The sequence below is a fragment of the Paraburkholderia sp. J76 genome, from assembly GCF_905220295.1.
Taxonomy (GTDB): domain Bacteria; phylum Pseudomonadota; class Gammaproteobacteria; order Burkholderiales; family Burkholderiaceae; genus Paraburkholderia.
Window position 1 is genome coordinate 113,713 of record NZ_CAJMZJ010000014.1, and the last position, 54,448, is coordinate 168,160.

The window sequence follows — 54,448 nt, forward strand, 5'->3', positions numbered from 1 at the left end:
CGTGGCGGGCCGCTTGCCGGGCCATATGAACGTGCTGCTCGCGGAAGCGAAGGTGCCGTACGACATCGTGCTCGAAATGGACGAGATCAACGAGGACTTCACGAGTACCGACGTCGTGCTCGTGATCGGCGCGAACGATATCGTCAATCCGGGTGCGCAGGAGGACGCGGGCAGCCCGATCGCCGGCATGCCGGTGCTGGAGGTGTGGAAGGCACGCACCGTGGTCGTTTCCAAGCGCAGCATGGCGACGGGTTACGCGGGCGTGGACAATCCGCTTTTTTATAAGGACAACACACGAATGCTGTTTGGCGATGCGAAGGGCAGCGTCGATGCATTGCTTCGGCAACTCGAAGCCGCTTGACGGTTGACGTCAGGCGCCGCGGGAAACCCCGCGGACAAACATAACGGACCGGAGACAGACAACTTGGCACACACCGATCGTATCGAAGGCGGCTACACGGCCTGGTGGCACAACCGCTGGGTGCAGCTCGTGGCGGGCATTCTTTGCATGGGGCTCGTCGCGAATCTGCAGTACGCGTGGACGCTGTTCGTCGTACCGATGGACGCGCGGCATCACTGGGGGCAGGCTGCGATCCAGCTCGCTTTCTCCATTTTCATCGTGACGGAAACCTGGCTCGTGCCCGTGGAGGGCTGGCTGGTGGACCGCTTCGGGCCGCGCCCCGTAGTGATGGGCGGGGCGTGCTGCGTGGCGCTCGGCTGGGTGCTCGACGCCTGGGCGCCCGCGTTGCCGGTACTTTACGCCGCCGCAGTTATCTCGGGCATTGGCGCGGGCTGTGTGTACGGAACATGCGTGGGCACGGCGCTTAAATGGTTTCCCGACCGGCGCGGCCTCGCCGCCGGCATGACGGCGGCCGGCTTCGGCGCGGGCGCGGCGCTCACGGTCATCCCCATCTCGAACATGATCCAGCAGTCGGGCTATGAGCGCGCGTTCGTATTCTTCGGACTCCTTCAGGGCGCCTGCATCATGGCGCTCGCGCTCGTGATGGTGCGGCCGAAGCCGCCGGCGCATGCCGCGGGCATGAAGCGCATCGTGGCGACGAAAACCGACTACACGACGAGGCAGATGGTTCGCGCGCCCGTATTCTGGGTGATGTACGCGATGTTCGTGTGCGTGGCCGCCGGCGGAATCATCGCGACGGCGCAGATCGGCCCCATCGCGAAGAGCTATGGCTTCGCCTCGATGCCGGTCACGCTCGCTGCGGCGACGCTGCCGCTGCTCACGATGACGTTGTCGATCAACAATCTGTGCAACGGCTTCACGCGGCCGCTGTGCGGGCTGATCTCGGATCGCATTGGCCGCGAGAATACGATGTTCATCACGTTTCTCGGCGAAGGGCTCGCGCTGCTGGGCTTGCGCGCGTTCGGGCATGACCCGTATCTCTTCGTGCTGTTCTCGGGACTCGTGTTCCTGTTTTACGGCGACATCTTTTCGAACTTCCCCGCGACCTGCGCCGACACGTTCGGCGCGAAATACGCGGCCGGCAATGCAGGCACGCTATACACCGCGAAGGGGACCGCGGCGATGCTCGTGCCTGTCGCGACGCTGCTCGCGATCCACGGCGGCTGGAACATGGTGTTCGATCTGGTGGCCTGTGTCGCGATGATGGCGGGCGTGAGCGCGAAGGTGATCCTGCAGCCCATGCGCCGGCGCTGGATCTTCCAGTCGGGCGAGGAGGCGAGGATGGCCGATCCGGCATTCGCGCCTTCGCCGGTCGGTGCGTCCAAGTGAGCGCGTTTGATGGGCGTGCGAGGGGCGGTTGACGCGCGTGTTCGCGCGTTACGGGCGGGCGGGGCGGTCGTGACCGTGGCGCGCGGCTGCGGGGCGCAACGCCCGCATCACGCGTGCCGCGCCTTGTAGTCTCGCGCGCACGCGTGCGCGCCGTACGCGGCGCGCATCGACGCGGGCCTGGTCGCGTCGCGGGTCCGGTTCGGCATCCTGCCCGTTTTGCAGCCCGAGATGCGCGTAACGGCCATTGCTGGCGCTCTTGTCGAGCCAGTGCTCGGGCCGGGTTGCGAGCAGCCAGGTCGCGGCGGCGCCAAAGCTCACGGCGACGATCGCTGCGACGGCAACGAATTCCATTCGGCGTTCCTTGATCGGCTTGATTCACGGTGCAACATCAATGTATACCGTGAAATATAACGCATATGACGGATTGCGCGATGCGAAGCGACCAAAGCGGCGGCCCCGTCGGCGGCTTGTACGAGAGGGGAATGCCGCCGCGAAAACAAAAAAGCCCGCAAATTTGCGGGCTTTTTCGATGAATCCTGTGTGCTGCTGATTCTGCTTGAGGAGACGTGGTGCCCAAGAGAGGACTCGAACCTCCACAGTGTTGCCACCGCCAGGACCTGAACCTGGTGCGTCTACCAATTCCGCCACCTGGGCACGTCTTCAAGCTAGAACGAAATTATTGCGCGATCAAGCGTGACTGTCAATAGTTCTTTTCAAAAAAACTTCATCTCGGGAACGAGGCTGCTGCGGTTCGTGCGATAGCAGGGGAGTTGTGCTCGCCGCGGCCCCGAAATGAAAAAAGGCCGGCATAAAGCCGGCCTTTTGAATCTGGTGCCCAAGAGAGGACTCGAACCTCCACAGTGTTGCCACCGCCAGGACCTGAACCTGGTGCGTCTACCAATTCCGCCACCTGGGCAAGGTGTCGTTTGCTGCTCAACGTGTCGAGCAGCAAAGACCGAAATTATAGCGGGCCCAGAACGGCTGTCAAGCGGTTTTGTGAGGGGCGATAAAGCGCGGCGATGCGGGCGCGGCCAGGCCCGCGAGCGGCCGTCCGATAGCGCCGCGAGGCCGCTCCTACGGCTCGTAGGGTGCGATGCGGATGTTAGAATGCCTCGCAGAAGTTCCGCCGGCAAAAGTACGGGGTTCAGGCGCCGCCCGCACGTATTGCACATTCATTCGTATCGCAGGTTCGGGCCGCGCGAAATCCGACGTCCACGCAACGAGAACAACCATCGACAAGCCCTTGAGCAAATATCCGTACCCGATTCCCAGCCGCGAAGAGATTCTCGGCGTGCTGCGGACCAGCGACTCGCCATGCACCGCGAACGATATCGCCGAGGCGCTCGCCATCAAGCGCCAGGAGCGCGAAGGGTTCTTCAGGCGCCTCGCCGCCATGGAGCGCGACGGGCAGATCCGGCTCGACTCGCGCGGCCACTACCAGCTCGCTCATCCTTCGAATTTCGTTGCCGGGCGCGTGCAGGGGCATCGCGACGGCTACGGCTTCCTCGTGCGCGACGACGGCCAGGACGATCTGTTCCTGCCGCAAGGCGAAATGCAAAAGGTCATGCACAACGACCGCGTGCTCGCGCGCATCGTCGGCTATGACCGGCGCGGACGCCCGGAAGGCCATATCGTCGAAGTCACCGACCGCGCGAACCGCAGCGTGATCGGGCGCCTGCTCAACGAGAACGGCGCGCTGATCGTCGCGCCCGAAGACAAGCGCATCGGCCACGACATTCTCGTCACGCAGAATCCCAAGAAGGCGAAGGTCGGCCAGGTCGTGGTGGTCGAGCTGACCGATTTCCCCAGCCGCCACTCGCAGCCGCTCGGCCGGGTGATGGAAGTGCTGGGTGATATCGACGATCCGGGCATGGAGATCGAGATCGCCGTGCGCAAGTACGGCGTGCCGCACGAGTTCAGCAAGCCCGCGCTCGACGAAGCCGCGAAGCTGCCCGACGGCGTGCGCCCCACGGACATTCGCTATCGCGTGGACTTGCGCGACGTGCCGCTCGTCACCATCGACGGCGAAGACGCGCGCGACTTCGACGACGCCGTCTATTGCGAGCCGATGCAGGTCGGCAAGGGCGAGGGCTTCCGCCTGATCGTCGCCATCGCCGATGTTTCGCACTACGTGCTGCCCGGCAGCGGGCTCGACGTGGACGCCATCGAGCGCAGCACGTCGGTGTACTTCCCGCGCCGCGTGATCCCGATGCTGCCCGAGAAGCTCTCGAACGGCCTGTGTTCGCTCAATCCGCATGTGGACCGCTGCGTGCTCGTGTGCGACATGGTGATTACCGCGCGCGGCGAGATCAAGGCGTACCAGTTCTATCCGGGTGTAATGCACTCGGCGGCGCGGCTCACGTATACCGAGGTCGCGGCGGTGCTCACCAACACCAAGGGCCCCGAGGCCACGCGCCGCGCGGCGCTGCTGCCGCAACTGCAGAATCTCTATGGCGTGTACAAGTCGCTGTTCGCCGCGCGCCAGAAGCGCGGTGCAATCGATTTCGATACGACCGAGACGTATATCGTCTGCAATGCGCAGGGCAAGATCGAGCAGATCGTGCCGCGCCAGCGCAACGATGCGCACAAGCTGATCGAGGAGTGCATGCTCGCGGCCAACGTGTGCGCGGCCGACTTCATGAAGCGCCACAAGCACCCGGGCCTGTACCGCGTGCACGCGGGGCCGACCGCCGAAAAACTCGAAAACCTGCGCACCTTCCTGCGCGGCATGGGTCTTTCGCTCGGCGGCGGCGACACGCCTCATGCGAGCGATTACGCCGCGTTGATGGCGCATATCCGCGACCGGCCCGACGCGCAGATGCTCCAGACCATGCTCCTGCGCTCGATGCAGCAGGCCGTGTACAGCCCGGACAACATCGGTCACTTCGGTCTTGCCTACGAGGCTTACGCGCACTTCACGAGTCCGATCCGCCGTTATCCCGATCTGCTCACGCACCGCGCGATCTACGCGATCCTGCAGGGCAAGAAGTACCAGCCGGCCGCGCCCGAGGGCGTCGAGTTGAACACGGCGCTCTCGCCGCGCGCGCGCGCCATGCAGGCCGAGGACGAAGAGAAGCGCGGCCCGCGCCGCAATCGCGGCGGCAACACGGCGATCTGGGAAGAACTGGGCCTGCATTGCTCGGCGAACGAGCGGCGCGCCGACGAAGCCTCGCGCGACGTCGAAGCCTGGCTCAAGTGCTACTTCATGCGCGACAAGCTCGGCGAAGAGTACGGCGGGATGGTGAGCGGCGTGACGTCGTTCGGCATTTTCGTGCAGCTCGACGCGCTCTTCATCGAAGGGCTCGTGCACGTGACGGAACTCGGCTCGGATTACTTCCAGTACGACGAGATCAAGAACGAACTGCGCGGCGAGCGCACCGGCATTCGCTATCGCCTGTCGGACCGCGTGCGCGTGCAGGTGAGCCGCGTGGATCTCGACGCGCGCAAGATCGACTTCCGCCTCGTGCGCGATACGCCCGTGAAGCCGGGCGGCAACCGGCCGATGCCCGTCGACAAGGGCGGCATGGAAGGCGGTCCGCGCGTGCGCGGGTTGCCGGGCGGCGACATGGCGCGCCAGAAAAAGCCCGCGCCGGCGCAAAGCGTAGCGGTGAAGGAAGCGCGCGCGGCGCGCGGCGCCGCCAAGACCGCGAAGAAGCGCCCGGCTGTGAAGCAGGCGCCCAAGAAGCAGGCGCCGCGCAAGAAGCGCTGAGCGCCATGCGGGGCGCGACGCGCGCTCCGCAGCCGTTACTTATCCGGGCCGCGCCGCCGTGCGCGTGCCCGGTTTTTTCACTTGCATGCCGCGTCCGGTTTTTTGCCGCGAGGGCGCGCGGCTTGCATAGGCCGACCGCCCGACGCGGCCGGCCGACCATCGTTTTCGGCGGCGCGGTGTCTGCGCCGCAAAACGTTCATCAGGGGTTGTCTCAGCTATGTCACGTCTCAAGGTTCTTTACGGGTTTCACGCGGTGACCGCACGCATGCGGCACGACGCGTCCACGGTCGAGGACGTCTATTACGATCCGACGCGCCGCGACCGCCGCATGCAGGATTTCCTGCACACCGCGAAGGAAGCGGGCGTGCGCGTGATCGCAGCCGATGAAACGCGCCTCTGGGGTCTCGCGCACACGGAGCGCCACCAGGGCGTCGTGGCCCGCGTGCACGATCTGGCGCTCGCGCAAAACCTCGCGGAGCTGCTCGACGGCATCCAGGGCTCGCCGCTGTTGCTCGTGCTCGACGGCGTGACCGATCCGCACAATCTCGGCGCGTGCCTGCGCGTGGCCGACGCGGCCGGCGCGCACGCGGTGATCGCGCCGCGCGACCGCGCCGTGGGTCTGAACGCCACGGCCGCGAAGGTAGCGAGCGGCGCCGCGGACACCGTGCCCTACATCACCGTGACGAATCTCGCGCGTGCGCTGCGCGAGCTGAAGGAAGCGGGCGTGTGGGTGGTCGGTACTGCCGGCGACGCGAGCGCGGGCCTCTACGAGACGAAGCTCGATGGCCCCGTCGCGCTCGTGCTGGGCGCCGAAGGCGAGGGCATGCGCCGCCTCACGCGCGAAACCTGCGACGAAGTCATGCAGATTCCGATGGCGGGCACGGTCGAGAGCCTGAACGTTTCCGTGGCGTCGGGCGTGTGCCTGTTCGAAGCGGTGCGCCAGCGCGCGGCTGCACGCTAAGCGGACTCGTTCCTGCGAGATGCGGGCAGCCCGTGCCCGCATCTCCGGTAAACTAGGCGTATTCCGCGTTTTTCTCCTCCTCGGGCTGTACTCCCATGACTCAAGACGAACTCAAGCAACTGGTCGGCCAGGCTGCCGCCGACTATGTCAATGCGAACGTGCCGGAAGGCGCCGTAATCGGCGTCGGTACGGGCTCCACCGCCAACTGCTTCATCGACGCGCTCGCGGCCAGCAAGGACCGCTACCGCGGCGCCGTGTCAAGCTCGGTCGCGACCACTGCGCGCCTCGAAGCGCACGGCTTCAGGATTTTCGACCTCAACGAAATCGAATCGCTGCCCGTGTACGTGGACGGCGCCGACGAGATCGACGGCTCGGGCGCCATGATCAAGGGCGGCGGCGGCGCGCTCACGCGCGAGAAGATCGTCGCTTCCGTGTCGGACGTGTTCGTCTGCATCGCCGACGCGAGCAAGCGCGTCGAAGTGCTCGGCCAGTTCCCGCTGCCCATCGAGGTCGTGCCGATGGCGCGTACGGCCATTGGCCGCCGCGTGACGGCGCTCGGCGGCGTGCCGGTGTTGCGCGTGCAAAAGGACGGTTCGCCCTTTATCACCGACAACGGCAACGAGATCCTCGACGTGAAAGGGCTGCGCATCAGCGATCCGCGCACGCTCGAGGCGCATGTCAACGCATGGCCGGGCGTGGTGACGGTGGGTCTGTTCGCCGCGCGCGGTGCGGACTTCTGCCTGCTAGGCGGTGAAAGCGGCGTCGAGCGAGTCGATTACCGCAAGGCCTGAGCGCTCTCGCGCGAGCGGCACGTGTAACAGGCTTTTGCCTGCTTTCGCCTGCTTTTGCCTGTACGTTGCCGCTCTTTTCTCCAGCGCCCCTGCGTGGCCCGCCGAACCGAACATCGCGATTAATTATTAAAAAAAGCGATTTTCCCTATCTCGTTGTCCGCGCATCCATCTGATGCTTCAATTCGGACATTCAATGACTTTTGAAAGACATTCCCTGGATTCAGGGCCCGCGCTAATCGCTACGTTGAGAACCGCACACAAAACGTGTGAATGACGTAGCAATTGTCTGACTGTCTGGGATATAAATTCACCGTCCGGCGACGTTATGAAAATGATTCGCTAAAAGAAGAATTTCTGTCAGGCAGTACACGGGGAAACAATGATAAAAGCGGGTGCGGGAGAAATTGTATCGGACTGCTATTCAATGGCGTCCGTAAAAAAGAACAGGGCATTACGGGGCATTCCTTTCCGTTCTCCGGGTTTTCAATTCTGCATGGCCGCCTGATTTTCGCGAAAGCGAAAATCGCAGGGGTGTTCTGCGCGATATTTAATCTGGTACCTCCAGTTTAAACGGTCTTCCCGATATCGGGCTGGTCCGCGGGGATATTCGCGCCTCGTCAATGCAGCGATTTTAAAAGCATTGCAGTTGAAGTCGTGTTAAATGCGCCCGCGCTATCAGGGGGAGTGTGCGCGCATTCATCCAACGTTCCCCTGTTATATCAGGAAGACCACAATCATGAAGAAGATTCAGGCCATTTCGCTCGCCGCCATGCTCTCTCTCGGTTCCGCCGCCGCATTTGCAGGCGGCCCCGGCGGTGCGGGCAGCGCGCCGTCGTCCTCCACCACGTCGGCGGTGGGCGCAGCGGGCGTTGGCTTTGGCGCGACGTCGCTCACGTCGAACTCGACGTCGTCGGTCAACGGCGGCTTCACCTCGGCGCTGACGGTGCCGGGCCATATCGACGCCACCGTGTCGCAAGGCAACCAGTCGTTCTCGAATGCGAGCCTCACGTTCGGTTCGGGCTACACGACGCAAAACGGCAATACGCAAACGTACGGCCAGACGGGTAGCGGCTATGTCGGCCAGACGGGCACGACGACCACGAACCAGAATTCGTCGACGCTCGGCTTCACGAGCGCCACGCAGTCGGGCTCGCAGAACTTCAATTCATCGGTGATCAACACGTCGTTCGACGGTTCGAGCGGCGGCTACGGCGGCTCGGGCTTCCAGTCGAACGCAAGCGCGAACGGCAGCGGCACGGCCAACGCGAATGGCGGCGTGGGCATCGTCGCAGCGGGCGGCTCGGGTTCGCTCACGGGCGGCATGCACTGGTAATCGGAACGGGTCGGCCGTTCACTAGCGCGTCGGAAAGGGGGCGCCGCCCCTTTTCCGTTCACGGAGAGAAGAATGAGCAAGCTGAAACAAAAAATAGCCGTTGCCGGGGTGTTGCTGTATGCAGGCGCCGCGTGGGCGCAAACCACGCCGACGATGACGTCGGGGACCACGTCCACGTCGAGCCAGACGAGCACCGTTTCCAATACTGTCGTGCTGCCGGGCGGCGGCGCGTCGGACGTGACATACCACGGCGCCTACGATGTGCGCACGACGCCCACGGTCTACGCGCCGGCCTTGACGGCCTCGGTGACCGAAACGTGCTGGGGCAGCATTTCAGCCGCGGTGTCGGTGGTGGGTGTGGGCGCGACGGCCGCGGGCACCATCAAGGATATGGACTGCAACAAGCGCCTGAATGCGGCCGTGGCGTGGCGCATGGACCGCAAGGACATCGCGTTCAACATCATGTGTCAGGAAGACGATTTCCGCGAAGCGGCCGCGCTGACCGATCATCCTTGCGGCGACAATCGCAAGATCGCGAAGAACGATGGCTCGCCCGCGCAATTGCGCAACGCCGACACGAGCCCGGACCCGAAGCTTCAGGAGCCGACCGACCCGTTCGTGCGCGAGCGCGAGCATCTGCCCGCGTTGCCGCTTGCGCAGGCGCTCGTGCCTTCGGCCCGTTGAATCGCGCGCGGCGCAAGAGAGGAGGGCGCGCTCCTGTTCTCTTCAGCTAAAGCGGTAACGCGCGATTGATTCGCAATCCTGCGTGTTCCGCTTTTCCTTCGAACTTGCCTGAATGAGCGCGCGATTACTCGCTCACTCGACCGTTTCCGCCTCGCGCAGGCGCGGCAGCAGCCGGTCGAATTCGCGGCGCACGAGGCCATAGCACTCGCAGGCGCGGGCTTCGAGCCCCTCGCGATCGAGCACGCGAATATGGCCGCGGCTGTGGTGGATCAGGCCTTCGTCGTGCAGCTTGCCGGCCGCTTCGGTAATGCCTTCGCGGCGTACGCCGAGCATGTCGGCGATCAGTTGCTGCGTGACGTTGAGATCGTTGGAAGCGGAGCGGTCCACTTCGATCAGAAGCCAGCGGCAGAGCTGCTTGCTGAGCGAATGGTGACGATTGCATGCGGCGGTTTGTGCAACCTGCGTGAGCAGCGCGTGCATATACAGCAGCATGAGGCGGCGCAGAAAATCCGAGCGCGCGAATTGTTGCTTGAGTGCCTGGGCGCTCATGCGATAAGCGAAGCCCGCACATTGCACCTGCACGCGGTTCGGCATCGTTTCGCCGCCGGTGAGCACGGGCACGCCCGTCATGCCTTCGCGGCCGACCGCGGCGATTTCCACCGAACTGCCGTCTTCCATCGTCGAGAGCAGCGAGACGATCGCGGTAGTCGGAAAGTACACGTGATGAATGCGCTGGCCCGAATCGCAGATCAGTTGTTCCGTGCGCAGATGAACGAGTTCGAGATGCGGAGCGAGAGCCTGCCATTCATGCGACGGGAGGGCGCCCAGCAAATGGTTGCCGTGAAGATCGGATTGAAGGGTTAACATGCCTGGTCCTCGTGCGAGGCGGCGCGAGCCGCCTCCTGTTTTTCGATTCCGTTCGCCGAACCTGTTGTTGTCTGCCGTTTCCCGTGCGGCTGTTGTGTTCGTCGTGCCGGCCCCATAGTCCCGCTTGTTCATGCTCTGTCTTGCTTCGCGTTCACCCTTTAGCAGGGTGTATGCCAATGGGTGCGAAAACGCGCATTCACGCGGTTTGGCGAGAGGTGCTCATGCGGCAGTGCGGCATAAAGGCGGTTTTTTGTTTCAGTTTTGTACGGTGACTTTGCGGACCGCGACACCGCGCATCGTCTTTTTGGAAGTCGCAAGCCAATGATTCGGTTGAATTATTTGCGTCTGCCACGAGGGGGTCCAGAAATGACTCCTCGTTGAAACATGCCTGTGGGGCGACGCGTGCCGGAGCCCAAAAGACAAGCGTTTTTGATTCAGTTCTGTTGCAACGCAGACATAGGCTTTGCTGTGCGTTCGTCGGAGCGCGTGCGATCAGTGTGGGTATGCGTACAGATTGGTCTGCCCAGGTTTGCTCCAATAAGGTCCGGAAAAGGTCTCGAGGATTCGCGAGGCCTGAGCGGTCCCGGAGGCGCGCGACGCGCTCGCCGACGTGACCCGACGTATTTCAACGGGGAGCCCACTGCATGAACCAGCTCGTGACGCCCGCCGGCTTGATCGCGGCAGCCAATGAACCCGAAGTCGCGCTCGTCGTTCAGCCCGTGGTGCTGGCCGGCGGCTCGGGCACGCGGCTCTGGCCGCTCTCGCGAGAGCATTGCCCGAAACAGTTGATCGATCTGCTCGACGGCGAATCGCTGCTCGAAGCCACCGTGCGGCGGCTCGACGGTGTGTATGCGCAGGCGGGCGCCGCGATCCGCAAGGCCGCGCCGGTTGTCGTGAGCAGCGAGGAGTTGCGCCTCATGACCGTCGACCGGCTAGGCCGCAGCGGCATGCAGGCGCGCGTCGTGCTGGAACCGGTCGCGCGCAACACGGCGCCTGCGCTCACGGTAGCGGCGCTGGCGGCGCGCGCCGGGCGCGAGGCGGCGCAGGCGCGCGAGGATACCGGCGCCGTGTGCGACAGCGATCCGGTGCTCATCGCCATGCCGGCCGATCATCTGATCGCCGATCGCGCGGCGTTTGCCGCCGCGCTCGAAGAGGCCGTAGGCTACGCCGCGCGCGGCGCGATCGTTACGCTGGGCGTGCCGCCGCAGCGCGCGGAAACCGGTTACGGATACATCGGCGCTGGCGCGGCGCTCGGCGCCAGCGGCGCGCGCGTGATCGAGCGCTTCGTGGAAAAGCCGGGCCCCGAACTCGCGGCCAGTTACGTGGCTTCCGGCGATTACCTCTGGAATAGCGGCATTTTCGTGGTGCGCGCATCGGTCTGGCTCGCCGCGATCGCGCATTGCCGGCCCGCCATCGCGGCGCAATGCGCGGCGGCGTTCGAGGCGGCGGCAGTCGACGCTGACGGCACCGTGCATCTCGATACCGCGGCACTCACGGCATGTCCGTCCGATTCGATCGACTACGCGGTAATGGAGTCGCTGGGCGCGGACGCACGCCTCGCGGGCGTGGTCGTGCCGCTCGCTGCCGGCTGGTCCGACGTGGGCGCATGGGACGCGGTGTGGCAGGTGTCGAACAAGGACGCGAGCGGCAACGTGGCGCGCGGCCGCGTGATGTTCGAAGACGCGACCGACACGTTCGCGCACTCGGACGGCCGGCTCGTGGCCTGTGTGGGCGTGCATGGCGTGGTGGTGGTCGAAACCGCCGACGCCGTCCTCGTCGCGGCGAGGGATCGCGTGCAGGACGTGAAGGCGATCGTCGGCAAGCTCAGACAGGAGCGCAGCGCGGTCGCGCAGCATCACCGGCGCGTGGAGCGGCCGTGGGGCTGCTACGACTCGATCGATCAGGGCGAGCGCTTCCAGGTCAAGCGCATCGTCGTGAAGCCGGGCGGGCGGCTGTCGTTGCAGATGCATCATCACCGCGCGGAGCATTGGACCGTGGTGCGCGGCACGGCGCGCGTCACGCGCGGCGAGGAGGTTTTCCTGCTTTCGGAAAACGAATCGACCTACATTCCGCTCGGCGCGAAGCACCGGCTGGAGAATCCGGGCAAGACGCCGCTCGAAATCATCGAGGTGCAGTCGGGCGGCTATCTGGGCGAAGACGACATCGTGCGCTTCGACGACGAGTACGGACGAATAAAACGTTGAGAAGCGCGACGTGGAAAAGCGCGGCATGGATCAGCGTACGAAAAGCGTTCACGGACGAAACAGCCATCAAGTAAGTGGGCGATTCATACGATCGCCTTACAAAAAACAGCAGCGCGAAAGGCCGACGCAACACGCGTGAATACGAACAACACGCATGCGCGCAAGCATCACGTCAGGAGATATCCTGGCTGGCGAATTATGCGAAGCGCATGGCAACGTAGTACCTAAGTTCGACGACGCACGAGGGCCCGCGCGGTATCCGGCAAACATGGGCGAGAACGCCCACATCGGGGGGGTAGGGTCATGGAACTGGGGAACAAGGAACGCTCGCTCGTCAGCAAGGTGATGGACGGGCTGATTTCAGGCATCGTCGAGGAGCGGTACGGCGCCGTGCTGCCGCCGCAGGACATCCTGTCGAAGGAGTTCGACGTGAGCCGCACGGTGATGCGCGAGGCGCTCTCCATGCTGCTCGCGCGTCACATGCTCGACGTGCGGCCGAAAATCGGCACGCGCATCCGGCCCATGCGCGACTGGCGCATGATCGACGAGGACGTCGTGAACTGGCGTTTTCGCTCGAAGCCGGACAAGACGTTCCTGCGCGACGTGATCGAATTTCGCGGCCTGATCGAACCGGCGGCGTGCGCGCTCGCGGCCGCGCGGGCGAGCGCGGCGGACATTACCGGCATTCGCGAGGCGTTCGAGGCGCTGCGCCAGACGAGCCCCGACGATCCGAATTTCCAGACCGCCGACGCGCTTCTGCACACGCGCATTCTCGCGGCGAGCGGGAATCAGTTTTATCAGCAGATGGCGGCGATCATTCGCGGCGCGCTCTCGCTCGTCAATCCGATTCTCAGCACGCGTGACGGCGGCTGGAACAACGTCGTGGCGGCGCACGGGCGCATCGTCGAAGCGATCGAGCGGCGCGCGCCGAAAGAGGCCGAAGCGGCCGCGCTCGCGATGATCGAATACACCGCCGACGAACTCACCCGCGCGCTCGCGCCCGAGGCGCTGGAACAGCGCTAGGGCCGCTGCTGCTCGCCCGGTCGATGCGGGCGCATTGCAGTGCGCTGCGCGGGCCGGTATCGTGCGTGTCTTTGGGTGCGCCGGGCGTGACGTAAGTTACGCACGCCGCGCGGCGCCCCTCGACCACACAGCCGGAGCACGCAGCACATGAGCGAAACACAAACGATACGTTGGGGCATCGTCGGCGCGGGCCGCATTGCGCACCGCTTCGCGCAGGGCGTCGCGCACGTGCCGCACGCACGCGTCGAAGCGGTCTGGTCGCGGCGCGCCTCAACGGCGCAGGCGCTTGCCGGCACGTGCGGCGCGAAAACATGCGATAGCGTGGACGCGCTCTTCGCGAGCGGCATCGACGCCGTGTATATCGCCACGATGCAGGACAGTCACGCGCAGTACGCCATTGCCGCGCTCGAAGCGGGCCTGCCCGTGTTGTGCGAAAAGCCCGCCACCGTGAACGGCGCGCAGCTCGAACGCGTGCTCGACGCCGCCCGCCGCGCGCGGCGCCTCTTCATGGAGGCGATGAAGCCGCCGTTCTATCCGCTTTATCGAAAGTTGCGCGCGCAACTGGACGCCGATCCCATCGGTCCGGTCGGGCTCGTGCGCGCGGGCTGTTCGGTGGCGAGCGTGCCCGCCGACCATCCCTCGCTTTCGTTCGAGCACGCGGGCGGGGCGCTGCTCGATATCGGCGTGTACGAGATGTTTCTCGCCGTCGACTGGCTCGGCGCGCCGCGTGAGGTGCAGACTGTCGGGCGCCTCGGCTCGACGGGGGTGGATACGTTCGCGAGCCTCAACTGCCAGCATGAGCACGGTATTGCGCAGCTATTCTGCGGGCTCGATCTGCACGGCTACGGCGACGCGCTGCTGGCGGGGCCCCTCGGCCATGTGACGATCCACGCGAACTGGTGGAATCCCGCGCGCGCCACGGTGCGTTATGTCGATGGCCGCGTCGTCGAACTCGACGAGCCGTTCGAAGGCGGCGGCCTCAACTACGAGACCGCTCACTTCTGCGAATTGCTGCGCGCGGGCGCGCTGGAGAGCCCGGTGATGACGCACGAAACCTCGCGCCGCATGCTCGTCATGGCCGACGCCGCGCGCGCGGCGCTCGGACTGCGCTTTCCCTGCGAGTGAAAACGCCACGGCCCGCATGTGCGGGCCGTGTGCGGGGGCGTTCGATATGACGTCCGGTATCAGTGACGCGCGGGCAGCGCGAGGCGTCGTTCGTACCAGTGCTGCACCCATTCGAGCACCTGGCAAAGCACCCAGTAAATGGCGGCGGCCGCGAGGTAGAGCGGCAACGGCTGATACGTCGAGGCGATGATTTCCTGGGCGCTGCGCAGCAGTTCCGTCACGGTGATGACGGAAACGAGCGACGTGTCCTTGATGAGGCTGATGAGGCTGTTCGAGAGACTCGGCACGGCGATGCGCAACGCCTGAGGCGCGATCACGTAGCGCAGCGTCTGGGTGCGCGAGAGGCCCAGGCTATAAGCCGCGAGCCACTGTCCGCCATGAATGCCGAGAATGGCGCCGCGCATGCTCTCCGAGAGATACGCCGCCACGTTCGCGGAAAGCGCGATCACGCCCGCGGGCGTCGGATCGAGCGAAATGCCGATGCTCGGCAATCCGTAATAAATGACGAAGATCTGCACGAGCAGCGGCGTGCCGCGCATCAGGCTCACGTACACACGCGCGATGAACACGAGCGCGCGGTTCGAGCTGATGCCCACGAGCGCGAGGATAGCGCCGCCGATGAGCCCGAAGATCATCGAAAGCACGGCGAACTTGACCGTCAGCACCGCGCCCTGTGCAAGCACCGGCAGCGACTGGATGATGAGCGTATAGATGGGCATGGGCGTAGGTAGTGAGGTGGAGTGGCGCGTTTTGCAATGGACGCACATGTGCGAAGGGCGGCATCGTGCAATGCCGCCCTTCGCGTCAGCCGGACTGAGCGTCCCTCACGATCATTGTGCGATCGGCCTGGTCACGTCGATGCCGAACCACTTGTCCGAGATCTTCGTGAAGGTGCCGTCGGCTTCGAGCTGCGTCATCGCGTCGTCGATCGCCTTGGCGAACCTGGGATTGCCCTTCTTGAACGGGATCGCCGACGGGTTGCCCGCGCCGACGATCGCGCCCGTGCGCAGCGGCAGTTGCGAGTTCTTCAGCAGGTAAGCGAGCATCAGGCGGTCGTTGAGCGCCGCATCCAGACGACCCGCTGCGAGGTCGCGCAAATATTCGGGCGCGCCCGGATAGGTCTTCACGTCGATGCCGGGCACCGACTTGGCCATATCCATGTAATTGGTGCCGAGGCCGACGCCGAGCTTCTTGCCCTTGAGGTCGTCGAGCGACTTGAACTGACGCGTGTCGTCCTTGCGCTGGATGAGCTGCGCGGCCGAATACGTGTACGCGGGCGAAAAGTCGAGCACGGCCTTGCGCTGGTCGGTCACGCCCACCTGATTCACGATCACGTCGAACTTGCCTGCCTGCAGGCCCGCGATGATGCCGCTCCATTCGGTCGTGACGAATTCGGGCTTGAGGCCCATTTTCGCGGCCACGGCCTTGGCGATGTCGACGTCATAGCCGACCAGTTCGCCGTTCGGCGCCTTCGAGTTGAACGGAGGGAACGTGCCTTCCAGGCCGATGCGCAGCGTGCCGCGCGCCTTGACCTGGTCGAGCAGGTCGTCGGCGTGGGCGCTGGCCGTGACGAACGATGCGCCGACGATTGCGAGTGCAAGGAGTTTTTTCAGCAAACCGGATTTCATGTTTTCCTCTTGTTCTGCCGCTGTGATTCTGGTGCCAGTGCACAGCGCCTCCGATGCGCCATGACTAGCGTGCCACTATAGCTTCACGCGCGGCTCGAAGCCAGCGCCCTTGCGCATTCGGCGACGAGCGCCGGGCCGCGATAGATGAAGCCCGTATAGATCTGCACGAGCGCGGCGCCCGCCGCGATCTTCTCGCGCGCGTCGTCGCCCGAAAAAATGCCGCCCACACCGATGATCGGCACATCGGCGCCCAGTTCGGCGCGCAGCTTGCGGATCACCGTGTTCGAGGCGTCGAACACCGGGCGCCCCGAGAGACCACCGGTTTCGTTCGCGTTCGGCATGCCTTCCACGGCCGCGCGCGAGAGCGTGGTGTTGGTGGCGATCACGCCTTCGATCTTGTGGCGCAGGAGCGTGTCGGCGATTTCCTTGATCTGCTCGTCGTCGAGATCGGGCGCGATCTTCAGCGCGAGCGGCACGAGCTTGCCGTGCAGGTCGGCCAGACGCTGCTGCTTGTCCTTGAGGGCGGCGAGCAGGGCGTCGAGTTCGCCGCCGCCTTGCAACTGGCGCAGGTTCTTCGTGTTCGGCGACGAAATGTTGATCGTCACGTAGCTCGCGAACGGATAGACGCGCTCCAGGCAGAAAAGATAGTCGTCGGCGGCGCGCTCGATCGGCGTATCGGCGTTCTTGCCGATGTTCAGGCCGAGAATGCCGCGATAGCGCGCGGCCTGCACGTTTTTCACGAACTGCTCGACGCCGTGATTGTTGAACCCCATGCGGTTGATGATGCCGCCCGCCTGCGGCAGCCGGAAAATGCGCGGACGCGGATTGCCCGGCTGCGGGCGCGGCGTCACCGTGCCCACCTCGATGAAGCCGAAGCCGAGCGCGGCGAAACCGTCGATCGCGGCGCCTTCCTTGTCGAGGCCCGCTGCGAGCCCCACCGGGTTGCGGAACGTGAGTCCCATGACGGTGCGCGGCGAGTCGGGCACGCGCGGGGCGAAGAGGCCTGCCATGCCGGTGCGGCCGGCGGCGCCGATCATGCGCAGCGACAGGTGATGGGCGTCTTCGGCGTCCATGCGAAAGAGCTGGTCGCGGACGAACGGATAAAGGGTGCTGAACACGGGAGGAAGGCGCGGGCGCCGGAAAATGGGAACCCGCTATTTTAGCGGCAACGCGGGCCCGACGATGCGCCGAGGCCTCAGGCCTCGGGCGCGAGCGCGGCCCATGCGCCGTCGAAGAGACCTTCGAGCGGCTGGAAGCGCGCCTTGTACGCCATTTTCGGACTCTCGCGAATCCAGTAGCCGAGATATACGTAAGGGAGCTGAAGGCTGCGTGCCTGCTCGATCTGCCAGAGGATGTTGTAGGTGCCGTAGCTCGTATGGAGCGTGTCCGGGTCGAAGAACGTGTAGACCGAAGAGAGCCCGTCGCCGAGGATGTCGATCATGCTCACCATGCGAAGCAGGCCGGGCTCGTCCGGATGCGCGGGATCGGGCTCGCGGAATTCGACCAGCCGCGAATTGATCCGGCTTTGCAGCAGGAACTGCTCGTACTGGTCGCGGCTGTCGCGGTCCATGCCGCCGCCCGCGTGACGCGCGGACTGATAACGCATGTAGAGCGCGTAGTGCGCCTCGTCGTAGTGCAGCGGCGCGACCGTGGCGACGAGTTCGCCGTGACGCTTCCACGCGCGGCGCTGCGTGCGGTTCGGCGTGAAGCGCTCGACCGGCACGCGCACGGGCACGCACGCGCGGCAGCCGTCGCAGTAGGGCCGATAGGTGAATACGCCCGAGCGCCGGAAGCCGGCCTTCACGAGATCGGTATAGACGTCGGAGTTGATGAGATGACTGGGCGTGGCCACCTGCGAGCGCGCGATGCGCCCCTCCAGGTAACTGCAGGGGTAGGGCGCCGTTGCATAGAATTGCAGCGCGGAAAGCGGTGAAAGCGGCAGCTCGTTTGGATGCGTCACGTTGGCAGCTCTCGTAGCAGTTCGGATCGTCGCGTGGCGCGCCGCACGTGGCGTGCCAGCGATGGTGCCGGGGACTGGCGGCGACGGGTTCGCCATTCAGTCTAACATTGACGCCGAACCTGTATCCATCGAATTGCGTGGGCTGTCGCAAGCGCGCACGCGGGTCGCGCGTCGCTCATTTGCGGCTCGCCGGCGCTTCACGCAGCGGGCAGGAACTCGTCGGGCGCGCCGGACCCGCCGACCAGATCGGCGAGCACGGCTTTGTCGAATTTCCACGGGATGGGCGCGGCGTTCACGTGCGTGCGCACATGGGCGATGAACGCCTTGCGCGAGATTTCGCGGCCGCCGAGCGAGGCGAGATGCGCGGTGTTCTGCTGGCAGTCGATCAACTCGACGCCGTGGCGGCGCAGATGGGCGACGAGCGCAGCAAGCGCGATTTTCGATGCATCGGTGACGGAGGCGAACATCGACTCGCCGAAGAACATCGTGCCGAGCGCCACGCCATACAGTCCGCCCACGCGTTCGCCGCCGAACCAGGCCTCGATGCTGTGCGCGTCGCCCACGCGGTGCAGGGTGGAGTAGGCGTCGATCACGTCGGCCGTGATCCACGTGCCGCGCTGGCCGCGCCGCGGCGCGTTTGCGCATGCGCGCATGACGGCGGCGAAATTGTTGTCGACGCGGATTTCCCATGCGTCTTCGCGCAGCACGCGCTTGAGCGTTTTCCTGAACGACGGCGAAACCTTGAACTCGCCGGGACGCAGGATCATGCGCGGGTCGGGGCTCCACCAGAGCACCGGCTGGCCGTCGGAGTACCAGGGGAAAATGCCGCGCCGGTAGGCGTCGATCAGACGCGAGGGGAGCAGATCGGCGCTGGCGGCAAGCAGGCCCGGCGCGCCGCTCGATGCGCCGAGCGCGCGCTCGACGGCGGGAAACGGTTCATCGGGCGAAAGCCAGGGGACCATCGTTGCGGGCGCAGTCGGAAGAAAATCAGCCGTCGCGCAGCGAGCGCAGGACGTCGCCGGTGTGCAGCCCATAGCTGCCCGACTGGCGGTCGGCGAAGAAACAGCGCAGCGTCTGCCCGACCGTCGGGAACGCAATGTCGTTCCAGGGAATCTCGTGCTCTTCGAAGAGGCGGACTTCGAGGCTTTCCTCACCGGCTGCGATATCGATGTCGAGCAGGCGCGCGAGATAGAACAGATGCACCTGGTGTACGCGCGGCACGTTCAGGAGTGAAAAGAGGTTCTGCACCTCGACGCGCGCACCGGCTTCTTCCAGTGTCTCGCGCGCCGCGGCTTCGGCGGTCGTCTCGCCCATCTCCATGAAGCCGGCGGGCAGCGTCCAGTAACCGTAGCGCGGCTCGATCGCGCGGCGGCACAACAGCACCTTGTCTTCCCAGACCGGAACCGTGCCGACCACGTTGCGCGGATTCTGATAGTGGATGGTGCCGCAGTGAGAGCAGACGTAGCGTTCGCGATTGTCGCCGGGCGGGATGAGCAGGCTGACCGCCTGACCGCAAGTCGAGCAGAATTTCATGGGCACGATAGGGGGATGGGTGATGCGAGTTTATCACCGCTCGGCATCGCCGCTCATGTGGCCGCGGGGAAAAGGCGGGGTTGTGGAGGCGGGTGATGGGGAGCCGCGCTGTGAAGTCGTAAACGGAAAAAGGGTTACAGGCCGATGACCTGTAACCCTTTCGAATTCTGCTGGTTGCGGGGGTAGGATTTGAACCTACGACCTTCGGGTTATGAGCCCGACGAGCTGCCAGACTGCTCCACCCCGCGTCCGTCGAAGAAAAGATTATACGACAGTTCGCGCGGCGTTGCAACACCCCATGACGAACGCCTTTCATGCGACTGCAAAAAGTTCGCGGGATGGTTGTGAGACACGTGCACAACGGCTTACGAGATCGTCGGGATAGAATCGGGGCTCGGTCGGCGCCGTGCGCGTTCTTCGCGACGTTCACGGCGCGAGCTTCAAATGCCCTTCAAATGTCTCTTCACACGTCTCGTCCATGGACATTCCCCTCGATCTGCAATCGATAGCCGCGCAGGAGCACGCGCTGGTGTTTCCCCGTTTCGACGCCGATCGCGCCTGGCAGCTCGGCTCGCACCTGCATGAACTCGCGCGCGCCCGGGCGCTGCCCGTCGCCATCGACGTGCGCACCTTCGGCCAGCAACTCTTTTTCTGCGCGCTCGACGGCGCGACACCCGACAACGCCGACTGGGTGCGCCGCAAGTCGCGCGTGGTCGAACACTTTCGACGCAGCTCCTATGCGATCGGCTTGCGCATGCAGCAAACCGGGTCCACGCTCGCCGACAAACACGGCCTGCCCATCAGCGATTTCGCGCCGCATGGCGGCTCGTTTCCGCTCACGGTGGTCGGCGCCGGCGTGATCGGCTCGGTCACGGTTTCGGGCCTGCCGCAGCGCGCCGATCACGAACTCGTGGTCGAAGCGCTTTGCGCGCAGCTCGACGTCGACTACACGCAGTGCGCGCTCGCGAAGGTCTGACGCGATGCGCTTTCCCGCACTCTCGGCCTGGACCTGGCTCGTCATCGCGATCGTCGCGGAAGTCATCGCCACGTCTGCGCTGCGCGCGTCGGACGGCTTTACACGGCTCGCGCCCTCGGCGATCGTCGTGGTGGGGTATGGCATCGCGTTCTATGGACTCTCGCTCACGTTGCGCAGTTTGCCGGTCGGCATCGTCTATGCGGTGTGGTCGGGCGTGGGCATCGTGCTCATCACGCTCGTGGCCATGGCGCTCTACCGCCAGGTGCCCGATCTTCCGGCCGTGCTCGGGCTCGGCCTCATCGTGGCGGGCGTCGTCGTGCTGAATCTGTTCTCGAAGATGCAGGCGCACTGAAAGACGGCTGCGAAAGCGGCCGCTTCCTTCCGCTTTCTTCCGCTTCCTTCCGCTTCTTGCGACAGGCGACTCGACGGCCACCTTCGCGCCGTACATCGCGTCTCGGGCGTAACATGGCCGGTTACCGCCGTGCGCCGCGTCGTCCTCCGGCGGCAGTGTTTTCTGCTGATTTTCCCCTGGGGCTGGACATGATCATTCGTTTTCCCGCCGATGCGCCGCTCTATCGCGACGCCAATCTGACCGTGGTCTTTCCCGCGCTCGTCGACGGCACGCGCGTTCCGTGCGCGATTTCCGTCGAGGCGCTAGAGGACCATTTCGGCGCACTGCCCGCGAACCGCGACGCGTGGATGCAGGCATTCGACGCCGGCCGTCCGCGCATCGAAGCTGTGGCGCGCGCCCATCTCGAACTCAGCAACGGCACGCCGGTGCTGCTCAAGAGCGGCCACTTTCCGCCCGGACGCCTCGACTCGTAGCGCAGGCCACGCCCGCGCGGGCGTCACTAGACTTTTCGGTTGCCGTAACCGGCTAGCTTTGCCATGGGCATCGTCGAACGTAAAGAGCGCGCACTACCCGCGAAGCACACAGCGCGCACGCACGACCAGCGCGCGCGCATTCTCGACGCTGCGCGCCGCATCGTCATGCGCGAAGGGCTTGCGGCGCTCTCCATGCGCAAGATCGCCGACGCGATCGGTTATTCGCCGGCTTCCCTCTACCTGCATTTCGCCGGTCGCGACGAGATTGCCGAGGCGCTCGGTCAAGAAGGCGAGGCGCAACTGTTCGCGCAGCTCGAACCGCTCATGCTGATCGCCGATGCCCGCGAGCGGCTTCATGCGCTCGCGCACGCGTACGTGGTGTATGGCTGTGCGCACCCGCAGACTTACGAACTCATTTTCATGGCGCGTAAGGCGCGTTCGGATGAGGTGGGCGCTGCCCCGCGCGGTGAGCGCGAAGCGCCTGATGAGCCCGAGGCGCCTGAAGCGTCCAGCGCTGGCGCCGTCCAGCTCTTTGCGGCCACGCTCTCCATGCTGATGCCGTCGAGCGGGCCGCGCATCGACAGCGCCATGCTCGCGCAATCGCTTTGGGCGACGCTGCACGGCGTGGTGCTGCTCACGATCGCGCGCGCCGGTTTTGCGCACGCCGCGCCGGGCCCGTTGATCGACGCCACGCTCGATGCGTGGTTCGGCGCGCGCGCCGCTGCGGCAACGTTGCCGGCGACGCAAGCGCCGGGTACGGCGCCGTGATAGCCTCGACAAGTGCGGGAATCGCGCCTCGCCCGATTCCCGCGCCGCTCATTGTTCTGCCTTGCCAATCGCCATGTCACACGAAGCCAACGCAAGCCCGACCGCAACCGATGCCGATTCGCATGTGCATACGCGCGTAACGAACCGCATCGGCTATATCGAACTCGAGCGCCCGCAGGCGCTCAACGCGCTGACCACCGCCATGGTCCGCACGATGCACGCGACGCTCGATCGCTGGCGCGACGATCCGGGCGTGCTCGCCGTGATCGTGCGCACGCCCCACGCGCGCGCGTTCTGCGCGGGCGGCGACATCCGCTTTCTGTACGAGTCGTACCGCGCGGGCGAGCAGGCGGCGCTCGATACGTTCTTTACCGACGAATATCGCCTCAATCACGCCATCTTCACCTTTCCGAAGCCGTACATCGCGATGCTCAACGGCGTGGTCATGGGCGGCGGCATGGGCATCTCGCAAGGCGCGCACCGCACGGGCGGGCTGCGGCTCGTGGGGCCGACCACGCGCATGGCGATGCCGGAGACACGCATCGGCCTCTTTCCCGATGTCGGCATGGGCTGGTTCCTCGCGCGCACGCCCGGCGCGATTGGCCGGTATCTCGCGGTGACGGGCGAAACGCTCGATCAGGCGAGCGCCGTCTATGCGGGCCTCGCCGATGCGTCGCTCGATGAGGCCGCATGGCCCGCGTTGCTCGATGCGCTCGAGAGCGAGCCATTTGCGAGCGGCGCGGAAGTGGTCGCGCGCATCCGGCAGGCGGCGCTCGCCGCGCCCGAGTTGCAGCGCCTCGCCGAAGGGTCGTCGCTGGCCGAGGTTCGCGGCTGGATCGACCGGCATTTCTCGCTCGCCGACGTGCCGGCACTGCTGGCCTCGCTCGAAGCGGCGAGCCGCGTGGGCGAGGGCGCGCAGGCCGAATGGGCTGCCCAGATGGTGGAGGTGCTGCGCGAGCGTTCGCCGCTTTCGATGGCGGTGTCGCTCGAGGTGGTTTCGCGCGCGGAAGGCACGATGGCCGATTGCCTGCGCCGCGACCTCGACCTCACGCGCTCGAGCTTCGCGACGGGCGACGTAATGGAGGGCATTCGCGCGCGCATCATCGACAAGGACAATCATCCGCGCTGGCGCTTTGCGACTATCGAGGACGTGCGTCGCGAAGAAGTCGAGCGAATGTTCGGGAGTCCGTGGAGCTTGATGGAGCATCCGCTGCGAGAACTCGTGGGTTGAGCGGGTTCTGGCGGGAGCGGGGAAGAAGCAAGCGCGGCGTGAAAACACGGACCGCGCATTGCGCGCGGCCCGCCGGCGGAGTCAGTCTTCTGCCGTTTCGCTCATAAATGCGCGCATGAAAACGAGCGCGCCCCAACCCCACATCGCATTCGAGGCGAAACCCGTGGCGAGCCGCGGCAGCATGTTGCCTGTCGGCCAGATGCCGCGCAGCGGATCTACAACGAACACCATCGCAGCCGTGAGCACGATGCCGCCGAACACGAACGCCTGCACCCACGGGGCAGGCCGCGAAGGCGACACGCGCAGCAGCCACGCCATCAGCACGGCCCAAATGGCGCTCCAGATCGCGTTCACGAGGAACTCGGGCAGCCCGAGGGGCAGGAACGGGTCCGTCGAAAATCCGGCCGCGTCGGTGACCTGCGCGGCGTGCAGGAGCGCGAGCGTCGCTTCGCGAAAGAACAGCGACGCCAGAAAGCCGGATACGAACGGCAGAATCAGTTTTTGCATGGAATCTTGCGAGAGCTTGCTGGCCTCGCCGCGCAACGCGCCTGTTGGAGCGCTTTGCGCGGCGTGCCGGTGTTTTTGTGAGTGCGTGCGCCATTATATCGGCGCGGCGGTGCGCGCGAGGCGCGCCGTATGCTAAAGCGTCGGGCAAAGCACGAAAGTGGAAAACCTAAGCTAAAAAAAATCGTTCTAAAGGGTGGGAGCCGTCCCTAGACTGGTTCCCCATGAAGACGGCGCCGCCGTCGCCGGGCTTTGCGCGAGGCGCACCGGCGCATTCCATCCACTATCGAATCCTTTGAATCGAGCCATGAGCGGCGCATTCGTTTGCGCGGCGCGCCCTTGCGCGTTCGCATCGATGTGCGGCCTTGTTTCGAAATGCCACGCAGGAGTAATGCATGAATGTGTTCTGGTTCATCCCGACCCACGGTGACAGCCGCTATCTGGGCACGACCCAGGGCGCGCGCGCGGCGGATCTCGCGTACTTCCAGCAGATCGCCGTTGCCGCCGATACGCTCGGCTACGAGGGCGTGTTGCTGCCCACGGGCCGCTCGTGCGAGGACGCGTGGGTCGTGGCATCGAGCCTCATCGCCGCGACGCGGCGCCTGAAGTTTCTCGTGGCGATCCGCCCGGGCCTCTCGTCGCCGGCGCTTTCCGCGCGTATGGCCGCCACGTTCGACCGGCTCTCCAGCGGCCGCCTGCTCATCAATGTCGTGACGGGCGGCGACACGGCCGAGCTGGAAGGCGACGGCCTCTTCGTCGACCACGACACGCGCTACGAAATCACCGACGAGTTCCTGCACATCTGGCGCGAACTGCTCGCGGCGTCGCACACGAACGAGGCGATCGACTTCGAAGGGCGGCATCTGCGCTCGGTGGGCGGCAAGGTGCTGTATCCGCCGGTGCAGCGTCCGCATCCGCCGCTGTGGTTCGGCGGTTCGTCGCCTGCCGCGCACGCGATGGCGGGCGAGCACATCGACACCTATCTAACGTGGGGCGAGCCGCCCGAGGCCGTCGCGCGCAAGATCGCCGACATCCGGGCGCGCGCGGCCGAACATGGCCGCACGATCCGCTTCGGCATTCGCCTGCACGTGATCGTGCGCGAGACCGAAGCGGAGGCATGGGCCGCGGCAGACAAACTCATCAGCCATCTCGACGACGAGACGGTCGCGCGCGCCCAGGCGGCGTTCGCGAAGATGGACTCGGAGGGACAGCGCCGCATGGCCGCGCTTCACGGCGGCAAGCGCGGCACGCGCGAGGACCTCGAGGTGTATCCGAACCTATGGGCGGGCGTGGGCCTCGTGCGCGGCGGCGCGGGCACGGCGCTCGTTGGCAATCCTGAACAGGTGGCCGCGCTCATGAAGGAATATGCGCAGCTTGGCATCGAGACCTTCATTTTGTCCGGCTATCCGCACCTGGAGGAGTCCTACCGTTTTGCGGAGCTGGTGTTTCCGCTGCTGCCGGGCCGCTCGGCGAAAGGCGCGGGCGGGCCGCTTTCGGGGCCGTTCGGCGAAGTGGTCGGCAATCACTATCTGCCGAAAGTGAGCCAGAGCTGAGGCGCCGGAGCAATACGGCAATCGTGGAGGATGCAACGATGACGCAATCCATAGTGACGAATGCGGTAAGGACTGCACCCGCGCACGGTCCCGCGCGACGAGGCGGCGTGCTGCGCACCGCGCGGGCCTTCGTGCGGGCGAGCCGGCGGCGGCTCATGCCCTGGCTCGTGCCGCTGGCGGTGCTCGTGATCTGGGAGATCGCGGCGAAGAGCGGCGCGCTCTCGACGCGTGTGCTGCCCGAGCCGCTCGCGGTGGTGCGAGCGGCGTGGTCGCTGATCGAGTCGGGCGAAATGTGGGCGGACGTGCGCGTGAGCACCTGGCGCGCGCTGTCGGGATTCGCGATCGGCGGCGGTATCGGGCTCGTGCTCGGACTGGCTACCGGGCTTGTCAAGCCCATTGAAACCGCGCTCGATTCGACCGTGCAGATGGTCCGCAATATTCCGGCGCTCGCCATGATTCCGCTCGTGATTCTATGGTTCGGCATCGGCGAGGAGGCGAAGGTATTTCTCGTCGCGCTGGGGGTGTTTTTTCCCGTGTACGTCAACACGTTCCACGGCATCCGCTCGGTGGACGCCAATCTCGTCGAGATGGCGCGCAGTTACGGGCTCAAGGGCTTCGCGCTTTATCGCGAGGTGATATTGCCGGGGGCGCTGCCATCGATTCTCGTCGGCGTGCGCTTTGCGCTCGGCCTGATGTGGGTGACGTTGATCGTTGCCGAAACGATCTCCGCGCAATCGGGCATCGGCTACATGACGATGAATGCGCGCGAATTCCTGCAAACCGATGTGGTGGTGGTCGGCATCCTGCTTTACGCCGCGCTCGGCAAGCTCGCCGACTGGCTCGCGAAGGCGATCGAGCGCGTGGCGCTGCGCTGGCATCGCGCCTATCAACAGGAGAACGAAGCATGAGCACGAGCCAGTTGGCACCGAACTACGGCGTGGGCCGGGACGGCTTCGAACGCGAGCGGCCGCGCGAAGGCAGCGGCAGGGCGCAAGTGGCGCGCGAAGGCGTGGCGTTGCGCACGAATCCGCAGGGAGCGGACGCCGCCGTTGCCCTTCGCGGCGTGGGAAAACGCTACGGCGAGCGCGCCGTGCTCGACGGCTTCGACCTTGCAATCGAGCGCGGCAGTTTCGTCTCGATCGTCGGACGCAGCGGTTGTGGCAAGTCCACGTTGCTGCGCCTGATCGCCGGCCTCGAAACGCCGGACGAGGGCGAGGTCGAACGGCGCGGCGCAGGCAACGCACCGCTCGATACGCGCATCATGTTTCAGGACGCGCGGCTCTTGCCGTGGAAGACCGTATTGCAGAACGTGATGCTCGGCCTCGAGCGCAGCGCGCGCGACGACGCCCGCGCGGTGCTCGACGAGGTGGGCCTGCTCGCGCGTGCCGACGAGTGGCCCGCGCGTCTCTCGGGCGGCCAGCGGCAGCGCGTGGCGCTCGCTCGCGCGCTGGTGCATCGCCCGAGCCTGCTCCTGCTCGACGAGCCGCTCGGCGCCCTGGACGCGCTCACGCGCATCGAGATGCATGCGCTGATCGAGCGTTTGTGGCGCGAGCATCGCTTCACCGCGTTGCTGGTGACACACGACGTGCACGAAGCCGTCGCGCTCGGCGACCGCATCTTGCTGGTCGAGGCAGGGCGCATCGCGCTCGATCAGAGCGTGCCGCTCGCGCGCCCGCGGGCGCGCGTCGACGCGCGCTTCGCGGCGCTCGAAGAGCGCGTGCTCCAGCGTGTGCTCGGCCGTGGCTCTCAGCAGTCCGCAGGGTCGGATGTGAGCACGGCCGCTTGAGCAATTAATCAGGAATCCTTTTGTTTATATCCGAACTTACGGAGCCGAAGCTATGAGCATTACCGCCATCAACGTGCGTAACCAGTTTCGCGGCAAGATCAAGGAAATCATTCGCGGGCCGGTCGTTTCCGAGGTCGATGTGGATACGACGTTCGGTATCGTGACGTCGGTGATCACCACGCGCTCGATCGACGAACTCGAATTGAAAGTGGGATCGGAAGTGGTCGCGCTGGTGAAGTCGACGGAGGTCTCGATCGCGCGGCTATAACGCGCGAGCGCGAGTCGCGCGGGGCGGAAGTGCTAGCATGAGCCGTCATCGGAAGACGAAAGAGGCGATCATGGAGCCGAAGGGCATCGACATGGGCGACTACCAGGAGCGCTACAAGGACTACGACATCGAGGTCGCGGTCGAACAGGTGCTTACGGGGGTGAAGGCGCACTATCGCGTGCTGAAGGGCGAGGCGGTCGTTGAGGACTGGCAGCTCGTGCATATCACGCGCCTCTGGTCCACCGAGCACGCGGCAGCGCAGGCTGGCTTCGAAGCGGCGCGCGCGTGGATCGATGCGCAGGAGGGCGCGCAGGCGAGCTAGCGTTTGCCTTGCGAATCCGCGGCAGGCGACTGACTCGCCCGACGCTGCGCCTCGGCGAACAGCTCGCGTAGCTGCTCGCGCTCGGCGCCCGTCAGATGCGCGGCTGCGGCCGGCATGGTGAGCACCAGGTGCAGCGTGAGGTTGCCGCGCGTGCCGTTGCGATCCGCGAGCCCAAGACCGGGCACGCGGATCGGCGTGCGCGAATTCGCGTTCGCCGGAATCTTCACTTCGAGCGTGCGGCCCAGGACCTTCGCCTGAACGCCGCCGCCTAACACGGCCGTCACGAAGTCGATCGGGAGTTCGCAGCCGAGGTCGAGTCCGTTGCGCGTGACGCCCGGGCCGCAAACGACGGAAACGGAGAAAATGGCGTCTCCTGCGGGACCGCCGTTCACGCCAGGATGGCCGCCGCCAGGCGCTACCAGACGCTGACCGTCCCATGCGCCGCGAGGAATCTCGACGACCTGCGACTTGCGCCACGTCTTCACGCCCGTGCCGTGACATTGCTCGCAAAGCGCGCCACGATCTTCTTGCTCGCATGCAGGACACGGACCTTTGACGGGGTAGTGCGTTTGAACGCCGCCGCCATCGAGCGCGATTTCGAGCGGCACGAATAACTCGACGAGGCAGTTTGCGCCCCGCATGGGCACGGCCTCGCGACGCCGCCGCGGCGTTTCTGCGCTGGGGGTCTTGCCGGACGTCGGCGCGACGCGCCTGCCGCTCAAGATCTCAAAGGCTTCCTGAATGAGCTTGAACACGGGCTCGACGGTCGCTTCGCGCCCCTTGTTGCGGTCGGGGTGGTACTTCGCGCGCAGTTGGCGATAGGCGCGTTTGATCTCCGCCGGTGACGCTGTCTCCGGCAATTGCAGCCGCCTGTAGTATTCCTCGAAGCTCAAAGGCGTTCCCGGGTGTCTCTCGTGCACAGACGCAAAAAAGCCCGCAACCAGTGCGGGCTCGTTTGTTCACTGCTGAATTCTTTGGGGTGGCTGATGGGACTCGAACCCACGACGACAGGAATCACAATCCTGGACTCTACCAACTGAGCTACAGCCACCGCTGTTTTCTCAACTAGCGCTGCTTCGAAAGCGGCGTCAATCAAGAAGCAAGATTATATACAGATCAAAGCGGGCTTGCCTAGCCCTTTATTCAAGAATTTCGTCCGGAACCCGCAGATATTCGCGCGCCTCGTCGAAGATGGCGAGATCGCCTTTCGCGAGCTTGCGGCTGTCCGAGAGGATGCGGCGCCATCCGCGCGCGCCGGCTACGCCGCGATAGAGGCCCAGCGCATGGCGCACGATCGCGCCGAGATAAGTGCCGCGCGCCATTTCGCTCGCGCAGTACTCGATGAGCCTCGCTTCCGCTTCCTCGCGCGTGAGCGCGGCGTCGGTTGCGCCGTAGAAGCGCGCATCGACGTCGGCGAGCACGTAGGGGTTGTGATAAGCCTCGCGGCCGAGCATCACGCCATCGACATGATCAAGATGCTGCTCGACTTCGTCGAGCGTCTTGATGCCGCCGTTGATGATGATTTCGAGCTGCGGGAAGTCGCGCTTGAGCTGGTACGCGTAGTCGTACTTGAGCGGCGGGATTTCGCGGTTTTCCTTCGGGCTCAAGCCCTTCAGGATCGCGTTGCGCGCGTGGACAATGAAAACCTCGCAGCCCGCTTCGGCGATCGTACCGACGAAGTCGCGCACGAACGCATAGTCCTCGACCGCGTCCACGCCAATGCGGTGCTTGACCGTCACCGGCACGGAGACGACGTCGCGCATCGCCTTCACGCAGTCCGCCACCAGTTGTGGCTCCTTCATCAGGCACGCGCCAAACGCCCCGCGCTGCACGCGCTCGGACGGGCAGCCGCAGTTCAGGTTGATTTCGTCATAGCCCCACTGTTCGCCGAGCTTCGCGGCGCGCGCGAGGTCGTCGGGTTCGCTGCCGCCCAGTTGAAGCGCGACCGGCGCTTCGGCCGGCGTGAAGGCGAGATGACGCGGCACGTCGCCGTGGAGGAGGGCGCCCGTCGTCACCATCTCCGTATACAGCCACGTGTGCCGGGAGATGAAGCGATGCAGCGAACGGCAGTGGCGATCGGTCCAGTCCATCATCGGCGCGACGGAAACGCGGCGGGGACTGGCTTGACGGTTGGCGGACATGGCAATGGAAAACCGCTAAGGAACGGCTGACGTGGATCAACCTTGCATTTTACCGCATACCGGCCTGGCTCTTCGTACCCTTTGCGCACTGCGCCAATTTGCCGGAGCCGCCTGCAGGAAGCACGCCCGACGACGTTTTTTGGTGGAAAAACCCTTCCGGCGTTATGTAATCCACATGCCATTTGCTGCGTTGCGCAAAATTTTTTTTTGCGTCCTTTTAGGGTCTGTTCGTCGCTCAGGCCCATCGGAATTGGCTCACGCGATTGTTGCCGAATGAAGAATAGTAAATTCGGATTATCGCGATTATTTTCCGATAGTAGGTGTATACACTGAGTTTCGTTGACGCAGCTCGTGGGCCATGACCTCCCAGGCGCGGCGCCTTCCCGATCCGCAATTGAACCTGACATTGGAGTCCACCATGAAGACCAAACTCATCGCAGCGCTGCTGGTCGCAGCTACCGCTTCTGTTGCCGCTCCGGCGTTCGCCAGCGGCTATGGCCCGGCACCGTTTTATCGTCCGAACGTCGGCGCGCCCGCTTCGCAGCGCGGCCAGAGCGTCCAGACCGTGGCCGCCGAGCAAGTCCAGCAACAAGGCGCCCAAACGGCATACGGCGGCGTCGCCGGCTCGGCTTCGGAGTCGGGTAGCCACACGAAGGCCACGGGCCCGCAATCGGTTTTCTTCGGCCAGTAAGTCGCGCCGAGGTATTCGATTCGTTGCCGGGTCGCCCGTCACACGGCGGCCTGAAGGCCGGATGTCGTTGCTCGACGTCCGGCTTTTTGCTTTTTGGTTGGCGTTGCTCGGGATAAAGCTCAGGACGCCGCGCGCACGTGTTTGTCGATGGCCTCGCGAATCCGGTCGAAGGCCGCGTCGAAGGCGTTGTCCTGGGTCGGAAAGCGGCCGGCGGCGACGCCGTCCACCGGCACGGTCGCGTTTTCGGCGTCCGTGAGGCTCTGGATGATTTGCGTCGAGACGAAAAAGCCGGCTTCGTGGTCGCCGTCCACCCCGGCGGTCATGTCGAACCCCATGTATTCATAGCTGCGTCGGTTTTCCATGCCGATGTCTCCTCGTAGGCGCATGTGCGGATTCTGGCACGTCTTCTGTCGAACGGCGCCATGACCGGCTGGGGCGCATCCGGATGGGTTCGGCCGGATTCAGCATTCCCTGAAAAAATTTCCGCGGCGTGATAGTTTCGGCGTTCCCCAAACCGAACGGATAGATAACGTTTCCATGGAATACCGCACAGTCGGCGATACCGACGTCAAGGTGAGCCTGATCGGGCTCGGCACGATGACGTGGGGCGAGCAGAATACGGAGCGCGAGGCGCACGAGCAGATCGACTACGCGCTCGATCAGGGCGTGACGCTCATCGACGCCGCCGAAATGTATCCCGTGCCGCCGCGTCCGGAGACGCAAGGGCAGACCGAGCGTTTCATCGGGACGTGGCTTGCGCAGCATCGCGCGGCGCGCGAGCGCATCGTGCTCGCCACCAAAATCGCGGGCCCGGCGCGCCAGCCGCACAATCCGCAGCACATTCGCGGGCCGCAGAACCAGTTCGACCGCAAGAATCTGACTGAAGCGCTCGACGGTAGCCTGAAGCGTCTGCAAACCGACTACGTCGATCTGTATCAGCTTCACTGGCCCGACCGCAGCACGATGACCTTCGGCCGCAACATGTATCCGTATCTCGACGACGCCTACACGGTGCCGATCGAGGAAACGCTCAGCGTGCTCGCCGATTTCGTGAAGGCGGGAAAGATCCGCCATATCGGCGTGTCGAATGAAACGCCGTGGGGCGTCGCCCAGTTCCTGCGCGCCGCCGAAAAGCTCGGGCTGCCGCGCATCGTCAGCATCCAGAATCCGTACAGCCTCCTGAATCGCACCTTCGAGAGCGGCCTGTCCGAATTCGCGCATCGCGAACGCGTGGGCCTGCTCGCGTATTCGCCGCTCGCGTTCGGCTGGCTTTCGGGCAAGTACGAAGGCGGCGCGCGGCCGGAAGGCGCGCGCATCACGCGGTTCGAGCGCTTCAAGCGCTACAGCAAGCCGGAATCGGTCGCCGCGACGACCCGCTACGTGGAACTCGCCCGGGCGCATGGCTACACGCCCGCGCAGTTCGCGCTGGCGTTCGTCAACAGCCGGCCGTTCCTCACGAGCAATCTGATCGGCGCAACCTCGCTCGACCAGTTGAAGGAAAATATCGCCAGCGCCGGCGTCAAGCTCGCGCCCGAACTGCTCGCGCAGATCGACGCGCTGCACGAGCAGCAGCCGAATCCGGCCCCTTGAGAGTCACGGGGTAGGCGGGAAAGCGGCGAAGCCGCGCGGTTGCTTGCCGGGCCGCGCGGCGCCGCGCGAAGGTCGAAGCCGCAAAATCGTTGGCGATTCGCAAGGCATACACTACGATCCAGCATGCGCCGGTTAGGGCGCCATCGGTGACGCGCCACGCGCGCGTCACCTGACGGCGTACCGCAGGCCGCCCATACGCTCAATCCGGAGAAATTTCACAATGACGAGTGCCCGTCCAGCGCAATCGCCGCCGTCTTATGGCTGGCCCATATTTATTTTGCTGGCGGTGGCCGGCCTCTTCTACGTGAAGTGGTTTCCGTACTATCACCGCGCGTTCACCGCCGAGGAAACCCATTCCATCGGCAAATCGATTCTGATGGGCGGCGCGGCTGCGGCCCCTGAGCCCTCGTTCTCCGCCGCGCTCGATTACGCTTTCGCCTATGGCAAGGCAATCTGGCAGGCCATGGTGCTCGGTCTCCTGCTCGGCTCCGGCGTGCAGGCGCTCCTTCCCGTGCAATGGGTCGCGCGCGTGCTCGGCCGGCGCGGCTTTGGCAGCGTGGCGGCGGGCGGCCTGCTCGCGGTGCCCGGCATGATGTGCACCTGCTGCGCCGCGCCCGTGGTCGTGGGCCTGCGCGCCCGCAATGCATCGGCCGGCGGCGCGATTGCATTCTGGCTCGGCAACTCCGTGCTCAACCCCGCCACGCTGGTGTTCATGGGCTTCGTGCTCGGCTGGCAGTGGAGCGCGTTGCGACTCACGCTGGGCCTGTTGATGGTGTTCGGCCTCGGCTGGGCCTGCAACCGGCTTGTCACGCCCGAGGAGTCGCGCGCTGCCGACGACCGCCTTGCGCTTTTCGCCCAGCAACAGGCCGAAGGCGGCAACGTCTTCGTGCGCTGGGCGCGTATCTTTGCGCGCATGGCCGTGCGTCTCGTGCCGGAGTACATCGTGCTCGTGCTGGTGCTCGGCGCCGCGCGCGCATGGCTTTTCCCGCACATCGGACCGGAAGTGACGAGCAGCCTGGGCTGGATCGTTACATTCGCGGTGGTCGGCATGCTGTTCGTGATTCCCACGGCCGGCGAGGTCCCCATCATCCAGGCGATGCTCGCGCTCGGCATGGGCGTGGGCCCGGCGGGCGCGCTCCTGATGACGCTGCCGCCCGTGAGCGTGCCGTCGTTCGCGATGCTGGCGGGCTCGTTCCGGCCGCGCATGCTCGCCATCGTCGGCTCGACCGTGGTGTTCTTCGGCATTGCCGGCGGGCTCGCAGCGGTTGCGCTGGGATTCTAGGGACGGCGCGATCAGGCAGACGCCATGCGTCCAGCGTTGGCATTCTTGTAATACGCGGGCGGTTCGCCGTCCGTCACGGAGCGGGCCGCGGCCCGAAAACCAGCATGGCAAAGCAAAAAACCAATCCGAAACTCGAGCAGGCGCTCACGCGTGGCGACCTCGCCATTCGCCAGGCCAATTCGGCCCGCGCGACGGCGGTGCTGCGCGCGCTAGGCAAGATGATCGTCGAGGCTTCGGCCACCATCGGCGTCGAGGCGGACACCTCGATTCCCGACGGCGATCGCATCTACGACCCGGCCGATGGTCTCTGGCCGCAGTCGCTGCTGGTTTCGCTCGATGGTCCGGTGGAGGAGTCGGACCCGGAAGAAATCCGAACGGTGCGTTTGCTCGCGCAGACCCAATCGACGATGTTCCGCGTGGAATGGCATCGCGCCGACGGCAAGCTCGGACGCCAGGAAGGCGGCCCGTTCGCGACCGTCGCATTTATTTCGGATGTCGATATTCCCTGGGGCGATGACGAGGACTGAGTGTCTCGCGATGCTTTAGCGCATCATGCGCCGGCGGAACAGCACCGAAGCGATCGCGAACGGCACGACCACGTAGAGGGCGAGCACGAATAGGTGCAGGCCTGCCTGCTCGACAGGCCGGTCGAGCATCGCGGGGCGGATCAGCGCCACGGCATGCGCGAGCGGCAGCATCAGCGTGATGTGCTGCGCGGCCGCGGGCAACTGCGAGATCGGGAAGAATACGCCCGAGAGCAGCAGCATCGGCGTGAGCACGAGTGTTTGATAGAACATGAAGAAGTCGTATGACGGTGCGAGCGCGGTGACGATCATTGCGCAGCTTGCGAACGCGAGGCCCGCGAGGGCGATCACGGGCAACGCGAGCAGCATCGAAGGAAAGCTCGCGTAGCCGAGCAACCCCGCCACCACCATGATCGCCGCGCCCGAGAGCATCGACTTGCTCGCGGCCCACACGACCTCGCCGAGCACGACGTCGCCAAGCGTAAGCGGCGTGTGCATGATCGCTTCCCACGTGCGCTGTACGTGCATGCGCGAGAAGCCCGAGTACATCGACTCGAAGCTCGCCGACATCATCACCGAAGACGACACCGTGCCCGCCGCGAGGAACGCGATGTACGAGACGCCGTCCACGTGCCCGACCATCAGCCCGAGCCCGAAGCCCAGACCGAAGAGATAGATCATCGGATCGGCGAGATTGCCGAACATCGAGGCGAGGGCGAGCTTGCGCCACACCAGATAATTGCGCCGCCACACGGCCACCCAGTGCGTGGCGTTCGAAGGCAGCGCGGCGCGCGGCTCGCGCACGCTCGCATGGGCGGGGCGCGTGCGCGTCGGGTTGTTGGTGCGTGTCTGCATGGTGTCCTTGGCGATTCGAGCGTTGCCGTTAATCGTGCCGCTGTTAATCCTGCCGCCGCTAATCTTGCATCTCGCGGCCCGTGAGCCGCAGGAACACGTCTTCGAGATTCGCTGGCCGGTGCAGGTAGCGCAAATCGGAGCGGTGGCGCAGCTTCGCATGCACGGGCGCGGGATCGTCGACGTAGCAGAACAGCGTCTCGCCGCTGATCTCGGTGCGCTTCGCATCGGCAGCGAGTTCGTCGCGCAGCGCGGCGGGGTCCGGGCCGTACACCTCGATCACGTCGCAACCGATCTCCGATTCGATCAGCGCCTTGGGCGCGCCCTCGGCGATCTTGCGGCCTTCCTCGATCACGCAGACGCGATTGCAAAGCCGTTCGGCCTCCTCCATGAAATGCGTGGTGAGTAGAATCGTCTTGCCGCGCGCGAGCAGCGAGCGCAGCCGCTCCCAGATCAGATGCCGGGCCTGCGGATCGAGGCCCGTCGTGGGCTCGTCCATCACGAGCACATCGGGGTCGTTCACGAGCGCCCGCGCGAGCGTGAGACGCCGGCGCATGCCGCCGGAGAGTTCGCCCACGCGCGCGTCGGCCTTGCTTTCGAGACGCGCGAATTCGAGCAGCGGGGCCACGAGGTCGCGCGTTTCGCGCGCCGACAAACCGAAGTAGCGGCCGAACACGAGCAGGTTCTCGCGCACGGTGAAGTCGGGATCGAGATTGTCGAATTGCGGCACCACGCCCACGCGCTGGCGCGCGTGACGCGCGCGTGCCGGCACCGGCTCCCCGCACAGGCTGATACGACCCGCATCGGGCGACACGATGCCGAGCAGCATGCGCAGCGTCGTGGTTTTTCCGGCACCGTTGGGGCCGAGCAGCCCGAAGCACTCGCCGGGGAGGACGTTGAACGACAGGCCGTCGACGACCGGCCTGTCTCCGTAATGTTTGATGACCTGCTCGAATTCGATGGCGGGTGCGGGCATGGACCGGTTGAGCGTGAGTCGAACGGACGCTGCGCGAGTCGAATGAAGATTCGAACGAAAAATCGCGCGCAACAAGGCGGCCCATTTTAGTGCATTGCTGCGCTATGGGTCAGGCGCGGGCTGCGTGTCGCTCGAAGCTGGTGCACGATGCATAAAGCGAATGCATGTCGAGGCAAGCATTCCCCCGTATTCTGGCGCGCTTCGATGTCGACCTGGCGTTTTCCAGCCCTTGCGTGCGGAATTGCGGCGCACCATCATAAGAATCGCATAGCCTGCAAATCACGCGGGCGGGGAGAAGCGATTATGGCGAGCTATAAAAAAATTCTGCTCTGTTACGACGGCTCGCGCGAAGGCCGCAAGGCGCTGCGTTGCGGCGCCGATCTTGCGCTCGATCTGCAGGCGGAAACGCATCTGCTCTCGGTGGTCGATATGCGTTCGACGATTGCCCAGAGCGCCGGCCTGCTGACCGACGTGGCCTGCGGCCGCTTCGAGGAAACGGCGCGTGAAATCCTTCAGGAAGGCGTGGACTGGCTAACCGAGCGCGGCGTGCGCGCTCAGGGGCACTTCGCGTTCGGGCATCCGATCGACGAAATTGCGAATCTGGCCAACGAACTCAATGCGGACCTCGTGGTGGTGGGCCACCGCTGCCGCACTGGGCTGTCGCGCTGGTGGATGGGCGCGGGCAACACACCGCTGCTCGACCGCGTGTCGTGCAGCATTCTCGTCGCCTGTTCGTCGGCGGCCGAGGAAAAGCAGCAAGCCGCTGCTTAGGGGAATCAAGCGGGATCCATGCAGGTCGGCTCGTACGGAGCCGGCCTGTTTCCACCTTTACCGGCGATCTGCCTTAGTTCGAGGCGTTGCCTTCGTTTAGCTCGACCGCCGAGAGTTTCCACGAAAAGAGCCCGTGACGCTGCAGAATGGCGGCATAGTGCTCGCCCGTATCACTACGATCCCATGTGAGCGCGAATTCGTTGAGCCCGCGATAGCCGGCCGCGGTGACCGGCCGAGCCTCGGGCGCGGGATTGCCGGAGGCTACCGGGGCCGGTGGCGCGGCAGGTGCCGGTTGCGGGGCTTGCGCAGATTGCGCGCCGGACTCCGCGGGCGCAGGCGGCTGCGGCCGGTCGCCGGGCTTGGCTGTCGGCGGCATGCCGTTGAGCAGCGCGGCCACGCCGTCCGGCGTTGCGTAGGCATCCACGAGCGGACCGATCAGCGCCGCGCCAATCACGGCGCCGAGCAGCAGCAGCGGATTGCTGCTGTGCTGGGCCTCAACGCGCCGATGCAGTTCATCGCCAACCTGCTGCTTGAGGCTCAAGCGCAGCGCAGGGTAATCGACGTACTCGTTGAGCGTGGCGGCGTCGCGGGCGTCGGCGGCCGCTTTCATGTGTTTCACCGCGATATACGGCGACGCATAAGCGTAGCCAAGCGCGGCAACCACCATGGCGAGCGCAACTGCGATCGCAACGGGTTTCTTCCAGCCTTGGGTCTTACGCGGGGTAGAGAGGGATTCCGTCATCGGCTGAGGGCAAATTAGGGCAAATCGTTCAAACACGATGTTGACCGCAAACCTGGCCAAACGATCCCGACAGTAACCTCTACTCACATTTGCGTCGCGTTTTGACGCAGTGCGCGCTTACTTCGCGAGCGCCGCGGGCAGATCGCTGTGCTGCTCGGCAATGCAGCGGTCGATCGCGCGGCAGACCGCGTCCACCGTGCCCACGAGGATAAGCCGCGAAGGGCCTTGATACACACGTACGGGCGCCCGTCGCATCGGTTGTTCGGTATTGAGCGAGCTGTTGAGCGACACGCGGGCAAACGCCGGCTGGGCCGATGGCAGCGCGGGCAGGTCGGCCGTGCTGGCCGCCACCATTTCCGGCGAGTCTTCGAAGAGGGAGCCGCTCAGCGCGGCAGCCGAATCGCGCACTTCGCGGACCGCGCACGAGGCGATTCCACGGAGGTGGCGAAGACGGCCGAATTGACGGAAGGGCAGCAAGCGGGCAAGGCGTTCCATGACTCTCTCCAGGTAGTGCGCAAACGATGTGCAACACCGCGCGCCAACGGACTCAGACGGACTCGGGTGAATTCAGATGAATTCAGACGGATTTCTTAGAATTCGGTCGGGCGGATCAGGCCGACCGCTATGCCTTCCAGTGCGAATTCCGCGCTGCCGGCCTCGACGAAAATATTGTCGTAATCGGGGTTCTCGGCGATCAGTTCGAGCCCGTTCGGACGGCGCTTCAGGCGCTTCACGGTGACGTCGTCGCCCAGGCGCGCCACGATGATTTGCCCGTCTTTCGCTTCGGCTTTCTTCTGCACGGCGAGCAGGTCGCCGTCGAGAATGCCAGCGTCGCGCATGGACAGACCGCGCACCTTCAAGAGGTAGTCGGGGCGGCTCGAGAAGAGCGCCGGGTCGCACATGTAGTTCTGCGAGATGTGCTCCTGCGCGAGGATCGGGCTACCTGCTGCGACACGGCCAACGAGCGGCAGCGAGAGCTGCATGATGCTCGGGTGTGGAAGCGTGAACTGGTGCGGCAGGTCGTCGGGCCCAGGCACGAGGCGGATGCCGCGCGAGGCGCCCGCAGCCAGTTCGATCACGCCCTTGCGCGCCAGCGCGCGCAGATGTTCCTCCGCGGAGTTGGCCGAGCTGAAGCCGAGTTCCGCCGCTATCTCGGCGCGTGTGGGCGGAAAGCCCGTGCGCTCGATGGCCCGGCGAACCAGATCGAAAACCTGCTGCTGTCGTGCGGTGAGTTTGGTCATGGCGCCACTGTATGTTTGAACAGGTAACTGTATTTTTATACAGTACTCGTGACTTTTCAAGTGTTACTTGAAGTTCGTCAATCGAGCGTTGCTATCGCGCCGCTTTCCTGTGTTTGGGCATACGAAACCGCGCTGCGGCGTCGCCTTCCTCTGTCCTTACCACTTTTGCGTATTAAAAAATAAGAAAACATCATTTTTAATAATGTAAGCAGATCGCTAGACTGGCCTCCATCGTTAGCGGCAATTCATTAAAAGCGCAGACGGGCACACACGAAAACGGAGAACAGATAGATGGGCACGACACATACGGGGCGCGCGGGCTGGCTCAAATCGCTGGCGGCAAAACTGGTTATCGGCGTGGCGCCGCTCGTCGGCGTGGCGGCGATGGCGGCGATGGCGCCTGTGGCCGCTCATGCGGATACGTCGCTGCTCAACGTTTCCTATGATCCGACGCGCGAGCTGTATCAGGACATCAACGAAGCCTTCATCAAGCAGTGGAAGGCGAAGGCGGGCGAAACGCTCACCATCAAGCAGTCGCATGGCGGCTCGGGCGCGCAGGCCCGCTCGGTGCTCGATGGCCTGCAGGCCGACGTCGTGACGCTCGCGCTGGCATGGGACATCGACGCGCTCGCCAACAAGGGCATCGTCGCGAAGGACTGGCAAAAGCGCCTGCCCGACAACGCCTCGCCGTACACGTCGACCATCGTGTTTCTCGTGCGCAAGGGTAATCCGAAGCACATCAAGGACTGGGACGACCTCACCAAGCCGGGCGTCTCGATCGTTACGCCGAATCCGAAGACCTCCGGCGGCGCGCGCTGGAACTATCTCGCGGCGTGGGCGTATGCGCTGCACCAGCCGGGCGGCAACGAGCAGAAGGCGAAAGACTTCGTCTCGAAGCTCTACAAGAACGCGGGCGTGCTCGACTCGGGCGCGCGCGGCGCGACGACGAGCTTCGTGCAGCGCGGTATCGGCGACGTGCTGATTGCATGGGAGAACGAAGCATTTCTCTCGCTCAAGGAGTTCGGTCCGGACAAGTTCGAGATCGTGGTGCCTTCGGTGAGCATTCTGGCCGAGCCCCCGGTAGCCGTGGTGGACAAGGTCGTCGACAAGAAGGGTACGCGCAAGGAAGCCGAGGCCTACCTGCAGTTCCTCTATAGCGAAGAGGGCCAGGAGATCGCTGCGAAAAACTTCTACCGCCCGCGTTCTGACAAGGTTCCGGCCGCGCTCACGGCGAAGTTTCCGAAGCTGAAGCTCTACACGGTCGACGACACGTTCGGCGGCTGGCCCAACGCCCAGAAGACGCATTTCGCCGATGGCGGCGTGTTCGATTCGATTTATCAGCCGCAGTAAAGCCGCACTGAAGCACCGGTCAGCAGTCGATAACGACGCGGCCGCATAACAATAAAGCGCGCCCACGGGCGCGCTTTTCGGCGCCGCCTGCGAACCGGCAAGCGCGCAACCCATGTCTGGAAGACGAGCATGACAACGTTTCGATTGCGCAAGCCCAGTGCGCTGCCTGGCTTCGGCTTGACGCTCGGCATCACGGTGGCTTACCTGAGCCTCGTGGTGCTCATTCCGCTTGCCGCCACCTTCCTCAAGACGGCGACGCTCGACTGGAGCCAGTTCGTGCGCGCCGTGTGGTCGCCGCGCGTGATCGCGTCGTACCGTCTCACGTTCACGGCCGCGCTCGGCGCCGCGCTGATCAACGCCGTGTTCGGCTTCCTGCTCGCGTGGGTGCTCGTGCGCTATACGTTCCCGTTCAAGCGGGTGATCGATGCGCTCGTCGATCTTCCGTTCGCACTGCCGACTTCCGTCGCGGGTATTTCGCTCGCCGCCGTCTATGCGGGCAACGGCTGGATCGGCCAGTTCCTGCAGCCGCTCGGTCTGAAGATCGCGTTCACGCCGCTCGGCGTGCTCGTCGCGCTGACCTTCATCGGCCTGCCGTTCGTCGTGCGCACGGTGCAGCCGGTGCTAGAGGACTTCGAGCGCGAGCAGGAAGAGGCCGCCGCATGCCTCGGCGCCTCGCGCTGGCTCACGTTCCGGCGCGTCGTGTTGCCCGCCGTGTTGCCCGCGCTCCTCACGGGCTTCGCGCTCGCGTTCGCGCGCGCGTTGGGCGAGTACGGCTCGGTCATTTTCATCGCCGGCAACGTGCCGATGAAATCGGAGATCACGTCGCTCCTCATCATCACGAAGCTCGAACAATACGACTACGCGGGCGCAACGGCGCTCGCCGTGGTGATGCTGTGCGTCTCGTTCGTCATGCTGCTTCTCATCAATTTGCTGCAATGGTATTTGCAACGCCGCACGAGCCGGGGCGTTTCGGGCGGCAGCGCGCCGCATGCCGTTGTGGGCGCAACCGTCGCGGGAGGGGCGCAATGAGCACGCTGCCGCAACGACGAGGCACGCGCGGCCCGGACCCCGTTACCGAAGCCGCCTGGGTGCGCTGGCTGCTCACGGGCGTCGCGCTCGCGTTTCTCGCGCTCTTTCTGGTGGTGCCGCTCGTGGCCGTGTTCTGGCAGGCGCTTTCGAAGGGCGTTGGGTTCTACTTCGCGTCGCTCGTCGACCCCGACGCGCTCTCCGCGATCAAGCTCACGCTCATCACCGCGGCGATTGCCGTGCCGCTGAATCTGGCGTTCGGTCTCGCGGCTTCGTGGGCGATCGCCAAGTTCGAGTTTCGCGGCAAGGCGTTGCTCACCACGCTGATCGACCTGCCGTTTTCGGTTTCGCCCGTGATTTCGGGCCTTATCTACGTGCTGATGTTCGGCGCGCAGGGCTGGCTCGGGCCGTGGCTCGAAGACCACAACGTGCAGATCATCTTCGCGGTGCCAGGTATCGTGCTCGCCACGATCTTCGTGACGTTTCCTTTTGTCGCGCGCGAACTGATTCCGCTGATGCAGGCGCAAGGCAACGACGAAGAGGAGGCCGCGCACGTGCTGGGCGCCTCGGGCTGGCAGATGTTCCGCCGCGTGACGCTGCCCAACATCCGCTGGGGCTTGCTGTATGGCGTGATTCTCTGCAATGCGCGGGCGATGGGCGAGTTCGGCGCGGTATCGGTGGTGTCGGGCCATATTCGCGGGCAGACCGACACGATGCCGCTGCACGTCGAAATTCTTTACAACGAGTACAACTTCGCGGCGGCGTTTGCCGTGGCGTCGCTGCTCGCGTTGCTCGCGCTCGTCACGCTGGGGCTGAAGCTGCTCGCGGAGCGCCGCCTTTCGGCGGAAGTGCGCGGCGCGGATGACATTCCCGCCTACGCCGGTCCGCAACACGCGGCCGCGCAACAGATCTCGCAGCACGCGACACAACACGCAACGGCGCGCGCCGTGCGCCAACCGATTCAAGTAGGGGAGCCGTAACCATGGGCATCACCGTCAGCAATCTGCACAAGCGCTTCGGCGACTTCACCGCCCTCGACAACGTCTCGCTCGACTTTCCGCCGGGCGAACTGGTTGCGCTGCTCGGACCTTCCGGTTGTGGCAAGACCACGCTCCTGCGCGTGATCGCGGGCCTCGAATACGCCGATGCGGGCCAGGTCGTGCTGCAAGGACAGGACGTGGGCGAAGTGGGCGCGCGCGAGCGTCAGGTGGGCTTCGTGTTCCAGCATTACGCGCTGTTCCGCCATATGACGGTGTTCGAGAACGTCGCGTTCGGCCTGCGCGTGAAGCCGCGCAACGAGCGGCCTTCCGATGCCGTGATTCGCGAGAAGGTGCATGAACTGCTCAAGCTCGTGCAGCTCGACTGGCTCGCACAACGCTATCCGTCCGAGCTTTCGGGCGGCCAGCGTCAGCGCATCGCGCTCGCGCGTGCGCTCGCCGTCGAACCGAAGGTGCTGCTGCTCGACGAACCGTTCGGCGCGCTCGACGCCAAGGTGCGCAAGGAATTGCGTTCGTGGCTGCGCCGCCTGCACGACGACCTGCACATCTCGACAATCTTCGTCACGCACGACCAGGAAGAAGCGCTCGAAGTGGCCGATCGCATCGTCGTGATGAATCACGGGCATCTGGAGCAGGTGGGCAGCCCGCAGGACGTCTACGATCATCCGCAGACGGCGTTCGTCTATGAGTTCCTCGGCGCCGCGAACCGGCTGCGCGGCAGCGTGGATGCGCGCGGCTTCGTGGCCGAAGGCGCGGCACAGCCGATTTCGGTGCACGCCAGCTTCGAAGGCCCGGCGCTCGCCTATGTGCGCCCGCACGACCTCGTGTTGCACCGCGAAGCGAGCGATCATCGCGACGGCATCGTCGTCGACGTGCGGCGCGTGGTGACGCTGGGCGGCTCGGTGCGCGTGGAGCTGGAGAGCCGCACGGGCGGCGCGCTCGAAGCCGAACTCGACCGCGAGTCGTGGCGCGCGCTGGGCCTCGCGGTGGGCGAGGGCGTGACGGCGGTGCCGCGCGGACTGCGCGTGTTTCCTGCCTGAATCGGCGACTGGAAGCGCGGCTCAGGTCACGGCCCAATGCGCGTTACAGTACTCGCATCGACAAAAACGAATAATCGGTCGGCAGTCCCGGAGAGAAGACCATGAATTTTCAGCAGTTGCGTTTCGTGCGCGAAGCCGTGCGGCAGAACATGAACCTGACCGAGGTGGCGAACGTGCTTTACACCTCGCAGTCGGGCGTCTCGAAGCAGATCAAGGATCTCGAAGACGAACTCGGCGTGGACATCTTCATTCGCCGCGGCAAGCGCCTGACCGGCCTCACGGAGCCGGGCAAGGCGGTGCATCAGCTAATCGAGCGCATGCTGCTCGACGCCGAAAACCTGCGCCGCGTGGCGCGCCAGTTCGCCGATCAGGACAGCGGCCACCTCGTGGTCGCGACGACGCACACACAGGCGCGCTATGCGCTGCCCAAGGTCGTGCACCGGTTCCGCGAAGTGTTTCCGAAGGTCCATCTCGCGCTGCGCCAGGGCAATCCGCAGCAGATCGCGCAGATGATCATCAACGGCGAGGCCGACATCGGCATTTCGACCGAGGCGCTCGACCGCTTCCCCGATATCGTGACGTTCCCGTGCTATTCGTGGCATCACGTGGTGGTCGTGCCGAAGACGCATCCGCTCGTGGGCCGCGAAAACATCACGCTCGAAGACGTGGCCGAATATCCGGTCATCACCTACGACCAGGACTTCACGGGCCGCTCGCATATCGACCAGGCGTTCGCGAAAGCGGGCGTGGTGCCCGACGTGGTGCTCACCGCCATCGACGCGGACGTGATCAAGACCTACGTCGAACTCGGCATGGGCGTGGGCATCGTCGCGGCGATGGCCTACGACCCGAAGCGCGACAGCGAACTCGTCGCGCTCGACACGGAGCATCTGTTCGACGCGAGCACGACGCGGGTGGGTCTGCGTAAAGGCGCGTTCCTGCGCCAGTACGCGTACCGCCTCATCGAAATGTTCGCGCCGCAACTGACCGAGCAGCAGATCGCGGGCCAGTTGCGCGAAGCGACCTGAAAAGCGGCAGGTTGATTTTCCCGGGGCGCGGTGGATCGCTTAAAATCGCCGCCATGAATACTTCCACTTCTCTTTCCGGGGCCGCGCCCGGGGCGCTGCCGCGCATCGCCGTGCTCGCCACGGGCGGGACGATCGCGGGCTCGGCTGCCGATGCCGCGAACACCGCCGGTTATCAGGCGGGCGTGATCGGCGTCGCGCAACTGCTCGCAGCCGTGCCGGGCCTCGACGCCATCGCGCAGATCCGCGCCGAGCAGATCGCGAGCATCGACAGCAAGGACATGTCGCTCGCGCTGTGGGCGACGCTCGCGCAACGCGTGAACGAACTGCTCGCCAGCGACGAGATCGACGGCGTGGTGATCACGCATGGCACGGATACGCTCGAAGAAACCGCCTATCTGCTGCATCTCACGGTGAAGAGCGCGAAGCCTTGCATCCTGACCGCCGCCATGCGGCCCGCCACGGCGCTTTCCGCCGACGGCCCGCTCAATCTGCTCAACGCCGTCACGCTCGCCGCGAGCGCAGCGGCGGCCGGGCAGGGCGTGCTGGTGGCGTTCAATAACCGCATTCATTGCGCTCGCGACGTCGCGAAGGTCAGCACCTACGCGGTGGATGCGTTCCAGTCGCCCGAAATCGGCGCGCTGGGCTGGGTGCAGGACGGACGCGTGGAGTTCCAGCGCCGCGCACTGCGCCCGCATACGCTCGATGCACCGTTCACGGCTTCGGTTCAATGGCCGCAGGTCGAGATCGTGACGAGCTACGCGGGCGTGTCGCGCGCCGCGGTCGAAGCGCTCGTGGCAGCGGGCGTGGATGGGCTTGTCGTAGCCGGTACCGGCAACGGCTCGATTCACGGCGCATTGCAGCAGTCGCTGGCGGAAGCGGCCTTGAAGGGCGTGGCTGTCGTGCGCGCCTCGCGCGTGGGCTCGGGCCACGTGATGCACAACGGCGCGGCGAAGGACGACGCGCTTGGCTTCGTGTCTTCGGGCACGCTCAACCCGTACAAGGCGCGCGTGCTGTTGCTGCTCGCGCTGGCCGCGGGCACGACCGACACGGCAGGGTTGCAGGACGTGTTCGACACGTACTGAGCGCTGGAGGCACACAAGAAAAACGGGCTTTGCGGATCGCTCCGCAAAGCCCGTTTCGCGTTTGAGCGCGTTTTTCTTGCCAACGCGCTTGTTGCATTACTGCAGCGGCGGAATCACCAGCACCTGGCCCGGATAGATCTTGTCCGGGCTCTTGAGCATCGGCGTGTTCGCCTGGAAGATCACGTCGTTTTTCGCGCCGCTGCCGTAGTACTTTTCGGCGATCTTCCAGAGGTTGTCGCCGGCAACGACCGTGTGGTGCTGCGCTTCGGGCGCGGGGTTCGTCACGGTCATCTGGTCGTCGACCTTGTCGACGTTCTGCACGTTGCCGGCCGCGACGAGGATCTTTTCCTTCGTGGGCTGGTCGGCGACGTTGCCCGTGACCGTTACGGTGTGCGAAACGCCGTCGTAAGTCACGCCGAGGTTGTCGGCGTCGAGGCCTTGCGAGCGGATATAGGCCGCGATCGCGTCGCCGGCCTTCTGGTTCAGCGCGGCGAGATTCGCTGCGGCGTCTGCCGGCGCGGCGGCGGGTTCGGCGGCGGCGGCCGGTGCGGCAGCGGCGCCGAACAGCTTTTCGCCTGCTTCCTTGATGAAATTGATAATGCCCATTGATCACACTCCTCACGTGCTGGAAATGACTGGTGGTCACGCGTGGCGTCCACCTTGACCCGTCTGCGTGACAGACGGATGAAAGCACGATTCTAGAAACGCGGTGCCGACGGCGTCCATCGGGGTGGCGTCAAAGAATGTGAAACCGGCGAGAAAAGAGGGGATATAAAGAAAATCGGGCATCCGACACGCGGACACCCGATGACGACGTCTGACCGACCAAGGCTTCCCCGCCGTCACCGGGCGCCGCTTTCGGACCCCACTGGCCGCCCTCAGCCCAGAGCGGCACCGATTTGCCTCGCGACGGTTGCCGCCGCCGCGAAGCGCCCCACGGGAGGCTCGTGCGCTGTAGCCCCATTTAGCCACCCAATGAGCCACTCGATGCGCGCGAGCCGGTATGCGTGATCCGGTTCTGCGGGCGGCCCGCGCGTTGCGTCGCGCGAACCGCCGTCCTGCCAGGGCCGGAACTTAAGCTGCCTTCACTTGCGTTTGCGGCTCGGCGATCTCGAAGTTCGCCATGATCTCGAGCGCGCGGATCATCGCCGAGTGGTCCCATGCCTTGCCGCCGTTCGCGGCGCACACGCTGAAGAGCTGCTGTGCGCTCGCGGTATGCGGCAGTGCGATGCCGAGCTTGCGCGCGCCGTCGATGGCGAGGTTCAGGTCCTTCTGGTGCAATTCGATGCGAAAGCCCGGGTTGAACGTGCGCTTCGTCATGCGCTCGCCGTGCACTTCGAGAATGCGCGACGAAGCGAAGCCGCCCATGAGCGCCTTGCGCACGCGCTCGGGGTCCGCCCCCGAACGCGCCGCGAACAGCAGCGCTTCGGCCACGGCCTCGATGTTCAACGCGACGATGATCTGGTTTGCCACCTTGCAGGTCTGGCCCGCGCCGTTGTCGCCGATGAGCGAGATGTTCTTGCCCATCAGGTCGAACAGCGGCCGGGCGAGATCGAACGCCTTCTGCGGGCCGCCCACCATGATCGTGAGCGTGGCTTCGCGCGCGCCGACCTCGCCGCCCGAAACCGGCGCGTCGAGATAGTCGCAGCCCAGCGCGTTGATCTGTTTGGCGAACTGTTGCGTTTCGAGCGGCGAGATCGAGCTCATGTCGATCACGAGCTTGCCAGCCGAAAGACCCTTGGCGACGCCATCGTCGGCGAACAGGACGTTGGCGACATCAGGCGTGTCCGGCACCATCACGATGACGATGTCCGACGCCTTCGCGACAGCGGCCGAATCGGCGACGACTTCGGTTTGCGTGCGCAGATCGTCGGGCACCGGGTACTTGCCGTTCACCGCGAGCGTATGACCGCCCTTGATGAGGTTGCGCGCCATGTGCGCGCCCATGATGCCCAGTCCGATAAAGCCAATCTTTGCCATCTTGTGTGTCTCCGTTAAAGCGAATGCGTGAATGTGGCCGATGCGCGTCGTTGCTCAGGCGAGTTCGGCGGTGCGCTGCTTCGCGCCGCGCAACCAGCCGAGGCCTTCGACGGTCGTCGTGCGCGGCTTGTACTCGCAGCCGATGTGACCTTCGTAGCCGAGCGTGTCGAGCAGATCGAACAGGAACGGGTAGTGGATTTCGCCCGTGCCGGGTTCGTTGCGGCCAGGATTGTCTGCAAGCTGGACGTGAGCGATCTTCGCGAAGTGCTTCTTGATCGTCGCGGCGAGTTCGCCTTCCATGCGCTGCATGTGATAGATGTCGTACTGCAGGAACAGGTTGTCCGAGCCGGTCTTTTCGATCACGTCAAGCGCTTCGGCCGAGCGGTTCAGCGCGAAGCCGGGGATGTCGTACGAATTGCACGGCTCGACCAGCAGGCGAATGCCTTCGCGTTTCAGTTCGCCCGCCGCGTAACGCAGGTTATCGACGATCGTGGCAAGCGCCGTCTCGCGGTCCACGCCCGCCGTCGGAATGCCGACGAGGCAGTTGAGCTGCGGCACCTTCAGCGCCTTCGCGTATTCGATCGCGCGGCCCACGCCTTCCTGGAACTCGCTACGGCGATCGGGCAGGCAGGCAATGCCGCGCTCGCCCGCTTCCCAGTTGCCGGCGGGCAGGTTGTGGAGTACGAGCTTGAGGCCGTTGGCTTCGAGGCGTTCGGCCAGTTCGGCGGCTTTGTACGGATAGGGGAACAGGAACTCCACGGCGTCGAAGCCCGCTTGCGCGGCCGCGGCGAAGCGGTCGAGGAAGGGCACTTCGTTGAACAGCATGGTGAGGTTCGCGGCGAATTTTGGCATGGTGCGGGGTCTCGCTGGTCGGTCAATAAAGGAAGTCACGCGGGAAGTCGGTCAGGCGGCGCGCCGGTGCCGTGCGCGCTGCCTGTACTGCGGCGATGCGTGGCCGAATGCGACTGCGCTCAGTCGAGGGCATTCAGCGCGCTGACGGCTGTCGGCGCATGCTCGGGCTTTTCGGCCAGTTCCTCGAACTCGTTGATCGCATCGATTTCGGTGCCCATCGAAATATTGGTCACGCGTTCGAGAATCACTTCGACGACGACCGGCACGCTGTGCTCGGCGGCGAGCGCCTGGGCCTGCTTGAACGCCGGGGCGATTTCTTCCGGCTTGAACACGCGCAGCGCCTTGCAGCCGAGACCTTCGGCGACCGTGACGTGATCCACGCCATAGCCGTTCACTTCAGGCGCGTTGATGTTCTCGAACGCGAGCTGCACGCAGAAGTCCATGTCGAACGCGCGCTGCGCCTGGCGGATCAGGCCGAGATACGAGTTGTTCACGACCACGTGCACGTACGGCAGCTTGAACTGCGCGCCCACGGCCAGTTCTTCGACCATGAACTGGAAGTCGTAGTCGCCCGAGAGCGCAACGATGGGGCGTGTCGGATCGGCTGCGCGCACGCCGAGCGCGGCGGGAATGGTCCAGCCGAGCGGGCCCGCCTGGCCGCAGTTGATCCAGTTGCGCGCCTTGTACACGTGCAGGAACTGCGCGCCGGCGATCTGCGAAAGGCCGATGGTGCTCACGTAGCAGGTGTCGCGGCCAAACGCCTTGTTCATCTCTTCGTACACGCGTTGCGGCTTGATCGGCGTGTTTTCGAAGTGCGTCTTGCGAAGCATCGTGCGCTTGCGTTGCTGGCAGTCCGCCACCCACGCGCTGCGGTCCTTCAACTTGCCCGCGGCCTTCCATTCCTGCGCGATTTCGACGAAGAGTTCGAGCGCGGCCTTCGCGTCGGAGACGATGCCGAGATCCGGACCGAACACGCGGCCGATCTGCGTCGGTTCGATATCGACGTGCACGAACTTGCGGCCCTTCGTGTACACCTCGACGCTGCCCGTGTGACGGTTCGCCCAGCGGTTGCCGATGCCGAGCACGAAGTCGGAGGCGAGCATCGTGGCGTTGCCGTAGCGGTGCGACGTCTGCAGACCGACCATGCCCGCCATGAGCGGATGGTCGTCGGCAATCGCGCCCCACGACATGAGCGTCGGGATCACGGGCACGCCCACCGTTTCGGCGAACTTGACGAGCAGGTCTTCCGCTGCGGCGTTGAGCACGCCGCCGCCCGAGACGATCAGCGGCTTGTCGCTCGCGTTGAGCAGTTCGAGCGCGGCTTCGATCTGCTTGCGCGTCGCCTTCGGCTTGTAGACCGGCAGCGGTTCGTAGGTGTCGATGTCGAATTCGATTTCGGCGAGCTGCACGTCGATGGGCAAATCGACCAGCACCGGACCCGGACGGCCCGAGCGCATGAGGTGGAACGCCTGCTGGAACACGCGCGGCACGAGCGCCGGCTCGCGCACCGTCACGGCCCACTTGGTGACGGGCTTGGCGATCGACTCGATGTCGACGGCCTGGAAGTCTTCCTTGTAGAGGCGCGCGCGGGGCGCCTGGCCCGTGATCGCGAGGATCGGAATCGAGTCGGCCTGGGCCGAGTAGAGGCCCGTGATCATGTCGGTGCCCGCGGGGCCCGAGGTGCCGATGCACACGCCGATGTTGCCCGGCGTGGCGCGCGTATAGCCTTCGGCCATGTGCGAGGCGCCTTCGACGTGGCGCGCCAGCACGTGCGTGATGCCGCCAGCCTTTTTCATTGCCGAATAGAACGGATTGATGGCTGCGCCCGGCACGCCGAAAGCGGTGTCGATGCCTTCTTTTTCGAGCACCAGAACAGCGGCGTCGACGGCTCTCATTTTGGCCATGGTTGTCTCCTGAATGTCTCGGTATGCGAGGAATGGCTAAGCGTTGAGGCTCACTTTAGGCGCGCAGGAAAGGTTTGATAAGATCAGTCCAGGTCGTTTATTCCGAAACAAAAAGTATGGAATGCAGGCGGGGTGGGGCTGGCGTAAGTGCTAAAGCACTAACTCCGGCCGACAGGAGACAGGCAAATGGACCGCTTCAAGCAGATCGAAACCTTCGTGCGCGTCGCCGAGGCGGGCAGCCTCGCGGCCGCGGCGCTGGAGGAAGGCGTCTCGCCGGTCATCCTCGGGCGGCGTATCGACGCGCTGGAAAAGCGCCTGGGCGTGAAGCTCATCTATCGTTCGACGCGGCGGCTCGTGGTGAGCGAGGAGGGCGCGGCCTTTCTCGAGCGCTGCCGCGGCCTGCTCGCCGACTGGGATCAGGCCGAGAACGAGCTGTCCGCCGGGCGCCAGGTGGTGAGCGGCCATCTGATCGTCTCCGCGCCGGCCGCGTTCGGACGCAAGCATGTTGCGCCGCTCGCGCCCGAGTTCCTCGCCGACAAGCCCGAACTCCAGGTGTCGTTCAATCTCACCGACCGCGTGGTCGATCTGGTGCGCGAGGGCTATGACCTGTCGATCCGCATCGGCGGCGCGGTGGACCCGAACTTCGTCGCCGTGAAGCTCGCCACGAACCGGCGCGTGGTGTGCGGCACGCCCGAATATTTCCGCAAGCACGGGCGCCCGAAAACGCTCGAAGACCTGCCGAGCCACAATTGCCTGGCGTTCAACCTGCAAGGCGGCCAGAACCGGGGCTGGTACTTCAGCCGCGGCGGCAAGCTCGTGACGGTGCGCGTGGGCGGCACGCTCGACTGCAACGACGGCGAACTGCTGCACCGCTGGGTGACCGAGAGCCTTGGTCTGGGCTGGCGGTCGACCTGGGAGATCGACGCCCAGCTTGCGCGCGGCGAACTCGAAACGGTGCTCGACGAGTACGCGCTGCCCGACTACGACATCCTCGCGGTGTATCCGCAGCAGCGCTACGTGCCGGCGCGCGTGCGCTATTTCATCGACTACCTCAAGGAGGTCTACGCGCGGCCGGGATATTGGGCCGGCGCGTAGCTACGTGTCGCCGATTTATTTTTCGTTTCTCACGCACGCAGCGGGAATAAACTGGCCCGAGCTTCGGTAGTGCCTGCAGGAGTGGCTGTGCAGCGGCCACGGTCGCGCAGGCCGGACGAAGACGCGAGGGAACGACGTGGGCGAATCCGCGTACGAGCAGGACGAGGCCGGGCGCAGCCGCCGCTTTCAGGCGCTGGCGCTGCCGCATCTCGACGCGGCCTATAACCTCGCGCGCTGGCTCTCGCGCAATCCCGGCGACGCGGAAGATATCGTCCAGGAAGCGTTTTTGCGGGCGTTTCGCTTCTTCGACGCGTTTCGCGGCGACGAAGCCCGCCCGTGGCTGCTCGCGATCGTGCGGCGTGTCTGGTACGACGAATGGCGGCGGCGCGCGGGCGCGGAAGAGGCGGCGCCATTCGACGAACTGCGCGACGACGCGCCGCTCGAAGGCTGGGAAACCGGCAGCGTCGATCCCGAGACGCTCGCGATACGCGACGAAGACGCCCGCTACGTGCAGGACGCGCTGCGGCGCTTGCCGGTGGAGTATCGGGAAGTGCTCGTACTGCGCGAACTGGAGGAGCTGGGCTACCGCGAGATTGCCGCGATTGCCAGCTTGCCGGTCGGTACCGTGATGTCGCGGCTCGCGCGCGGCCGCAGGCGTCTGGCGACGCTGTTGGCGGCGTACCGTGGCGGCGCGGCGAGCGAGCCTGCAAGCGATGCGGTTGTCCGCGCCGACGGCTGCGCGGACGACAAAACAGGAGTCGGGCGAAGCAGTCAAGCGAAGAGACCATCCGGCCGGGGAAACGGCGGTCGGTTCCGCGAGGAGCCGGCCGCCGACGGCGGATCGCCCTTGCACGCACGCTTGCGTACGGAAGGCCGGACGACGGAGGCGCCAGATGAACTGTAACGAAGCGCGCCCGCTGGTCGACGCGAGCGTCGACCGCGAACTCTCCGCCGCCGACGAATGGCGCGTGCGCGAACACCTCGCGGGCTGCGAGGCATGCCGCCGCGTTGCCGACGATGCCCAGGCTATCTCTCGGGCGATCCGCGCTGCGCCGTACCATCGCGCGCCGGCCGGGCTCGAGGCGCGCATCGTCGCGGCATTGCCGGCGACCGGGACGGCGGCTGCGAAGGCAACGCCATCTCCAGCGCGTGAGTCTAGCGGCTGGCGCCATTGGGTGCGCAACGTCTGGCGAGGCAGCGAGGGCAGGGCGCGGGGACTGGCTGGCTGGAGCGCTTTGCCCGCAGGCGCCGGTCCGCGCTCGGCCACGTTCGCGTGGCTCGGCTGCGCCGTGCTGATGCTTTGTGCGTTGGCGGTGATCGCCACGCTGCACCTGCGTCGCCCCGCCGCGGAGACTGCCTTTGTCGACGACCTCGTGTCGAGTCACGTACGCGCCCAGATCTCGGGCCGCGACATCGACGTGATATCGACCGACCGCCATACCGTGAAGCCGTGGTTCAACGGCCGCATCGACTATGCGCCGCCTGTCTTCGATCTGGCGCAGCAGGGCTTTGCGCTGGCAGGCGGACGCCTCGATTATGTGGGGCGCGAACGCGTAGCGGTGCTCGTCTATCATCATGGGAAGCATGTGATCGACGTCTACGTGTTCCCGCCGGGGGCGAGCGGGCCGGCCGTCTCGGGCGGGGGGCCGTCGACGTCGAGCGAAGGCTACGCGCTGCTGCGCTGGCAGGCGGCGGGCATGACCTGGTGGGCAGTGACGGACGCGGGCGCGGACGCGCTCGACGGTCTGCGCGCGGCGCTCGACGCCCGTCTCGCGGACGGCGCGAGCGAGGCCGCGGGCAGCCAGGCTGTCGGCGCATCCGGCGCGGCGGGTCTTCGTCAGGACGCTTTCCCCCGCGCAAGTCATTGAAAACACGCCCGATTCATCGCCGTGACGCACGATCTGCCTTGCGTGCGCAACCCATCCGCGCTACAATCTTCGGCTTCTCACTTGCCGCACCGGTTCCGACGCCCGGGTGGCTTATATCCACAAGTAAGCACAAGGAGTGATACATGCGTCATTACGAAATCGTCTTCATCGTGCATCCCGATCAGAGCGAGCAGGTGCCCGCCATGATCGAGCGCTACAAGAGCACGATCACCTCGCACGGTGGTCAGATCCACCGCATCGAAGACTGGGGCCGTCGTCAACTGGCCTACATGATCGAGAAACTCGCGAAGGCTCACTACGTCTGCATGAACATCGAATGCGACCAGACCACGCTCGACGAACTCGAACATGCGTTCAAGTTCAACGACGCTGTTCTGCGTCACCTCATCGTCAAGATGAAGAAGGCCGAAACCGGCCCGTCGCCGATGATGAAGGAAGTGCAGCGCGAAGAAGCCAAGAAGGCGGCTGCCCAGCCGACCGAAGCGCAGGCTTAATACACCAAGCCATCAGGATTAACGCTCATTTGCCTGAGTTAGCCCCGTGAACAGGCTGCAGCTTACGGCTAGCGTCGTCGAACGCGAACCGGTGCGGTACACCCCCGCCGGCGTTCCGATTGCAAGCGTGACGTTGCAGCACCGCACGGAGGTCGTCGAAGCCGGCATTCCCCGCTTCGTCGAACTCACGATGCCCGCGGTGGCGGCCGGCAAGGCCTGCGGTCTCGTGGAAAGCTGCGAGATGGGCGTGGAAGCGCTCTTCACCGGTTTTCTGGCGAAAAAGCACCGCAATGCGCGAACCCTGGTGTTTCACATCACCGAAATGCAAGGCACAGGAAAGGACTAATCATGCCCCGCCCGACTGGTAAGAAATTCGACAAGCGTCGTCAGCAACAAAACCCGCTCTTCAAGCGCAAGAAGTTCTGCCGCTTCACGGCTGCAAACGTCGAACAGATCGACTACAAGGACCTCGATACGCTGAAGGACTTCATCGGCGAAAACGGCAAGATCACGCCGGCTCGTCTGACGGGTACGAAGGCCCACTATCAGCGTCAGCTGGACACGGCTATCAAGCGCGCGCGTTTCCTCGCGCTGATGCCGTACACCGACCAGCACAAGGCCTAACAAGACGACGCGATAAGGAGCAATAGAATGCAGATCATTCTTCTGGAAAAAGTCGTCAACCTGGGTAACCTCGGCGACATCGTGAAGGTGAAGGACGGTTACGCACGTAACTTCCTGATCCCGAACAAGAAGGCACGCCGTGCAACGAAGGACGCAATCGCTGAATTCGAAGTTCGCCGCGCTGAACTCGAAAAGGCCGCCGGTGAAAAGCTGGCTGCTGCGCAAGCCGAAGGCGAAAAGCTGAACGGCCTGACCGTTCAGATCGGCCAGAAGGCTGGCGTGGACGGCCGTCTGTTCGGTTCGGTCACGAACGCGGACATCGCAGCCGCGCTCACGAAGCAAGGCTTCGCAGTGGAAAAGGCGCAAGTGCGTCTGCCGGAAGGCCCGCTGAAGATGGTGGGCGACCACCCGGTGCAGGTTTCGCTGCACACCGACGTCCTCGTCGACGTCACGGTGTCGGTGCTCGGCGAGCACG

Annotated in this window: 59 protein-coding genes and 4 tRNA genes (2 of these 63 running past the window's edge); 38 read left to right on the forward strand and 25 right to left on the reverse strand. The window is 65.1% G+C overall.

Annotated features, from left to right (window positions below):
* Both U5768_RS24555 and oxlT read left to right on the forward strand, forming a co-directional pair.
* Nucleotides 1-361, forward strand: partial view of an NAD(P)(+) transhydrogenase (Re/Si-specific) subunit beta gene (locus tag U5768_RS24555; protein ID WP_322032988.1) — the final stretch only. 1,034 nt of this gene lie to the left of the window's left edge; 361 of the gene's 1,395 nt are visible here — the last part of the coding sequence; the start codon falls outside the window, past its left edge; its stop codon occupies nt 359-361.
* A gap of 63 nt (nt 362-424) precedes the next feature.
* On the forward strand, nt 425-1,750 hold the full coding sequence (oxlT, locus tag U5768_RS24560; protein ID WP_322032989.1) for an oxalate/formate MFS antiporter: 1,326 nt from the start codon (nt 425-427) through the stop codon (nt 1,748-1,750).
* A gap of 48 nt (nt 1,751-1,798) precedes the next feature.
* On the opposite strand, the gene U5768_RS24565 is transcribed toward oxlT, so the two are convergent.
* From U5768_RS24565 to U5768_RS24575, 3 genes are all read right to left on the reverse strand, one after another.
* Nucleotides 1,799-2,101: a hypothetical protein gene (locus U5768_RS24565; protein WP_322032990.1), complete on the reverse strand. Its 303-nt coding sequence runs from the start codon at nt 2,099-2,101 to the stop codon at nt 1,799-1,801.
* A 216-nt stretch (nt 2,102-2,317) separates the two neighbouring features.
* Nucleotides 2,318-2,404: transfer RNA gene (locus U5768_RS24570), tRNA-Leu, on the reverse strand.
* Nucleotides 2,405-2,579: 175 nt separating this feature from the next.
* Nucleotides 2,580-2,666 (reverse strand) — tRNA-Leu (locus U5768_RS24575).
* Between the two features lie 327 nt (nt 2,667-2,993).
* On the opposite strand from U5768_RS24575, the gene rnr reads away from it, so the two are divergent.
* From rnr to U5768_RS24600, 5 genes are all read left to right on the forward strand, one after another.
* Entirely contained in the window at nt 2,994-5,459 is a 2,466-nt protein-coding gene (rnr, locus tag U5768_RS24580) for a ribonuclease R (protein ID WP_322032991.1), read from the forward strand.
* A gap of 217 nt (nt 5,460-5,676) precedes the next feature.
* Nucleotides 5,677-6,420 (forward strand): 23S rRNA (guanosine(2251)-2'-O)-methyltransferase RlmB, encoded by a 744-nt coding sequence (gene rlmB, locus U5768_RS24585; RefSeq protein WP_322032992.1) that lies wholly within the window; start codon nt 5,677-5,679, stop codon nt 6,418-6,420.
* Between the two features lie 95 nt (nt 6,421-6,515).
* A complete protein-coding gene (rpiA, locus tag U5768_RS24590) occupies nt 6,516-7,211 on the forward strand; it encodes a ribose-5-phosphate isomerase RpiA (RefSeq protein ID WP_322032993.1) in 696 nt (231 codons plus the stop codon).
* Nucleotides 7,212-7,947: 736 nt separating this feature from the next.
* Complete coding sequence (locus U5768_RS24595) at nt 7,948-8,544, forward strand: hypothetical protein (protein WP_322032994.1); 597 nt, start codon at nt 7,948-7,950, stop codon at nt 8,542-8,544.
* 72 nt (nt 8,545-8,616) lie between these two features.
* Nucleotides 8,617-9,228 (forward strand): hypothetical protein, encoded by a 612-nt coding sequence (locus U5768_RS24600; protein WP_322032995.1) that lies wholly within the window; start codon nt 8,617-8,619, stop codon nt 9,226-9,228.
* Between the two features lie 132 nt (nt 9,229-9,360).
* Here U5768_RS24600 and U5768_RS24605 read toward each other — a convergent pair whose 3' ends face one another.
* On the reverse strand, nt 9,361-10,095 hold the full coding sequence (locus U5768_RS24605; RefSeq protein WP_322032996.1) for a Crp/Fnr family transcriptional regulator: 735 nt from the start codon (nt 10,093-10,095) through the stop codon (nt 9,361-9,363).
* 644 nt (nt 10,096-10,739) lie between these two features.
* Between U5768_RS24605 and U5768_RS24610 the strand changes: the two genes are divergently transcribed.
* The 3 genes from U5768_RS24610 to U5768_RS24620 all read left to right on the forward strand — a co-directional run bounded on the left by U5768_RS24610 (nt 10,740) and on the right by U5768_RS24620 (nt 14,447).
* A complete protein-coding gene (locus tag U5768_RS24610) occupies nt 10,740-12,299 on the forward strand; it encodes a mannose-1-phosphate guanylyltransferase/mannose-6-phosphate isomerase (protein WP_322032997.1) in 1,560 nt (519 codons plus the stop codon).
* Between the two features lie 303 nt (nt 12,300-12,602).
* Nucleotides 12,603-13,322 (forward strand): FadR/GntR family transcriptional regulator, encoded by a 720-nt coding sequence (locus tag U5768_RS24615; protein ID WP_322032998.1) that lies wholly within the window; start codon nt 12,603-12,605, stop codon nt 13,320-13,322.
* A 147-nt stretch (nt 13,323-13,469) separates the two neighbouring features.
* A complete protein-coding gene (locus U5768_RS24620; protein ID WP_322032999.1) occupies nt 13,470-14,447 on the forward strand; it encodes a Gfo/Idh/MocA family oxidoreductase in 978 nt (325 codons plus the stop codon).
* 59 nt (nt 14,448-14,506) lie between these two features.
* Here the strand turns inward: U5768_RS24620 and U5768_RS24625 are convergent, their stop codons facing one another.
* The 7 genes from U5768_RS24625 to U5768_RS24655 form a co-directional block, all read right to left on the reverse strand.
* Nucleotides 14,507-15,166: an amino acid ABC transporter permease gene (locus U5768_RS24625; RefSeq protein WP_322033000.1), complete on the reverse strand. Its 660-nt coding sequence runs from the start codon at nt 15,164-15,166 to the stop codon at nt 14,507-14,509.
* A gap of 111 nt (nt 15,167-15,277) precedes the next feature.
* Entirely contained in the window at nt 15,278-16,075 is a 798-nt protein-coding gene (locus U5768_RS24630) for a cystine ABC transporter substrate-binding protein (RefSeq protein ID WP_322033001.1), read from the reverse strand.
* A gap of 83 nt (nt 16,076-16,158) precedes the next feature.
* Complete coding sequence (locus U5768_RS24635; RefSeq protein WP_322033002.1) at nt 16,159-17,193, reverse strand: quinone-dependent dihydroorotate dehydrogenase; 1,035 nt, start codon at nt 17,191-17,193, stop codon at nt 16,159-16,161.
* 77 nt (nt 17,194-17,270) lie between these two features.
* Nucleotides 17,271-18,035, reverse strand: coding sequence for an arginyltransferase (locus U5768_RS24640; protein ID WP_322033003.1), 765 nt, complete (start codon nt 18,033-18,035; stop codon nt 17,271-17,273).
* A gap of 197 nt (nt 18,036-18,232) precedes the next feature.
* On the reverse strand, nt 18,233-18,997 hold the full coding sequence (aat, locus tag U5768_RS24645) for a leucyl/phenylalanyl-tRNA--protein transferase (protein ID WP_322033004.1): 765 nt from the start codon (nt 18,995-18,997) through the stop codon (nt 18,233-18,235).
* A 25-nt stretch (nt 18,998-19,022) separates the two neighbouring features.
* Nucleotides 19,023-19,568 (reverse strand): NUDIX hydrolase, encoded by a 546-nt coding sequence (locus tag U5768_RS24650; protein WP_322033005.1) that lies wholly within the window; start codon nt 19,566-19,568, stop codon nt 19,023-19,025.
* Between the two features lie 171 nt (nt 19,569-19,739).
* Nucleotides 19,740-19,816, reverse strand: a tRNA-Met gene (locus tag U5768_RS24655).
* Nucleotides 19,817-20,046: 230 nt separating this feature from the next.
* On the opposite strand from U5768_RS24655, the gene U5768_RS24660 reads away from it, so the two are divergent.
* The 5 genes from U5768_RS24660 (at nt 20,047) to U5768_RS24680 (ending at nt 23,368) form a co-directional block, all read left to right on the forward strand.
* Entirely contained in the window at nt 20,047-20,544 is a 498-nt protein-coding gene (locus U5768_RS24660; protein ID WP_322033006.1) for a heme-degrading domain-containing protein, read from the forward strand.
* A gap of 4 nt (nt 20,545-20,548) precedes the next feature.
* The gene (locus U5768_RS24665) at nt 20,549-20,896 is read left to right on the forward strand and encodes a multidrug efflux SMR transporter (protein WP_322033007.1); all 348 of its coding nucleotides are present in this window, start codon (nt 20,549-20,551) and stop codon (nt 20,894-20,896) included.
* A 188-nt stretch (nt 20,897-21,084) separates the two neighbouring features.
* Complete coding sequence (locus U5768_RS24670) at nt 21,085-21,369, forward strand: DUF1488 domain-containing protein (protein ID WP_042268605.1); 285 nt, start codon at nt 21,085-21,087, stop codon at nt 21,367-21,369.
* 63 nt (nt 21,370-21,432) lie between these two features.
* The gene (locus U5768_RS24675; RefSeq protein WP_322033008.1) at nt 21,433-22,137 is read left to right on the forward strand and encodes a TetR/AcrR family transcriptional regulator; all 705 of its coding nucleotides are present in this window, start codon (nt 21,433-21,435) and stop codon (nt 22,135-22,137) included.
* 73 nt (nt 22,138-22,210) lie between these two features.
* Nucleotides 22,211-23,368, forward strand: coding sequence for an enoyl-CoA hydratase/isomerase family protein (locus tag U5768_RS24680; RefSeq protein ID WP_322033009.1), 1,158 nt, complete (start codon nt 22,211-22,213; stop codon nt 23,366-23,368).
* 81 nt (nt 23,369-23,449) lie between these two features.
* On the opposite strand, the gene U5768_RS24685 is transcribed toward U5768_RS24680, so the two are convergent.
* Entirely contained in the window at nt 23,450-23,875 is a 426-nt protein-coding gene (locus tag U5768_RS24685; protein ID WP_322033010.1) for a hypothetical protein, read from the reverse strand.
* Between the two features lie 392 nt (nt 23,876-24,267).
* Between U5768_RS24685 and ssuD the strand changes: the two genes are divergently transcribed.
* The 5 genes from ssuD (at nt 24,268) to U5768_RS24710 (ending at nt 27,801) form a co-directional block, all read left to right on the forward strand.
* The gene (gene ssuD / locus U5768_RS24690) at nt 24,268-25,425 is read left to right on the forward strand and encodes an FMNH2-dependent alkanesulfonate monooxygenase (protein ID WP_322033011.1); all 1,158 of its coding nucleotides are present in this window, start codon (nt 24,268-24,270) and stop codon (nt 25,423-25,425) included.
* Between the two features lie 38 nt (nt 25,426-25,463).
* Nucleotides 25,464-26,333 carry an aliphatic sulfonate ABC transporter permease SsuC gene (gene ssuC / locus U5768_RS24695; RefSeq protein WP_322033012.1) on the forward strand — a complete coding sequence of 290 codons (870 nt, stop codon included), beginning with the start codon at nt 25,464-25,466 and terminating at the stop codon, nt 26,331-26,333.
* The gene (locus U5768_RS24700) at nt 26,330-27,211 is read left to right on the forward strand and encodes an ATP-binding cassette domain-containing protein (protein WP_322033013.1); all 882 of its coding nucleotides are present in this window, start codon (nt 26,330-26,332) and stop codon (nt 27,209-27,211) included. The genes ssuC and U5768_RS24700 overlap by 4 nt, the downstream gene beginning before the upstream one ends.
* Before the next feature lie 52 nt (nt 27,212-27,263).
* Nucleotides 27,264-27,479: a TOBE domain-containing protein gene (locus U5768_RS24705; RefSeq protein ID WP_091996411.1), complete on the forward strand. Its 216-nt coding sequence runs from the start codon at nt 27,264-27,266 to the stop codon at nt 27,477-27,479.
* Nucleotides 27,480-27,549: 70 nt separating this feature from the next.
* Nucleotides 27,550-27,801, forward strand: a complete 252-nt coding sequence (locus U5768_RS24710) for a DUF6566 family protein (RefSeq protein WP_322033093.1) — start codon at nt 27,550-27,552, stop codon at nt 27,799-27,801.
* On the opposite strand, the gene U5768_RS24715 is transcribed toward U5768_RS24710, so the two are convergent.
* From U5768_RS24715 to dusA, 3 genes are all read right to left on the reverse strand, one after another.
* On the reverse strand, nt 27,798-28,694 hold the full coding sequence (locus tag U5768_RS24715) for a DnaJ C-terminal domain-containing protein (protein WP_322033014.1): 897 nt from the start codon (nt 28,692-28,694) through the stop codon (nt 27,798-27,800). The genes U5768_RS24710 and U5768_RS24715 overlap by 4 nt on opposite strands.
* A gap of 82 nt (nt 28,695-28,776) precedes the next feature.
* Nucleotides 28,777-28,852: transfer RNA gene (locus U5768_RS24720), tRNA-His, on the reverse strand.
* A gap of 88 nt (nt 28,853-28,940) precedes the next feature.
* Nucleotides 28,941-29,942 (reverse strand): tRNA dihydrouridine(20/20a) synthase DusA, encoded by a 1,002-nt coding sequence (dusA, locus tag U5768_RS24725; protein ID WP_322033015.1) that lies wholly within the window; start codon nt 29,940-29,942, stop codon nt 28,941-28,943.
* Between the two features lie 418 nt (nt 29,943-30,360).
* Here dusA and U5768_RS24730 point away from each other — a divergent pair, with 418 nt between their 5' ends.
* Nucleotides 30,361-30,633: a hypothetical protein gene (locus tag U5768_RS24730; RefSeq protein ID WP_322033016.1), complete on the forward strand. Its 273-nt coding sequence runs from the start codon at nt 30,361-30,363 to the stop codon at nt 30,631-30,633.
* A 119-nt stretch (nt 30,634-30,752) separates the two neighbouring features.
* Here U5768_RS24730 and U5768_RS24735 read toward each other — a convergent pair whose 3' ends face one another.
* On the reverse strand, nt 30,753-30,995 hold the full coding sequence (locus U5768_RS24735) for a hypothetical protein (protein WP_322033017.1): 243 nt from the start codon (nt 30,993-30,995) through the stop codon (nt 30,753-30,755).
* Nucleotides 30,996-31,170: 175 nt separating this feature from the next.
* Here U5768_RS24735 and U5768_RS24740 point away from each other — a divergent pair, with 175 nt between their 5' ends.
* From U5768_RS24740 to U5768_RS24750, 3 genes are all read left to right on the forward strand, one after another.
* On the forward strand, nt 31,171-32,223 hold the full coding sequence (locus U5768_RS24740; RefSeq protein WP_322033018.1) for an NADP(H)-dependent aldo-keto reductase: 1,053 nt from the start codon (nt 31,171-31,173) through the stop codon (nt 32,221-32,223).
* Nucleotides 32,224-32,443: 220 nt separating this feature from the next.
* The gene (locus tag U5768_RS24745) at nt 32,444-33,505 is read left to right on the forward strand and encodes a permease (RefSeq protein WP_322033019.1); all 1,062 of its coding nucleotides are present in this window, start codon (nt 32,444-32,446) and stop codon (nt 33,503-33,505) included.
* A gap of 104 nt (nt 33,506-33,609) precedes the next feature.
* Complete coding sequence (locus U5768_RS24750; protein ID WP_322033020.1) at nt 33,610-34,032, forward strand: hypothetical protein; 423 nt, start codon at nt 33,610-33,612, stop codon at nt 34,030-34,032.
* 15 nt (nt 34,033-34,047) lie between these two features.
* Here the strand turns inward: U5768_RS24750 and U5768_RS24755 are convergent, their stop codons facing one another.
* Both U5768_RS24755 and nodI read right to left on the reverse strand, forming a co-directional pair.
* Nucleotides 34,048-34,884: an ABC transporter permease gene (locus U5768_RS24755; RefSeq protein ID WP_322033021.1), complete on the reverse strand. Its 837-nt coding sequence runs from the start codon at nt 34,882-34,884 to the stop codon at nt 34,048-34,050.
* Between the two features lie 58 nt (nt 34,885-34,942).
* A complete protein-coding gene (nodI, locus tag U5768_RS24760) occupies nt 34,943-35,857 on the reverse strand; it encodes a nodulation factor ABC transporter ATP-binding protein NodI (RefSeq protein ID WP_322033022.1) in 915 nt (304 codons plus the stop codon).
* Nucleotides 35,858-36,160: 303 nt separating this feature from the next.
* Here nodI and U5768_RS24765 point away from each other — a divergent pair, with 303 nt between their 5' ends.
* A complete protein-coding gene (locus tag U5768_RS24765) occupies nt 36,161-36,628 on the forward strand; it encodes a universal stress protein (protein WP_322033023.1) in 468 nt (155 codons plus the stop codon).
* A gap of 73 nt (nt 36,629-36,701) precedes the next feature.
* Here U5768_RS24765 and U5768_RS24770 read toward each other — a convergent pair whose 3' ends face one another.
* The 3 genes from U5768_RS24770 to lexA all read right to left on the reverse strand — a co-directional run bounded on the left by U5768_RS24770 (nt 36,702) and on the right by lexA (nt 38,611).
* Nucleotides 36,702-37,370, reverse strand: coding sequence for a DUF2939 domain-containing protein (locus U5768_RS24770; protein WP_322033024.1), 669 nt, complete (start codon nt 37,368-37,370; stop codon nt 36,702-36,704).
* Between the two features lie 117 nt (nt 37,371-37,487).
* On the reverse strand, nt 37,488-37,865 hold the full coding sequence (locus tag U5768_RS24775) for a hypothetical protein (protein ID WP_322033025.1): 378 nt from the start codon (nt 37,863-37,865) through the stop codon (nt 37,488-37,490).
* A gap of 95 nt (nt 37,866-37,960) precedes the next feature.
* Nucleotides 37,961-38,611, reverse strand: a complete 651-nt coding sequence (lexA, locus tag U5768_RS24780) for a transcriptional repressor LexA (protein ID WP_042268621.1) — start codon at nt 38,609-38,611, stop codon at nt 37,961-37,963.
* Between the two features lie 291 nt (nt 38,612-38,902).
* Here lexA and U5768_RS24785 point away from each other — a divergent pair, with 291 nt between their 5' ends.
* The 6 genes from U5768_RS24785 (at nt 38,903) to U5768_RS24810 (ending at nt 45,135) form a co-directional block, all read left to right on the forward strand.
* A complete protein-coding gene (locus U5768_RS24785) occupies nt 38,903-39,961 on the forward strand; it encodes a sulfate ABC transporter substrate-binding protein (protein WP_322033026.1) in 1,059 nt (352 codons plus the stop codon).
* A gap of 129 nt (nt 39,962-40,090) precedes the next feature.
* Nucleotides 40,091-40,990 (forward strand): sulfate ABC transporter permease subunit CysT, encoded by a 900-nt coding sequence (gene cysT / locus U5768_RS24790; protein ID WP_322033027.1) that lies wholly within the window; start codon nt 40,091-40,093, stop codon nt 40,988-40,990.
* Complete coding sequence (gene cysW / locus U5768_RS24795; protein WP_322033028.1) at nt 40,987-41,967, forward strand: sulfate ABC transporter permease subunit CysW; 981 nt, start codon at nt 40,987-40,989, stop codon at nt 41,965-41,967. The genes cysT and cysW overlap by 4 nt, the downstream gene beginning before the upstream one ends.
* A gap of 2 nt (nt 41,968-41,969) precedes the next feature.
* Nucleotides 41,970-43,025, forward strand: a complete 1,056-nt coding sequence (locus U5768_RS24800; RefSeq protein ID WP_322033029.1) for a sulfate ABC transporter ATP-binding protein — start codon at nt 41,970-41,972, stop codon at nt 43,023-43,025.
* A gap of 101 nt (nt 43,026-43,126) precedes the next feature.
* Nucleotides 43,127-44,053 carry a CysB family HTH-type transcriptional regulator gene (locus U5768_RS24805; RefSeq protein ID WP_322033030.1) on the forward strand — a complete coding sequence of 309 codons (927 nt, stop codon included), beginning with the start codon at nt 43,127-43,129 and terminating at the stop codon, nt 44,051-44,053.
* 53 nt (nt 44,054-44,106) lie between these two features.
* A complete protein-coding gene (locus tag U5768_RS24810; RefSeq protein ID WP_322033031.1) occupies nt 44,107-45,135 on the forward strand; it encodes an asparaginase in 1,029 nt (342 codons plus the stop codon).
* Between the two features lie 96 nt (nt 45,136-45,231).
* Here U5768_RS24810 and lysM read toward each other — a convergent pair whose 3' ends face one another.
* The 4 genes from lysM to gcl form a co-directional block, all read right to left on the reverse strand.
* On the reverse strand, nt 45,232-45,741 hold the full coding sequence (gene lysM / locus U5768_RS24815; RefSeq protein WP_322033032.1) for a peptidoglycan-binding protein LysM: 510 nt from the start codon (nt 45,739-45,741) through the stop codon (nt 45,232-45,234).
* Nucleotides 45,742-46,209: 468 nt separating this feature from the next.
* A complete protein-coding gene (locus tag U5768_RS24820; RefSeq protein WP_322033033.1) occupies nt 46,210-47,115 on the reverse strand; it encodes a 2-hydroxy-3-oxopropionate reductase in 906 nt (301 codons plus the stop codon).
* Nucleotides 47,116-47,169: 54 nt separating this feature from the next.
* Nucleotides 47,170-47,967: a hydroxypyruvate isomerase gene (hyi, locus tag U5768_RS24825; protein WP_322033034.1), complete on the reverse strand. Its 798-nt coding sequence runs from the start codon at nt 47,965-47,967 to the stop codon at nt 47,170-47,172.
* A gap of 119 nt (nt 47,968-48,086) precedes the next feature.
* Nucleotides 48,087-49,871: a glyoxylate carboligase gene (gene gcl, locus U5768_RS24830; protein WP_322033035.1), complete on the reverse strand. Its 1,785-nt coding sequence runs from the start codon at nt 49,869-49,871 to the stop codon at nt 48,087-48,089.
* Between the two features lie 186 nt (nt 49,872-50,057).
* Here gcl and U5768_RS24835 point away from each other — a divergent pair, with 186 nt between their 5' ends.
* The 7 genes from U5768_RS24835 to rplI form a co-directional block, all read left to right on the forward strand.
* Nucleotides 50,058-50,966, forward strand: a complete 909-nt coding sequence (locus U5768_RS24835) for a substrate binding domain-containing protein (protein ID WP_322033036.1) — start codon at nt 50,058-50,060, stop codon at nt 50,964-50,966.
* A gap of 136 nt (nt 50,967-51,102) precedes the next feature.
* A complete protein-coding gene (locus U5768_RS24840; protein WP_322033037.1) occupies nt 51,103-51,870 on the forward strand; it encodes an RNA polymerase sigma factor in 768 nt (255 codons plus the stop codon).
* Nucleotides 51,860-52,834 (forward strand): anti-sigma factor family protein, encoded by a 975-nt coding sequence (locus U5768_RS24845; RefSeq protein ID WP_322033038.1) that lies wholly within the window; start codon nt 51,860-51,862, stop codon nt 52,832-52,834. Before U5768_RS24840 ends, U5768_RS24845 begins: the two co-directional genes overlap by 11 nt.
* Before the next feature lie 143 nt (nt 52,835-52,977).
* Nucleotides 52,978-53,349: a 30S ribosomal protein S6 gene (gene rpsF, locus U5768_RS24850; protein WP_027818337.1), complete on the forward strand. Its 372-nt coding sequence runs from the start codon at nt 52,978-52,980 to the stop codon at nt 53,347-53,349.
* A gap of 46 nt (nt 53,350-53,395) precedes the next feature.
* A complete protein-coding gene (gene priB / locus U5768_RS24855) occupies nt 53,396-53,695 on the forward strand; it encodes a primosomal replication protein N (protein ID WP_028204898.1) in 300 nt (99 codons plus the stop codon).
* A gap of 2 nt (nt 53,696-53,697) precedes the next feature.
* Complete coding sequence (gene rpsR / locus U5768_RS24860; protein ID WP_027797225.1) at nt 53,698-53,973, forward strand: 30S ribosomal protein S18; 276 nt, start codon at nt 53,698-53,700, stop codon at nt 53,971-53,973.
* A gap of 27 nt (nt 53,974-54,000) precedes the next feature.
* Nucleotides 54,001-54,448, forward strand: the 5' portion of a protein-coding gene (gene rplI, locus U5768_RS24865; protein WP_322033039.1) for a 50S ribosomal protein L9. Its footprint extends 5 nt past the window's final position; only the first 448 of its 453 coding nucleotides appear in the window; its start codon is at nt 54,001-54,003; its stop codon lies beyond the right edge, outside the window.

Coding starts and splice junctions, on each gene's coding strand:
- U5768_RS24620 (WP_322032999.1), top strand. CDS start 13,470: ATGAGCGAAACACAAACGATACGTTGGGGCATCGTCGGCGCGGGCCGC.
- U5768_RS24615 (WP_322032998.1), top strand. CDS start 12,603: ATGGAACTGGGGAACAAGGAACGCTCGCTCGTCAGCAAGGTGATGGAC.
- dusA (WP_322033015.1), bottom strand. CDS start 29,942: ATGTCCGCCAACCGTCAAGCCAGTCCCCGCCGCGTTTCCGTCGCGCCG.
- U5768_RS24660 (WP_322033006.1), top strand. CDS start 20,047: ATGGACATTCCCCTCGATCTGCAATCGATAGCCGCGCAGGAGCACGCG.
- lexA (WP_042268621.1), bottom strand. CDS start 38,611: ATGACCAAACTCACCGCACGACAGCAGCAGGTTTTCGATCTGGTTCGC.
- U5768_RS24740 (WP_322033018.1), top strand. CDS start 31,171: ATGGAATACCGCACAGTCGGCGATACCGACGTCAAGGTGAGCCTGATC.
- U5768_RS24755 (WP_322033021.1), bottom strand. CDS start 34,884: ATGCAGACACGCACCAACAACCCGACGCGCACGCGCCCCGCCCATGCG.
- U5768_RS24595 (WP_322032994.1), top strand. CDS start 7,948: ATGAAGAAGATTCAGGCCATTTCGCTCGCCGCCATGCTCTCTCTCGGT.
- U5768_RS24835 (WP_322033036.1), top strand. CDS start 50,058: ATGGACCGCTTCAAGCAGATCGAAACCTTCGTGCGCGTCGCCGAGGCG.
- ssuD (WP_322033011.1), top strand. CDS start 24,268: ATGAATGTGTTCTGGTTCATCCCGACCCACGGTGACAGCCGCTATCTG.
- U5768_RS24810 (WP_322033031.1), top strand. CDS start 44,107: ATGAATACTTCCACTTCTCTTTCCGGGGCCGCGCCCGGGGCGCTGCCG.
- rpsF (WP_027818337.1), top strand. CDS start 52,978: ATGCGTCATTACGAAATCGTCTTCATCGTGCATCCCGATCAGAGCGAG.
- rlmB (WP_322032992.1), top strand. CDS start 5,677: ATGTCACGTCTCAAGGTTCTTTACGGGTTTCACGCGGTGACCGCACGC.
- U5768_RS24735 (WP_322033017.1), bottom strand. CDS start 30,995: ATGGAAAACCGACGCAGCTATGAATACATGGGGTTCGACATGACCGCC.
- U5768_RS24805 (WP_322033030.1), top strand. CDS start 43,127: ATGAATTTTCAGCAGTTGCGTTTCGTGCGCGAAGCCGTGCGGCAGAAC.
- U5768_RS24845 (WP_322033038.1), top strand. CDS start 51,860: ATGAACTGTAACGAAGCGCGCCCGCTGGTCGACGCGAGCGTCGACCGC.
- hyi (WP_322033034.1), bottom strand. CDS start 47,967: ATGCCAAAATTCGCCGCGAACCTCACCATGCTGTTCAACGAAGTGCCC.
- rpsR (WP_027797225.1), top strand. CDS start 53,698: ATGCCCCGCCCGACTGGTAAGAAATTCGACAAGCGTCGTCAGCAACAA.
- U5768_RS24600 (WP_322032995.1), top strand. CDS start 8,617: ATGAGCAAGCTGAAACAAAAAATAGCCGTTGCCGGGGTGTTGCTGTAT.
- nodI (WP_322033022.1), bottom strand. CDS start 35,857: ATGCCCGCACCCGCCATCGAATTCGAGCAGGTCATCAAACATTACGGA.
- U5768_RS24785 (WP_322033026.1), top strand. CDS start 38,903: ATGGGCACGACACATACGGGGCGCGCGGGCTGGCTCAAATCGCTGGCG.
- U5768_RS24610 (WP_322032997.1), top strand. CDS start 10,740: ATGAACCAGCTCGTGACGCCCGCCGGCTTGATCGCGGCAGCCAATGAA.
- U5768_RS24565 (WP_322032990.1), bottom strand. CDS start 2,101: ATGGAATTCGTTGCCGTCGCAGCGATCGTCGCCGTGAGCTTTGGCGCC.
- U5768_RS24710 (WP_322033093.1), top strand. CDS start 27,550: ATGGAGCCGAAGGGCATCGACATGGGCGACTACCAGGAGCGCTACAAG.
- U5768_RS24605 (WP_322032996.1), bottom strand. CDS start 10,095: ATGTTAACCCTTCAATCCGATCTTCACGGCAACCATTTGCTGGGCGCC.
- U5768_RS24670 (WP_042268605.1), top strand. CDS start 21,085: ATGATCATTCGTTTTCCCGCCGATGCGCCGCTCTATCGCGACGCCAAT.
- ssuC (WP_322033012.1), top strand. CDS start 25,464: ATGACGCAATCCATAGTGACGAATGCGGTAAGGACTGCACCCGCGCAC.
- lysM (WP_322033032.1), bottom strand. CDS start 45,741: ATGGGCATTATCAATTTCATCAAGGAAGCAGGCGAAAAGCTGTTCGGC.
- U5768_RS24800 (WP_322033029.1), top strand. CDS start 41,970: ATGGGCATCACCGTCAGCAATCTGCACAAGCGCTTCGGCGACTTCACC.
- U5768_RS24700 (WP_322033013.1), top strand. CDS start 26,330: ATGAGCACGAGCCAGTTGGCACCGAACTACGGCGTGGGCCGGGACGGC.
- U5768_RS24665 (WP_322033007.1), top strand. CDS start 20,549: ATGCGCTTTCCCGCACTCTCGGCCTGGACCTGGCTCGTCATCGCGATC.
- U5768_RS24730 (WP_322033016.1), top strand. CDS start 30,361: ATGAAGACCAAACTCATCGCAGCGCTGCTGGTCGCAGCTACCGCTTCT.
- aat (WP_322033004.1), bottom strand. CDS start 18,997: ATGGTCCCCTGGCTTTCGCCCGATGAACCGTTTCCCGCCGTCGAGCGC.
- U5768_RS24630 (WP_322033001.1), bottom strand. CDS start 16,075: ATGAAATCCGGTTTGCTGAAAAAACTCCTTGCACTCGCAATCGTCGGC.
- cysW (WP_322033028.1), top strand. CDS start 40,987: ATGAGCACGCTGCCGCAACGACGAGGCACGCGCGGCCCGGACCCCGTT.
- U5768_RS24750 (WP_322033020.1), top strand. CDS start 33,610: ATGGCAAAGCAAAAAACCAATCCGAAACTCGAGCAGGCGCTCACGCGT.
- gcl (WP_322033035.1), bottom strand. CDS start 49,871: ATGGCCAAAATGAGAGCCGTCGACGCCGCTGTTCTGGTGCTCGAAAAA.
- U5768_RS24685 (WP_322033010.1), bottom strand. CDS start 23,875: ATGCAAAAACTGATTCTGCCGTTCGTATCCGGCTTTCTGGCGTCGCTG.
- U5768_RS24675 (WP_322033008.1), top strand. CDS start 21,433: ATGGGCATCGTCGAACGTAAAGAGCGCGCACTACCCGCGAAGCACACA.
- U5768_RS24770 (WP_322033024.1), bottom strand. CDS start 37,370: ATGACGGAATCCCTCTCTACCCCGCGTAAGACCCAAGGCTGGAAGAAA.
- U5768_RS24625 (WP_322033000.1), bottom strand. CDS start 15,166: ATGCCCATCTATACGCTCATCATCCAGTCGCTGCCGGTGCTTGCACAG.
- U5768_RS24765 (WP_322033023.1), top strand. CDS start 36,161: ATGGCGAGCTATAAAAAAATTCTGCTCTGTTACGACGGCTCGCGCGAA.
- U5768_RS24705 (WP_091996411.1), top strand. CDS start 27,264: ATGAGCATTACCGCCATCAACGTGCGTAACCAGTTTCGCGGCAAGATC.
- cysT (WP_322033027.1), top strand. CDS start 40,091: ATGACAACGTTTCGATTGCGCAAGCCCAGTGCGCTGCCTGGCTTCGGC.
- U5768_RS24820 (WP_322033033.1), bottom strand. CDS start 47,115: ATGGCAAAGATTGGCTTTATCGGACTGGGCATCATGGGCGCGCACATG.
- U5768_RS24745 (WP_322033019.1), top strand. CDS start 32,444: ATGACGAGTGCCCGTCCAGCGCAATCGCCGCCGTCTTATGGCTGGCCC.
- rpiA (WP_322032993.1), top strand. CDS start 6,516: ATGACTCAAGACGAACTCAAGCAACTGGTCGGCCAGGCTGCCGCCGAC.
- U5768_RS24680 (WP_322033009.1), top strand. CDS start 22,211: ATGTCACACGAAGCCAACGCAAGCCCGACCGCAACCGATGCCGATTCG.
- U5768_RS24775 (WP_322033025.1), bottom strand. CDS start 37,865: ATGGAACGCCTTGCCCGCTTGCTGCCCTTCCGTCAATTCGGCCGTCTT.
- U5768_RS24650 (WP_322033005.1), bottom strand. CDS start 19,568: ATGAAATTCTGCTCGACTTGCGGTCAGGCGGTCAGCCTGCTCATCCCG.